This window comes from Pseudoalteromonas sp. Z9A4 (assembly GCF_011378845.1).
GTDB classification, from domain to species: Bacteria; Pseudomonadota; Gammaproteobacteria; order Enterobacterales; family Alteromonadaceae; genus Pseudoalteromonas; species Pseudoalteromonas arctica.
On record NZ_WTLA01000005.1, the window covers coordinates 115343 to 173013 of the forward strand.

At 38.9% G+C, this 57671-nt stretch carries 52 protein-coding genes (2 of these 52 running past the window's edge); 31 read left to right on the top strand and 21 right to left on the bottom strand.

All coding sequences use genetic code 11. The features are described from left to right. The 6 genes in view from msbA to tcdA are tightly spaced (each overlapping or abutting the next) and all read left to right on the top strand, a layout consistent with a single transcriptional unit that may run on beyond the window. Window positions 1-1270, top strand: the 3' portion of a protein-coding gene (gene msbA, locus GQR54_RS06055; RefSeq protein ID WP_033027175.1) for a lipid A export permease/ATP-binding protein MsbA. 476 nt of this gene lie to the left of the window's left edge; 1270 of the gene's 1746 nt are visible here — the last part of the coding sequence; its start codon lies off the left edge, out of view; the stop codon is at window positions 1268-1270. After that, window positions 1267-2247 carry a tetraacyldisaccharide 4'-kinase gene (gene lpxK / locus GQR54_RS06060; protein ID WP_166376841.1) on the top strand — a complete coding sequence of 327 codons (981 nt, stop codon included), beginning with the start codon at window positions 1267-1269 and terminating at the stop codon, window positions 2245-2247. Before msbA ends, lpxK begins: the two co-directional genes overlap by 4 nt. Further along, window positions 2237-2434, top strand: coding sequence for a Trm112 family protein (locus tag GQR54_RS06065; protein WP_002961789.1), 198 nt, complete (start codon window positions 2237-2239; stop codon window positions 2432-2434). Before lpxK ends, GQR54_RS06065 begins: the two co-directional genes overlap by 11 nt. Further along, entirely contained in the window at window positions 2422-3183 is a 762-nt protein-coding gene (kdsB, locus tag GQR54_RS06070; RefSeq protein WP_166376842.1) for a 3-deoxy-manno-octulosonate cytidylyltransferase, read from the top strand. Before GQR54_RS06065 ends, kdsB begins: the two co-directional genes overlap by 13 nt. Next, window positions 3180-3860 carry a TIGR01621 family pseudouridine synthase gene (locus GQR54_RS06075; RefSeq protein ID WP_166376843.1) on the top strand — a complete coding sequence of 227 codons (681 nt, stop codon included), beginning with the start codon at window positions 3180-3182 and terminating at the stop codon, window positions 3858-3860. The genes kdsB and GQR54_RS06075 overlap by 4 nt, the downstream gene beginning before the upstream one ends. Continuing rightward, window positions 3861-4658 (top strand): tRNA cyclic N6-threonylcarbamoyladenosine(37) synthase TcdA, encoded by a 798-nt coding sequence (gene tcdA, locus GQR54_RS06080; protein WP_166376844.1) that lies wholly within the window; start codon window positions 3861-3863, stop codon window positions 4656-4658. It abuts the gene before it with no gap. A gap of 6 nt (window positions 4659-4664) precedes the next feature. Here tcdA and GQR54_RS06085 read toward each other — a convergent pair whose 3' ends face one another. The 3 genes from GQR54_RS06085 to GQR54_RS06095 form a co-directional block, all read right to left on the bottom strand. Next, the gene (locus tag GQR54_RS06085; RefSeq protein WP_007586879.1) at window positions 4665-5081 is read right to left on the bottom strand and encodes a SufE family protein; all 417 of its coding nucleotides are present in this window, start codon (window positions 5079-5081) and stop codon (window positions 4665-4667) included. Window positions 5082-5114: 33 nt separating this feature from the next. Beyond that, window positions 5115-6341: a SufS family cysteine desulfurase gene (locus GQR54_RS06090; RefSeq protein ID WP_166376845.1), complete on the bottom strand. Its 1227-nt coding sequence runs from the start codon at window positions 6339-6341 to the stop codon at window positions 5115-5117. Between the two features lie 115 nt (window positions 6342-6456). After that, entirely contained in the window at window positions 6457-7743 is a 1287-nt protein-coding gene (locus GQR54_RS06095) for a citrate synthase (RefSeq protein ID WP_166376846.1), read from the bottom strand. Between the two features lie 420 nt (window positions 7744-8163). On the opposite strand from GQR54_RS06095, the gene sdhC reads away from it, so the two are divergent. From sdhC to sucD, 8 genes are all read left to right on the top strand, one after another. Continuing rightward, on the top strand, window positions 8164-8541 hold the full coding sequence (gene sdhC / locus GQR54_RS06100; RefSeq protein ID WP_076914908.1) for a succinate dehydrogenase, cytochrome b556 subunit: 378 nt from the start codon (window positions 8164-8166) through the stop codon (window positions 8539-8541). After that, entirely contained in the window at window positions 8532-8879 is a 348-nt protein-coding gene (gene sdhD / locus GQR54_RS06105; protein WP_007586873.1) for a succinate dehydrogenase, hydrophobic membrane anchor protein, read from the top strand. Before sdhC ends, sdhD begins: the two co-directional genes overlap by 10 nt. Then, a complete protein-coding gene (gene sdhA / locus GQR54_RS06110; protein ID WP_166376847.1) occupies window positions 8880-10652 on the top strand; it encodes a succinate dehydrogenase flavoprotein subunit in 1773 nt (590 codons plus the stop codon). 10 nt (window positions 10653-10662) lie between these two features. Beyond that, the gene (locus GQR54_RS06115; protein WP_007375751.1) at window positions 10663-11379 is read left to right on the top strand and encodes a succinate dehydrogenase iron-sulfur subunit; all 717 of its coding nucleotides are present in this window, start codon (window positions 10663-10665) and stop codon (window positions 11377-11379) included. Window positions 11380-11473: 94 nt separating this feature from the next. Continuing rightward, entirely contained in the window at window positions 11474-14293 is a 2820-nt protein-coding gene (gene sucA, locus GQR54_RS06120; protein ID WP_010552673.1) for a 2-oxoglutarate dehydrogenase E1 component, read from the top strand. 3 nt (window positions 14294-14296) lie between these two features. After that, window positions 14297-15808, top strand: a complete 1512-nt coding sequence (gene odhB / locus GQR54_RS06125) for a 2-oxoglutarate dehydrogenase complex dihydrolipoyllysine-residue succinyltransferase (protein ID WP_166376848.1) — start codon at window positions 14297-14299, stop codon at window positions 15806-15808. A gap of 177 nt (window positions 15809-15985) precedes the next feature. Continuing rightward, a complete protein-coding gene (gene sucC, locus GQR54_RS06130; protein WP_007586870.1) occupies window positions 15986-17152 on the top strand; it encodes an ADP-forming succinate--CoA ligase subunit beta in 1167 nt (388 codons plus the stop codon). Then, window positions 17152-18024, top strand: a complete 873-nt coding sequence (gene sucD / locus GQR54_RS06135; RefSeq protein ID WP_010552674.1) for a succinate--CoA ligase subunit alpha — start codon at window positions 17152-17154, stop codon at window positions 18022-18024. Before sucC ends, sucD begins: the two co-directional genes overlap by 1 nt. Before the next feature lie 59 nt (window positions 18025-18083). On the opposite strand, the gene GQR54_RS06140 is transcribed toward sucD, so the two are convergent. Then, window positions 18084-19154 carry a DUF3083 family protein gene (locus tag GQR54_RS06140; protein ID WP_166376849.1) on the bottom strand — a complete coding sequence of 357 codons (1071 nt, stop codon included), beginning with the start codon at window positions 19152-19154 and terminating at the stop codon, window positions 18084-18086. Window positions 19155-19372: 218 nt separating this feature from the next. Between GQR54_RS06140 and glnS the strand changes: the two genes are divergently transcribed. After that, window positions 19373-21031 (top strand): glutamine--tRNA ligase, encoded by a 1659-nt coding sequence (gene glnS, locus GQR54_RS06145; RefSeq protein ID WP_010552676.1) that lies wholly within the window; start codon window positions 19373-19375, stop codon window positions 21029-21031. A gap of 109 nt (window positions 21032-21140) precedes the next feature. Here glnS and fur read toward each other — a convergent pair whose 3' ends face one another. From fur to GQR54_RS06170, 5 genes are all read right to left on the bottom strand, one after another. Beyond that, a complete protein-coding gene (gene fur / locus GQR54_RS06150) occupies window positions 21141-21584 on the bottom strand; it encodes a ferric iron uptake transcriptional regulator (RefSeq protein WP_007586857.1) in 444 nt (147 codons plus the stop codon). A 186-nt stretch (window positions 21585-21770) separates the two neighbouring features. After that, window positions 21771-22298 (bottom strand): flavodoxin FldA, encoded by a 528-nt coding sequence (gene fldA / locus GQR54_RS06155; protein WP_007586856.1) that lies wholly within the window; start codon window positions 22296-22298, stop codon window positions 21771-21773. A gap of 14 nt (window positions 22299-22312) precedes the next feature. After that, window positions 22313-22591, bottom strand: coding sequence for a LexA regulated protein (gene ybfE, locus GQR54_RS06160; RefSeq protein ID WP_002962928.1), 279 nt, complete (start codon window positions 22589-22591; stop codon window positions 22313-22315). 2 nt (window positions 22592-22593) lie between these two features. Next, window positions 22594-22815: a DUF2788 domain-containing protein gene (locus GQR54_RS06165; protein WP_002962930.1), complete on the bottom strand. Its 222-nt coding sequence runs from the start codon at window positions 22813-22815 to the stop codon at window positions 22594-22596. 95 nt (window positions 22816-22910) lie between these two features. After that, complete coding sequence (locus GQR54_RS06170) at window positions 22911-23678, bottom strand: alpha/beta fold hydrolase (RefSeq protein WP_007586854.1); 768 nt, start codon at window positions 23676-23678, stop codon at window positions 22911-22913. A 220-nt stretch (window positions 23679-23898) separates the two neighbouring features. Here GQR54_RS06170 and seqA point away from each other — a divergent pair, with 220 nt between their 5' ends. From seqA to GQR54_RS06205, 7 genes are all read left to right on the top strand, one after another. Next, window positions 23899-24495, top strand: a complete 597-nt coding sequence (gene seqA, locus GQR54_RS06175) for a replication initiation negative regulator SeqA (RefSeq protein WP_024589204.1) — start codon at window positions 23899-23901, stop codon at window positions 24493-24495. Window positions 24496-24504: 9 nt separating this feature from the next. Further along, the gene (pgm, locus tag GQR54_RS06180; RefSeq protein WP_165741148.1) at window positions 24505-26142 is read left to right on the top strand and encodes a phosphoglucomutase (alpha-D-glucose-1,6-bisphosphate-dependent); all 1638 of its coding nucleotides are present in this window, start codon (window positions 24505-24507) and stop codon (window positions 26140-26142) included. Window positions 26143-26263: 121 nt separating this feature from the next. Next, window positions 26264-27316 (top strand): succinylglutamate desuccinylase, encoded by a 1053-nt coding sequence (gene astE / locus GQR54_RS06185; protein WP_165727887.1) that lies wholly within the window; start codon window positions 26264-26266, stop codon window positions 27314-27316. A 265-nt stretch (window positions 27317-27581) separates the two neighbouring features. Then, window positions 27582-28796 (top strand): thiamine pyrophosphate-dependent dehydrogenase E1 component subunit alpha, encoded by a 1215-nt coding sequence (locus GQR54_RS06190; protein ID WP_166376850.1) that lies wholly within the window; start codon window positions 27582-27584, stop codon window positions 28794-28796. Further along, entirely contained in the window at window positions 28796-29773 is a 978-nt protein-coding gene (locus tag GQR54_RS06195; protein ID WP_166376851.1) for a transketolase C-terminal domain-containing protein, read from the top strand. The genes GQR54_RS06190 and GQR54_RS06195 overlap by 1 nt, the downstream gene beginning before the upstream one ends. Before the next feature lie 8 nt (window positions 29774-29781). Next, entirely contained in the window at window positions 29782-31365 is a 1584-nt protein-coding gene (locus GQR54_RS06200) for a dihydrolipoyllysine-residue acetyltransferase (protein ID WP_166376852.1), read from the top strand. 148 nt (window positions 31366-31513) lie between these two features. Continuing rightward, a complete protein-coding gene (locus GQR54_RS06205) occupies window positions 31514-31879 on the top strand; it encodes a DUF805 domain-containing protein (RefSeq protein WP_166376853.1) in 366 nt (121 codons plus the stop codon). Between the two features lie 70 nt (window positions 31880-31949). On the opposite strand, the gene GQR54_RS06210 is transcribed toward GQR54_RS06205, so the two are convergent. Then, window positions 31950-33125, bottom strand: a complete 1176-nt coding sequence (locus GQR54_RS06210) for a putative manganese transporter (protein ID WP_166376854.1) — start codon at window positions 33123-33125, stop codon at window positions 31950-31952. Between the two features lie 160 nt (window positions 33126-33285). After that, window positions 33286-34911, bottom strand: a complete 1626-nt coding sequence (locus GQR54_RS06215) for a M28 family metallopeptidase (RefSeq protein ID WP_166376855.1) — start codon at window positions 34909-34911, stop codon at window positions 33286-33288. A 113-nt stretch (window positions 34912-35024) separates the two neighbouring features. Here GQR54_RS06215 and GQR54_RS06220 point away from each other — a divergent pair, with 113 nt between their 5' ends. The 6 genes from GQR54_RS06220 (at window position 35025) to GQR54_RS06245 (ending at window position 43751) form a co-directional block, all read left to right on the top strand. After that, window positions 35025-35837, top strand: a complete 813-nt coding sequence (locus tag GQR54_RS06220) for a DUF3025 domain-containing protein (protein ID WP_166376856.1) — start codon at window positions 35025-35027, stop codon at window positions 35835-35837. Next, window positions 35834-36622, top strand: coding sequence for an ATP-binding cassette domain-containing protein (locus GQR54_RS06225; RefSeq protein WP_007586825.1), 789 nt, complete (start codon window positions 35834-35836; stop codon window positions 36620-36622). Before GQR54_RS06220 ends, GQR54_RS06225 begins: the two co-directional genes overlap by 4 nt. Continuing rightward, the gene (locus GQR54_RS06230; protein WP_166376881.1) at window positions 36615-37823 is read left to right on the top strand and encodes an ABC transporter permease; all 1209 of its coding nucleotides are present in this window, start codon (window positions 36615-36617) and stop codon (window positions 37821-37823) included. Before GQR54_RS06225 ends, GQR54_RS06230 begins: the two co-directional genes overlap by 8 nt. A 433-nt stretch (window positions 37824-38256) precedes the next feature. Continuing rightward, entirely contained in the window at window positions 38257-39420 is a 1164-nt protein-coding gene (locus GQR54_RS06235) for a hypothetical protein (protein WP_166376857.1), read from the top strand. A gap of 90 nt (window positions 39421-39510) precedes the next feature. Then, a complete protein-coding gene (locus GQR54_RS06240; RefSeq protein WP_166376858.1) occupies window positions 39511-40305 on the top strand; it encodes a hypothetical protein in 795 nt (264 codons plus the stop codon). 386 nt (window positions 40306-40691) lie between these two features. After that, complete coding sequence (locus GQR54_RS06245) at window positions 40692-43751, top strand: ATP-binding protein (RefSeq protein WP_166376859.1); 3060 nt, start codon at window positions 40692-40694, stop codon at window positions 43749-43751. A gap of 25 nt (window positions 43752-43776) precedes the next feature. Here GQR54_RS06245 and GQR54_RS06250 read toward each other — a convergent pair whose 3' ends face one another. The 6 genes from GQR54_RS06250 to GQR54_RS06275 form a co-directional block, all read right to left on the bottom strand. Next, the gene (locus tag GQR54_RS06250) at window positions 43777-44610 is read right to left on the bottom strand and encodes a UDP-2,3-diacylglucosamine diphosphatase (protein ID WP_166376860.1); all 834 of its coding nucleotides are present in this window, start codon (window positions 44608-44610) and stop codon (window positions 43777-43779) included. 361 nt (window positions 44611-44971) lie between these two features. After that, a complete protein-coding gene (locus GQR54_RS06255; protein WP_166376861.1) occupies window positions 44972-46696 on the bottom strand; it encodes a proline--tRNA ligase in 1725 nt (574 codons plus the stop codon). 89 nt (window positions 46697-46785) lie between these two features. Beyond that, window positions 46786-47490 carry a tRNA (N6-threonylcarbamoyladenosine(37)-N6)-methyltransferase TrmO gene (gene tsaA, locus GQR54_RS06260; protein WP_007586811.1) on the bottom strand — a complete coding sequence of 235 codons (705 nt, stop codon included), beginning with the start codon at window positions 47488-47490 and terminating at the stop codon, window positions 46786-46788. A gap of 203 nt (window positions 47491-47693) precedes the next feature. Then, window positions 47694-48263 (bottom strand): outer membrane beta-barrel protein, encoded by a 570-nt coding sequence (locus tag GQR54_RS06265; protein ID WP_166376862.1) that lies wholly within the window; start codon window positions 48261-48263, stop codon window positions 47694-47696. Window positions 48264-48522: 259 nt separating this feature from the next. After that, the gene (locus GQR54_RS06270) at window positions 48523-48987 is read right to left on the bottom strand and encodes an acyl-CoA thioesterase (protein ID WP_007586808.1); all 465 of its coding nucleotides are present in this window, start codon (window positions 48985-48987) and stop codon (window positions 48523-48525) included. Window positions 48988-49119: 132 nt separating this feature from the next. Continuing rightward, window positions 49120-50766: an electron transfer flavoprotein-ubiquinone oxidoreductase gene (locus tag GQR54_RS06275; RefSeq protein WP_166376863.1), complete on the bottom strand. Its 1647-nt coding sequence runs from the start codon at window positions 50764-50766 to the stop codon at window positions 49120-49122. A 221-nt stretch (window positions 50767-50987) separates the two neighbouring features. On the opposite strand from GQR54_RS06275, the gene GQR54_RS06280 reads away from it, so the two are divergent. After that, on the top strand, window positions 50988-51737 hold the full coding sequence (locus GQR54_RS06280) for an electron transfer flavoprotein subunit beta/FixA family protein (RefSeq protein ID WP_076924607.1): 750 nt from the start codon (window positions 50988-50990) through the stop codon (window positions 51735-51737). Then, window positions 51738-52664: an FAD-binding protein gene (locus GQR54_RS06285; RefSeq protein ID WP_166376864.1), complete on the top strand. Its 927-nt coding sequence runs from the start codon at window positions 51738-51740 to the stop codon at window positions 52662-52664. Between the two features lie 140 nt (window positions 52665-52804). Here GQR54_RS06285 and asnS read toward each other — a convergent pair whose 3' ends face one another. Then, window positions 52805-54202 (bottom strand): asparagine--tRNA ligase, encoded by a 1398-nt coding sequence (gene asnS / locus GQR54_RS06290; RefSeq protein ID WP_010552735.1) that lies wholly within the window; start codon window positions 54200-54202, stop codon window positions 52805-52807. Window positions 54203-54499: 297 nt separating this feature from the next. On the opposite strand from asnS, the gene GQR54_RS06295 reads away from it, so the two are divergent. After that, window positions 54500-54934 (top strand): ATP-binding protein, encoded by a 435-nt coding sequence (locus GQR54_RS06295; protein ID WP_007586798.1) that lies wholly within the window; start codon window positions 54500-54502, stop codon window positions 54932-54934. A 90-nt stretch (window positions 54935-55024) separates the two neighbouring features. On the opposite strand, the gene GQR54_RS06300 is transcribed toward GQR54_RS06295, so the two are convergent. The 3 genes in view from GQR54_RS06300 to GQR54_RS06310 are tightly spaced (at most 14 nt apart) and all read right to left on the bottom strand, a layout consistent with a single transcriptional unit that may run on beyond the window. Continuing rightward, window positions 55025-56041, bottom strand: coding sequence for an ABC transporter ATP-binding protein (locus GQR54_RS06300; protein ID WP_166376865.1), 1017 nt, complete (start codon window positions 56039-56041; stop codon window positions 55025-55027). 14 nt (window positions 56042-56055) lie between these two features. Beyond that, window positions 56056-57555 carry an iron ABC transporter permease gene (locus GQR54_RS06305; RefSeq protein ID WP_024589223.1) on the bottom strand — a complete coding sequence of 500 codons (1500 nt, stop codon included), beginning with the start codon at window positions 57553-57555 and terminating at the stop codon, window positions 56056-56058. After that, window positions 57555-57671, bottom strand: the 3' end of a protein-coding gene (locus tag GQR54_RS06310; RefSeq protein WP_010552741.1) for an extracellular solute-binding protein. The gene runs 924 nt beyond the window's last position; 117 of the gene's 1041 nt are visible here — the last part of the coding sequence; the start codon falls outside the window, past its right edge — the gene reads right to left on this strand; the stop codon is at window positions 57555-57557. Before GQR54_RS06310 ends, GQR54_RS06305 begins: the two co-directional genes overlap by 1 nt.

Sequence of the window (57671 nt, forward strand, 5' to 3'; positions counted from 1 at the left end):
CAGCTGGCAATTATCGCTGATATTTTTAGTGATTATTCCATTAGTGGCTATTATTGTTGCCGTAGTATCTAAACGCTTTCGCCATATTTCAAAAAATATTCAATCGGCTATGGGGCAAGTTACTCGTAGTTCAGAACAAATGTTAAGTGGGCATAAAGTAATTCATGGTTTTGGTGGTCAAGATCAAGAGATTAATCACTTTTCAAAAATTAATAATCATAACCGTCAGCAACGTATTAAAATGGATGCTACTAAAGCGCTTAGCGTGTCTATTATTCAAATTTTAGCGGCAAGCGCTATGGCTGTTATTTTGTGGGCGGTGTCGTTGCCATCAATGATTGATACAATTACCTCTGGTGACTTCATGGCATTAATTGCCTCTATGATGATGTTACTGCGTCCGCTGAAACAACTTGCCAATGTGAATAGTGATATGCAACGTGGTATCTCTGCAGCGCAAAGTATATTTTTAGTTTTAGACGAAGAAATGGAAAAAGATACAGGCACTGTTTCGGTTGATAAAGTTAAAGGTTTAATTGAAGTTAAGAACGTAACCTTTAAGTACCCAACGAAAGATGAAGCCGTATTAAACGATTTGTCGCTAACGATTGAGGCGGGTGAAAGTATTGCTTTAGTTGGGCGCTCAGGCTCAGGTAAGTCCACAATTTCTAACTTGTTACCCCGCTATTATGATTTAGAACTACCGAGTGAAATATTACTTGATGGCATAGCACTGCAGGACTATAAATTAACTGATCTGCGTCGCCAATTTGCTTTAGTGTCCCAGCAAGTCGTGTTATTTAACGATACGATTGCCAACAATATTTGTTATGGCATAAAGCACGATGTGTCTGTTGAAGAGTTAGAACAAGTTGCCAAACAAGCGCACGTGTGGGAATTTGTTAAAGACCTGCCAGAGCAATTAAACACCATGGTAGGCGAAAATGGGGTAATGCTCTCAGGTGGTCAACGACAGCGAATAGCAATAGCGCGTGCGATATTAAAAGATGCACCTATTTTGATTTTAGATGAGGCGACATCAGCACTTGATACCGAATCTGAAAAGCTTATTCAGCAAGCGTTAGAAACGCTGATGAAAGATAAAACCTCTATTGTTATAGCACATCGCTTATCTACTATTGAAAACAGTGACCGAATTTATGTTATTGATAACGGTCGGGTGATAGAAAGTGGCGATCATAGTAGCTTATTAGCAAATGACGGTACTTATTCAGCACTTTGCAAAATGCAGTTTGGTGATCAGGCGTGAGCAAAATAGAGCAAAGCTGGTATAAACCATTTGGTCTAATTACTTTATTGTTATTACCATTAAGTGCTTTGTTTTGGGTTGTATCGGCATTTCGAAAACTCTTGTACAGCGCTAAAATACTTAAACCTTTTGAGTGCAAAACGCCTGTTATTGTAGTCGGCAATATAAGCGTAGGCGGCAATGGTAAAACACCTTTTGTTTTGTGGTTGTATGAGTATTTGACCGAGCAAGGTTTATCAGTGGGTATTATTAGTAGAGGTTATGGTGGGCAATCAGATAATTACCCGCTGTTAGTCACTTCAGTTGTTGACTCCCAAAAGGCTGGAGATGAGCCTGTGCTTTTATACCATCGTTTAAAATGCCCAATAGCAGTTGGCCCTAATAGACAACACAATATCGATTTATTAGAAAAAAATTATACGCTAGATGTCATTATTTCTGATGATGGGATGCAGCATTATAAAATGCCTCGTAGCATTGAGTGTTGTATTGTTGATAGTGAACGTCGTTTTGGTAATGGTTTTGTTATGCCCGCAGGGCCACTTCGTGAAACAACTAAACGCTTACAAAGTGTTGATATAGTAATTGAAAATGGCGGTGAGGCTAATAATAGCTACGTGCTGCAAGTAAGTAACCTTCGTTTAGTTAATTCAGGTGATGATGCAAAACATACGGTAACTCACGCACATGCAATAAGTGCAATTGGGAACCCTAAACGGTTTGAAAACTCATTAGAAGCACAAAATATTAAGTTATTATCGACTCATCACTTTAGAGATCATTATGCTTATACTGCAGATGATTTTATTCAGTTTGGTGATGATTGCATTATAATGACCGAAAAAGACGCGGTTAAATGTAAGTCCTTTGCAAAACCTAATTGGTATTATTTACCTGTAGATGCAGAGCCTTCCGATAGCGTAATAAACACATTAAATTCATTATTAAAAGAAAAAGGAATACTCAATGGCCTTTGATACAAAATTACTCGAGATAATTGCCTGCCCAGTTTGTAAGGGTAAATTACGCTTTGATAGAGAAAACAACGAACTAATTAGCACTGCAGCTAAGCTTGCTTACCCCGTTCAAGATGATATTCCAGTATTGCTTGAAAACGAAGCACGTGAACTATCTCTAGAAGAGGTTGAAAAGTGGAATTCGTAGTTGTAATACCTGCACGTTTTGCATCAACCCGACTACCGGGTAAACCGCTTGCTGATATTTGCGGTAAGCCAATGGTTCAACATGTTTACGAAAAAGCATGTTTATCAGGGGCTAGCAAAGTTGTTATAGCAACTGATCATCAAAAAGTGTTTGATGCGGTAAGTTTATTTACTAGTGATGTTGTAATGACTCGCGAAGATCACCAATCGGGTACTGAGCGTTTAGCTGAAGTGGTTGATTTACTTAATCTCGACAGCAATACAATTGTGGTTAACGTGCAAGGCGATGAGCCCTTACTTGCGCCAGAAAATGTATCTCAAGTTGCTGCATTATTAAGTGATTCAACAGCACCAATGGCAACGTTAAGTGTTGCTATTGAAGAGCGTGATGAAGTATTTAATCCTAATGCCGTTAAAGTGGTTAGCGATATAAATAAAAATGCGCTGTATTTTTCTCGTGCAAGTATTCCGTTTGATAGAAGCACAATGATGAATAACAACAGTGCTCTTAATTTAGAACCGTTCCAGCGCCATGTAGGTATTTATGCGTACAGAGCGGGTTTTATTAAACAATATATAGAATTGAGCATATCGCCACTTGAGCTAATCGAATCGCTTGAGCAGTTACGTGTGTTGTATCATGGTTATAAAATCAAAATAGAGCAAGCTCAAATAACACCCCATGCTGGAGTTGATACGGCAGATGACTTAGCGAAGGTGATAGCGCATATTAAAAGTACAGGCGCGTGAGTGAACAAGTAAGTAAAATATTAAAAATCATTTTTACACATAACGATTTTTATATTTTAGAAAAGCCAGCGGGTCTTAATTTTCATTCAGAAGATGGCCCCGGCTTTGTTGTGTTAGCCGAACAACAATTATCGCAAAAGCTTTATGCCGTTCATCGTTTAGATAAAGTGACATCAGGGCTGATTATTTTAGCGCGAAACAAGGCCGCTGCGGCCAGCTTTACTGTTATGTTCACTGAGCATGCGATTAATAAATTTTATTTAGCGATTAGTGATGCTAAACCTAAAAAGAAGCAAGGGTGGATAAAAGGCGATATGGCTAAGTCTCGCCGTGGCTCGTTTAAGTTACTAACGAGTAAGCTTAACCCTGCAATCACCCGATTCTATTCTCTGAGTTATAAACCGGGATTTAGAGGGTATATTTTAAAGCCTTATTCAGGAAAGACGCATCAATTAAGAGTGGCACTAAAAAGTATTGGCTCTGCTATTTTAGGCGATGCAATGTATTCAGGCACGCCATCAAATCGTACCTATTTACATGCATATGCCTTGAGTTTTGTATGGCAAGGTGAACAAATACAGCTAACTTTATTACCCGATAATGGTGATGAGTATTTGGCGTTAATTAAACATCAAGATTTTCAAGCATGGCAATCGCCATGGCAACTGGATTGGTAAATGAGCGAAAAAGTTACAGATATACGTTTTGGCGGAATTAAGCGTTTGTATGGTCATCAACAATTTGATTGGCTTCAAGAAGCACACTTTTGTGTAGTAGGTATTGGTGGTGTAGGAAGCTGGGCGGCTGAAGCACTTGCACGTACTGGTGTTGGTAAAATAACATTGATTGATTTGGATGATATTTGCGCCACTAACGTCAATAGGCAGATTCATGCGTTAACGGGAACTATTGGTCAAGCTAAAGTCGAGGCAATGAAAGCGCGCTGCGAGCTTATTAATCCAGAGTGCCAAATTAATGTGATTGATGATTTTATTACACTTGAAAATATCCAAGTGCATATTCAAGATTTTGATTATGTGATTGATTGTATTGATGCAGTTAAAGAAAAGGCAGCATTAATAGCGCATTGCAAACGTAATAAACTTCCTATAATTACTACCGGTGGTGCTGGCGGACAAACAGATCCTAGCCAAATAACCTTTGGTGATGTAGCTAAAACTACGCAAGACCCATTACTTGCAAAAGTACGTTATATTTTGCGTAAGCAGTATAATTTTAGTAATAATCCTAAACGTAAGTTTAATATTGATTGTGTTTACTCAACAGAGCAACTGGTTTACCCGGGAAGCGATGGCAGCGTATGTCATGCAAAGCAAAGCGCTGATGGCTCGATGAATATGGATTGTAATAATGGTTTTGGATCTGTGACTATGATCACAGGAAGCTTCGGCTTTTTTGTTGCGGCAAAAGCGGTGCGTAAATATCTAGATAAAAAACAACGCTCGCAAGCTTAGTTTTTGCTAACTAAGCTTTTGTTGTGCCATTGTTTGTATTTTATCAACCATGGCTTTAATACCATTACCACGTGATGCGCTTAAGTGGCTTATAAGGCCGAGCTTTTCAAATTCTTCATACGCATTTTTATTCACTACTTGCTCTGGTGTGAGGCCATTGTAAAGCGCTAAAATAATGGCTAATAATCCTTTTACTATACGTGTATCTGAGTCACCAATTACAACAAGTGTATTTTCTGTTAAATCAAATTCAACAAACATCCATACTTTGCTTTCACAGCCTGGTACAAGTGCATCATCAGTCTTCAAAACATCAGCTAAAACAGGTAAAGTTTTTCCTAAAAGCATTATCTCACGATATTTTTGCTGCCAAGCGGGCGCATTTTTTATAGATTCTGTGACTTTGTTAAACGTATTTGTCATGAGTTATCCTAATTAATTCTATTAAAGTGACGTTTAGTCCAGTAAAGCGATACATTTTTTAAGTGAATCAATGAATATATCTACATCTTCATAGGTATTATAAAAACAAAAGCTCGCTCTTAGCGTTCCATTAAGCCCTAAATGTGTCATTAATGGCTGTGTACAATGGTGTCCACTCCTTACTGCAACCCCGTACCCGTCAAGTAAAGTTGCCAAATCATAAGGATGTTCATCATTTAAGTTGAAACAGAGTGTACCAATATTGTCAGATAGGTTGCTATATATTGTAATACCATCAACCTTTACCAATTTTTGAGCTGCATAACTAAACAATTTTTGCTCATATTGCTGAATTTTTGCGTGATCTAATTCATTTAAATAGTCTAATGCGGCACCAAAGCCTAAAACTCCAGAGATATTTGGTGTTCCAGTTTCAAATTTTGCAGGCGCAGGACGATAAGTACTGTGAGTTAAGTACACTTTATCGATCATTTCACCACCTGATTGGTAAATCTCAAGGGTATTTAATTGCTCATATCGACCATAAAGCACACCTAATCCTGTTGGTCCGAGCATTTTATGGCTTGAGCAGACATAAAAGTCACAGTTTAATTCACGTAAATCGGGTTTTAAATGCAGTGCACCTTGTGCACCATCGACTAAAACAAGAGAATTGACGTCTTTTGCAGCTCTAATTAGTGGTTTTAAATCGGTTATATTACCCAGTGTGTTAGATGCTTGTGTAATAGCTAATAGGGCAGGTTTTGTTTCTTTTATAAATTCACAGCATTCTTTGGTGTTCAGCGTGCCATTTTTATTTAGTGGAAGCGCTATTAATTTAGCACCCGTTTGTTGACTCACTATTTGCCAAGGCACTATGTTTGCATGATGCTCAAGCGGAGATATCATTATGGTATGACTTTCATTTAAGCGCTTTTTTAATCCGTTAGCAACCAAGTTAATGGCTTCTGTAGCGCCTTTAGTCCATACAATCTCTTTACTAAATACATTGAAATACTCTGCAGTTTTATCCCGTACTTGTTCATATGAATAAGTTGCTTGCTCGCTAAGTGTATGGCGTCCACGGTGTACATTAGCGTTTTGAAACGTATAGAATTCAGTAATTGTATCTATAACTGATTGAGGCTTTTGTGAGGTTGCTGCTGAGTCTAAATAAACAAGCGGGCAGCCGTTTATTGTTTGATTTAATGTTGGGAAGTCGTTTCTAATTTTATTTATATCAAACTTTAAAGCAAGCATGGCTCATCTACATAGTGTTTTTAAGGCAGGAATTGTAATCGGTTTATGATAATTCTCAAGTGTTGTTAATAAAAAAGGCCGCAAAATGCGGCCTTTTTAAACTAACCAACGTTAATTAACGCTTGTCAGTTGATACGTAGTCACGTTGAGTGTAACCAGTATAAAGTTGACGAGGACGGCTGATCTTATGACCAGGTTGAGATAGCATCTCATCCCAGTGAGTGATCCAACCAACAGTACGTGCCATTGCAAAGATTACAGTGAACATGCTTGTTGGAATACCAATCGCTTTTAAGATAATACCAGAGTAGAAATCTACATTAGGGTATAGTTTTTTCTCTACAAAGTACGGGTCTTCAAGCGCAATTTGCTCAAGCTTCATAGCAATATCAAGAAGTGGATCTTGGATGTTCAGCTCAGCTAAAACTTCGTGACACGTTTGACGCATTACTGTAGCGCGTGGGTCAAAGTTTTTGTAAACACGGTGTCCAAAGCCCATAAGGCGGAACGGGTCAGCTTTATCTTTAGCTTTAGCTACGTATTCATCAATACGGTCAACAGAGCCAATCTCTTCTAACATGTTTAAACATGCTTCATTAGCGCCGCCGTGAGCAGGTCCCCATAAAGATGCAATACCAGCTGCAATACATGCATACGGGTTAGCACCAGATGAACCAGCAAGACGAACTGTTGAAGTTGATGCATTTTGTTCATGATCTGCATGAAGCATAAAGATTTTATCCATTGCTTTTGCAGTTACAGGATTAACTTTATATTCTTCAGCAGGTACAGAGAACATCATGTGTAAGAAGTTTTCTGCGTAGCTTAAATCGTTACGTGGGTATACAAACGGTTGGCCGATATTTGTTTTATAAGCCATTGCTGCGATTGTTGGTAACTTAGCAACAAGTTTAACTGCGCTTGTTTTACGTTGTTCAGCATCAGTAATATCAAGGTCTTCATGATAGAAAGATGATAATGCACCCACTACACCACAAAGCATTGCCATTGGGTGAGCGTCAAAGCGGAAACCTTGGAAAAAGTTAGCAATTTTCTCGTCAAGCATAGTGCTTGTAGTGATTTCATTCTTAAAAACTTCATATTGTTCTTTAGAAGGTAACTCACCATTTAAAAGTAAGTAACAAAGTTCAATGTAATTTGAGTCTTCAGCTAATTGCTCAATTGGGTAACCACGGTGAAGTAGTATACCTTTACCACCATCAATATAGGTGATTGCAGATTCACAAGAACCAGTCGACATGAAACCTGGGTCATAAGTAAAGTGACCGTGTGAACCTAACGTACGTACGTCGATTACATCTTGGCCAGCAGTGCCTTGATAAATTGGAAGTTCGATTGGATCTAGTCCATCAATTTGGACTGTGGCTTTTTTATCTGCCATCGTTATGTATCTCCTATTAAGATATCTATTCTGATTTTTAGATTTTAAAGTTCTGAAATCTGTTTTAAGCACATCTTCTCATTTTAACGTGAAAGAGGGGGTTAAAGTCAATTTTTATAAACATTATGCATATATGTATAATAAATATTCGGTATTAATTAAATATAATACTATTGGCTAATTCGCAAACATCTCTAAATAAACAAGAATTGTAAAAAGCCCTGTGGGTATATATACTAACGGTGGTTTTAAACCGTATTGTATTTGGGTAAACATATTCTTAACAGCTTAAAATTTACAGGTTTGTGAACTTTAATTGTTTTGGTACGTTTATTTTGATAGTTCCATCAGTAATATTTGGTGGGTTTTTAGAAAAACAAGTAGATGAGCTCCACTGTGAGCAAAGATGGGCAAGTAACTGTGAAAAAGCAAAGACCTGTAAATCTAGATCTAACAACTATATCTATGCCGGCAACGGCTAAAGCTTCAATTTTTCACCGCGTCACCGGTGTTGCATTATTTTTTGCTTTAACGTTTGTCATTTGGGCTTGGTCTGAGTCTCTCTCTTCAGCTGAAAGTTTTGAATTCGTCAAGGGTCTGTTTAACGGATTCATTGCCAAATTTATAGCTTGGGGCACTGTTTCTGTATTAGGTTATCACCTTATTGGTGGTATCCGTCATATGATTATGGATATGGGACATTGGGAAGAACTTGAATCAGGTAACCTCAGCGCTAAAGTTTCAATGGCTCTTGGTGTTGTGTTTGCCGTATTGGCAGGGGTGTGGATATGGTTTTAAATCAAGCAACTCTAAAACGTGATGGTGTACAAGATTTCGTATCTTTACGTACCACGGCATTAATAATCAGCGCTTACGCGATTTTTATTATCGGCTATTTTTTAGCGACGCCAGAAGTCACTTTCGAAGCCTGGACAGGCCTCTTCTCTAACCTAGCAATGAAAGGGTTTACGTTAATTACCCTTGTTTGCATTATGGTTCATACCCGCATTGGCCTTTGGCAAGTTCTTACAGACTATGTTAAGTGCGCAAAGCTTCGTGCAGTTTTAGGTTTTGTATTAAACCTAATGGCCGTTGCTTACGTAGCTATTGGTCTAATCGTATTATGGGGTGTTTAAGTGAAATATTCTGTTCGTGAATTTGACGCCGTAGTAATTGGTGCAGGTGGTGCAGGTATGCGCGCTGCTTTAGCAATTACAGAATCTGGCAAAACGTGTGCATTAATATCTAAAGTATTTCCAACGCGCTCACACACTGTATCTGCTCAAGGCGGTATTACGGTTGCGCTTGGTAATTCACACGAAGATAACTGGGAATGGCATATGTACGATACCGTTAAAGGTTCCGATTTTATCGGTGACCAAGACGCTATTGAATACATGTGTCAAACTGGCCCTGAAGCTATTACCGAATTAGAAAACATGGGTTTACCATTTTCTCGTTTTGAAAATGGCCGTGTTTACCAACGTCCTTTCGGTGGTCAATCGAAAAACTTTGGTGGTGAACAAGCCGCACGTACTGCAGCAGCTGCTGACCGTACTGGTCATGCTTTATTACACCTTCTATATCAACAAAACGTTAAAAACAAAACAAATGTATTCTCTGAATGGTATGCACTTGATTTAGTTAAAAACGATAATGGTGATGTAGTAGGGTGTACTGCAATTGAGATTGAGACAGGCGAAGTTACCTTCTTCAAATCTAAAGCTGTTGTATTAGCTACTGGTGGTGCAGGTCGTATATTCGCATCAACCACTAATGCTCACATTAACACTGGTGACGGTGTCGGTATGGCAACACGTGCTGGTATTTCTATGCAAGACATGGAAATGTGGCAGTTCCACCCAACGGGTATCGCAGGTGCTGGTACGCTAGTAACTGAAGGTTGTCGTGGTGAAGGCGGTTATCTTTTAAATAAAGATGGCGAACGCTTCATGGAACGTTACGCACCAAACGCAAAAGACTTAGCGTCTCGCGACGTTGTTGCACGTTCAATGATGACTGAAATCCGTGAAGGTCGTGGTTGTGATGGTCCTTGGGGTCCACATCTTAAGTTAAAACTTGACCACTTAGGTGAAGAAACGCTTAACTTACGTCTTCCAGGCGTGTGTGACCTTGCTAAAACATTTGCTCACGTTGATCCTGCAAAAGAGCCAATTCCAGTAATTCCAACTTGTCACTATATGATGGGTGGTGTTCCTACTAATGTAAATGGACAAGCGCTACAAATCGATGCTCAAGGCAACGAAACAGTAGTTCAAGGTTTATTTGCAGTAGGTGAGATTGCCTGTGTATCTGTACACGGTGCAAACCGCTTAGGTGGTAACTCATTACTAGATTTAGTTGTGTTTGGTCGTGCTGCGGGTAACTTCTTAGGTAAGTACCTGAATGACGTTGAAATATCTAAAGCGGCTTCAGAATCAGACTTAGAAGCGTCTCTTGCACGTTACAATCGTTGGGAAAATTCAACGGCTGGCCAAGGTGAAGATCCAGTTCAAATCAAAAAAGACCTACAACAATGTATGCAGCTTAACTTCTCGGTATTCCGTGAAGGTGACTCAATGGCTGCAGGTCTTCAAGAACTTAAAGAAATTCGCGAACGTCTGCAACATGCTCGTCTTGATGATAAATCATCAGACTTTAATACGCAGCGTATCGAATGTCTTGAACTAGACAACTTAATGGAAACAGCTTACTCGACTGCAGTAGCTGCAAACTTCCGTACAGAAAGCCGTGGTGCACATTCTCGCTTTGACTACCCAGATCGTGATGACGAAAACTGGTTATGTCACTCAGTATTCAATCCTATAACGGATGAAATGAGCAAGCGTGATGTAAACTATGCGCCTAAAACGCGTGAAGCTTTCCCACCTAAAGCACGTGTTTACTAGGAGATAGACGATGGCACAAGTACAATTTTCAGTTTATCGTTATAATCCAGATGTTGACAACGCTCCTCGTATGCAAGAATACACCTTGCAAACAGAGGAAGGTCACGACATGATGGTGTTGGATGCACTTATTCTTCTAAAAGAACAAGATCCTACATTATCTTTCCGTCGTTCATGCCGTGAAGGTGTGTGTGGATCTGATGGTGTTAACATGAATGGTAAAAATGGTTTAGCATGTATTACTCCTTTATCTACGCTACAAAAAAATGGCAAAGGTAAAATCGTAGTACGTCCATTACCAGGTTTACCTGTGGTTCGTGACCTTGTTATTGACATGAGTCAGTTCTACACTCAGTACGAAAAAGTTAAACCTTATTTAATTAATGATCAGCCTGCAGCAGGCGAACGTCTTCAAACTATTGAAGAACGTGATAAATTAGATGGGCTTTATGAGTGTATTTTGTGTGCATGTTGTTCAACATCGTGTCCTTCGTTCTGGTGGAATCCAGACAAGTTCATTGGTCCAGCAGGCCTTCTTCATGCTTACCGTTTCTTGGCTGATAGCCGAGATACAGCAACTGAAGAACGTTTAGCGGATTTAGACGATGCGTTCAGTGTGTTCCGTTGTCACAGTATCATGAACTGTGTTAGCGTTTGTCCTAAGGGTCTTAATCCGACCAAAGCAATTGGACAAATCAAATCTATGTTACTAAACCGAGCGGTTTGATAGCTTAGTAAAGGTAAGATGGCTAATATTAAATTATATTAGCCGTCTTGTTATAATAACTATTAATTTCTGCGCTAAAAAAAAGGGCTTATAAATGCACGAAGGTGTGATGAAGGCATGGCTAGAATCTTCACATTTAAACGGCGGCAACGTTGCTTATGTAGAAGAGCTTTATGAAGCGTATTTAGACGATGCGACTTCTGTGCCAGACGAATGGCGAGAAGTGTTTGAACAATTACCTAAAGTTGATGGTGTGGATGTTGAAGTAAAACATTCAGAGGTTCGAGCACAGTTTGCACAGCTTGCAAAAAACAAGCATAGAGAAGTAGTGGTAGCAGAGGGTAGTGGCGGTGACCTTAAACAGGTTAAAGTTCTACAACTTATTAATGCTTTCCGGTTTCGTGGGCACCAAAATGCAAACCTAGATCCATTAGGTATTTGGCAACGAGAGCGTGTACGAGATTTAGAGCTAGAGTACCACGACCTATCTTCAAGTGATTTTGACCGCGAGTTTAACGTAGGATCGTTTGCCGTAGGGCGCGATACTATGCCTTTAGGTGAACTATACCAAGCACTAAAAACTACATATTGTGGTTCAATTGGCGCTGAGTATATGCACATCACATCAACAGAGGAAAAACGTTGGTTACAACAACGTCTAGAATCTGTCCAGTCTAGGCCTAAATTCTCAAAAGATGAAAAGCTACGTATCCTTAAAGGGCTTACTGCAGCAGATGGTCTAGAAAAATATTTAGGGTCTAAGTTCCCTGGTGCTAAGCGCTTTTCACTTGAAGGTGGCGATGCGTTAGTTCCAATGCTTAAAGAGCTTATTCACCGCGCTGGTGAAAGCGGCCAACAAGAAGCTGTTATTGGTATGGCTCACCGTGGTCGTTTAAACGTTTTAGTTAATGTACTTGGTAAAAATCCATCAGAATTATTTGATGAATTTGCTGGTATACATAAAGAAACGTTAGGTTCTGGTGATGTTAAATATCACATGGGTTATTCGTCTGACTTTGCTACTAAAGGTGGCAATGTACACATGGCGCTTGCGTTTAACCCATCTCACCTAGAAATCGTAAACCCTGTTGTAATGGGCTCTGTACGTGGTCGTCTCGACCGTTTAGGTGATAAATCAGGCATTAAAGCACTACCTATTACCATCCATGGTGATTCTGCTATTGCTGGACAAGGTGTTGTTCAAGAAACGTTTAACATGTCACAAACTAATGCGTTTAGTTGTGGTGGTAGTATTCGTATTGTTGTCAACAACCAAGTAGGTTTTACAACCTCTAAGCAAGATGACGTTCGCTCAACGCCATACTGTACTGACATTGCTAAAATGGTTCAGTCTCCAATATTCCATGTTAATTCTGATGATCCTGAAGCCGTTGCATTTGTTACTCAACTTGCTCTTGATTTTAGAAATCAGTTTAAGCGTGACGTAGTAATTGATTTAGTTTGTTACCGTCGCCATGGTCACAATGAAGCTGATGAGCCTAATGCAACTCAGCCTGTCATGTACCAAAAAATTAAAAAGCATCCAGTGCCGCGTTTAATCTATGCAGACCAACTTATTGCTGAAGGCTCTTTTTCTGAACAAGAAGTTAAAGCCTTAGCTGATGAGTACCGTGATGCACTAGATGAAGGCAGCTGTGTTGTTTCAGAAATACAGCCAGAGACGTCGCATTCTTCTGAGTGGGCCAAATATATTGGTCATGAATGGAATGTTGACTACGATGCTAGCGTATCTGTAGAGAAGCTTAAAGCTCTTGGTGAGAAAGTAGCTTCTTACCCAGAACAACATAAAGCTCAATCTCGCGTTAAAAAGATTTATGACGATCGTAAGCTAATGGCCACAGGTGAAAAACCACTTGATTGGGGTATGGCAGAGACACTTGCCTATGCAACAATTGCGTCTGAAGGTACTGACATTCGTTTAACAGGACAAGACACAGGTCGAGGAACATTCTTTCATCGTCATGCTGTTGTTCATGGTCAATCTGATGGTACAACTTACACTCCTTTAGAGCATTTAAGTGAAGATCAAGGCACATTTGAAGTCTTTGATTCTGTTTTGTCTGAGGAAGCTGTCGTTGCGTTCGAATATGGGTATGCTACCGCTGAACCTAAGTCTCTCGTAATATGGGAAGCGCAATTTGGTGACTTCGCCAATGGTGCACAAGTTGTATTTGACCAGTTCTTAAGTTCTGGTGAGCAAAAGTGGGGCCGTTTATGTGGGCTTACAATTTTGTTACCTCATGGCTACGAAGGTCAAGGCCCAGAGCATAGTTCAGCGCGCTTAGAGCGTTTCTTGCAACTATGTGCTGATCACAACATGCAAGTGTGTGTTCCTTCAACGCCGGCGCAAGTTTACGCTATGCTTCGTCGTCAATCAGTTCGACCACTTCGTCGTCCTCTGATTGTTATGACGCCTAAGTCGCTACTTCGTCACCCGCTTGCAACTTCATCACTTGAAGAGCTTTCACACGGTGTTTACCATAATATGATCGACGAAGTTGATGATATTAATCCTGAGAAAGTAGAGCGCGTTGTATTTTGTAGCGGTAAAGTTTACTACGAGTTACTACAAGAGCGTCGTAAGCTTGAGCAAGATAATATTGCAATTGTACGTGTTGAACAGTTATACCCGTTCCCACACGATGAAATGCAAACAATTATAGAGCGCTACCAACACGTAACTGATTTTGTATGGTGTCAAGAAGAGCCACAAAACCAAGGTGCATGGTACTGTTCACAACATCACTTTATTGATGCAATCCCACAAGGTGCTAAATTAAAATATGCAGGACGTAAAGCGTCTGCATCACCAGCGTGTGGTTACATGTCAGTACATACTAAAGAACAACAAGCGCTCGTTGCCGACGCGCTTACTATAGAAAATAAAGGATAAGCAATGAGCACAGAAATTAAAGTTCCTGTTCTTCCTGAGTCGGTTGCAGATGCTACCGTTGCTACATGGCATGTAAGTGTTGGCGACAAAGTAACTCGCGATCAAAACTTAGTAGACATTGAAACAGATAAAGTGGTTTTAGAAGTTGTTGCACAGCATGACGGTGTAATAACAGAAATATCACAAGAAGAAGGTGCAACCGTACTTGGCGACCAAGTTATGGGTTTACTTGGTGATGCTGATGCAGCGCCAGCAAGTGAAGGTTCAACTAAAGAAGAATCAGCACCAGCTAAATCAGAAGACGCGCCAGTGGCGCAATCAGCATCAGAAGGTAAAGAAGTGGATATTAAAGTACCTGTACTTCCAGAATCAGTTGCAGACGCAACAATTGCTACATGGCATGTACAACCAGGTGACGCGGTAACACGCGACCAAAACTTGGTAGATATTGAAACAGATAAAGTTGTTCTTGAAGTTGTAGCTCAAGAAGATGGCATCATGGGTGATATCATTCACGGCGAAGGCGATACTGTACTAGGCGAGCAAGTAATTGGTTCGGTTAAAGCAGGCGGTGCACCAGCGGCTCCAGCTGCAAAAGCAGACGCAGCGCCAGCAGCAGATTCAAGCGAAAGTTCAGATGTGTTAACACCATCAGTTCGTCGTTTAATTGCTGAGAAAGGCCTAGACGCTTCTAAAATCAAAGGCACGGGTAAAAATGGTCGTGTGACTAAAGAAGACGTTGATACTTTCTTAAAAGCACCAGCGCCAGCGGCTAAAAAAGCAGAAACTTCTACTCCTGCAGCACCAATGGGCGATCGTACTCAAAAACGTGTTCCTATGACTCGTTTACGTAAAACGATTGCGACACGTCTTCTTGAAGCTAAAAACTCAACTGCAATGTTAACTACATTCAACGAAGTGAACATGGGACCAATCATGAGCCTTCGTAAGCAGTATCAAGAAACGTTTGAAAAGCGTCACGGCATTCGTTTAGGTTTCATGTCTTTCTATGTGAAAGCTGTAACTGAAGCTCTTAAGCGTTTCCCAGATGTAAATGCTTCAATTGATGGTGACGATATTGTTTACCATAACTATTTCGATATCAGCATTGCAGTATCTACTCCACGTGGCTTAGTTACTCCAGTACTTAAAGATTGTGACAAACTATCTGTTGCTGAAATCGAAAAAGGTATTCGTGAGTTAGCACTTAAAGGTCGTGATGGTAAGCTTACGCTTGCTGATATGACGGGTGGTAATTTCACTATTACTAATGGTGGCGTATTTGGTTCATTGCTATCTACACCTATCATTAACTTGCCACAGTCTTCAATCTTGGGTATGCATAAAATTCAAGACCGTCCGATGGCTGTAAATGGTAAAGTTGAAATACTACCTATGATGTATTTAGCACTTTCTTATGACCACCGTATCATTGATGGTAAAGAATCTGTTGGTTTCTTAGTAACTATTAAAGAGTTACTTGAAGATCCAACTCGCTTATTGCTAGATGTTTAATCTAGTTGTATGAAATGTAAGCTGTGAATGAACATTCACAGCTTTTTTTTTGCGCCTTTGGTCGTACTGGGGTTTTCATGTTAAGCCTTGGGATCTATACTAGGTGCGCAATTTGGGATAGTTGTTTATTTGAAAAAATATTCAGCTCTTTTAGTATAAAAAATTGGATAAAGCATCATGAATTTGCATGAGTATCAGGCAAAACAACTTTTTGCCGAATATGGTTTACCCGTTTCTACAGGTTACGCTTGCGATACACCTGAAGAAGCTGCTGCAGCTGCTGAAAAAATTGGCGGCGATATGTGGGTTGTTAAAACTCAGGTTCACGCAGGTGGACGTGGTAAAGCTGGCGGTGTAAAGCTAGTTAAAACTATCGAAGAAGTAAAAGCGTTTGCAGCTAACTGGTTAGGTAAAAACCTAGTTACTTACCAAACAGACGAGAAAGGCCAGCCAGTAGCTAAAATTTTAGTAGAAAGCTGTACTGACATTGCTAACGAATTGTACCTAGGTGCAGTAGTTGACCGTGCATCTCGTAAAGTCGTTTTCATGGCGTCTACTGAAGGCGGCGTTGAAATTGAAACTGTTGCTGAAGAAACACCAGAGCTTATCCACAAAGCAGAGATCGACCCGTTAGTAGGTCCTCAAGCTTACCAAGCACGTGAACTAGGTTTCAAGTTGGGTCTTAACCCAGTACAAATGAAACAGTTTGTTAAGATCTTTATGGGTCTTGGTAAAATGTTCACTGATTTTGATTTCGCACTACTTGAAATCAACCCGTTAGTAATTACAGACGAAGGCAACCTTCACTGTCTTGACGGCAAAATCGGTATTGATGGTAATGCACTTTACCGTCAACCTAAAATCCGTGAATTCCACGATCCATCTCAAGAAGATGCTCGTGAAGCACACGCAGCAAGCTTCGAGCTTAACTACGTTGCTCTAGACGGTAATGTTGGTTGTATGGTTAACGGTGCAGGCCTAGCAATGGGTACTATGGACATCGTAAACCTACACGGCGGCAAGCCGGCTAACTTCTTGGATGTTGGTGGCGGTGCTACTAAAGAACGTGTTTCTGAAGCATTCAAAATCATTCTTTCTGACGACAATGTTAAAGCTGTTTTAGTAAACATCTTTGGCGGCATCGTTCGTTGTGACATGATTGCTGAAGGCATCATTGGCGCAGTTAAAGAAGTTGGCGTAACCGTACCAGTAGTTGTACGTTTAGAAGGTACTAATGCTGAATTAGGTCGTGAAGTTCTTAAGAACTCTGGTCTAGATATCATTGCTGCTGAATCACTAACAGACGCTGCTGAAAAAGTTGTTGCTGCTGCGGAGGGCAAATAATGTCTGTATTAATCAATAAAGATACAAAAGTTATCTGTCAAGGTTTCACTGGTGGCCAAGGTACTTTCCACTCAGAGCAAGCGCTTGAGTACGGTACACAAATGGTTGGTGGTGTTAGCCCAGGTAAAGGCGGTCAAACGCACCTTGGTCTTCCTGTATTCAACACAGTTCGTGATGCTGTAAAAGAAACTGGCGCAACTGCTTCAGTTATCTACGTACCAGCTCCTTTCTGTAAAGATGCAATCTTAGAAGCTATCGATGCTGGCATCGAGCTAATAGTTTGTATTACTGAAGGTATCCCTACACTTGATATGGTTGATGTTAAAATTAAACTAGATCAAACAGGTACTCGTATGATCGGTCCTAACTGCCCAGGTGTTATTACTCCAGGTCAGACTAAGATTGGTATCATGCCTGGTCATATCCACAAACCTGGTAAAGTAGGTATTGTTTCTCGCTCTGGTACTTTAACGTACGAAGCAGTTAAGCAAACTACTGATGCTGGTTTTGGTCAGTCTACGTGTGTTGGTATTGGTGGTGATCCAATTCCAGGTACTAACTTTATCGACGTTCTAGAAATGTTCGAAAAAGATCCACAAACTGAAGCAATCGTAATGATTGGTGAAATTGGTGGTACTGCAGAAGAAGAAGCTGCAGAGTACATCAAAGCTCACGTAACTAAACCTGTAGTATCTTACATTGCTGGTGTTACTGCACCAGAAGGTAAGCGTATGGGTCACGCTGGCGCAATCATTGCCGGCGGTAAAGGTACTGCTGATGAGAAATTTGCTGCATTAGAAGCTGCGGGCGTAAAAACTGTACGTTCACTTGCTGATATCGGTAAAGCACTTAAAGAGAAAACAGGCTGGTAATCGCTTGTTTCCTTTGAAAAGGCCCGCACATGCGGGCCTTTTTGTTATTAGATGAAAATTTAGAACGGGTAACTAATATGCTGGAAAAAACGTACAGATAAGTCTTGGCGTTGTTTATTTATAGCCAGCTCATTACACAGAGTATAGATTGTTTTTTCTACTTGGTTCATAAATCGACCGTAGCCCATTTCATGTTTATCCTGCTGCGTTGCTACTACTACAAAATGCAGCGTTTCTACTAATTTACTTGCTTCAGAAAAGTGCTTAATTTGATTTTCATTAGATTCAATATCAAAACTTAACTTTTGAAGTTCATCATTGCCTTCACTCTTATCTATTTTACTATTGCGTATAATAGGCGTTGCGCCGTTAGCAACCATAGCGCCATGGTTTAAGTTGTTATTTTGACACGCACGTATAAATGCATATGCAAAGTAGTCATAAAATTTAGCATAGTCGTTTGTGTTCATTAGTGTTTGAAACTGCGTTTTAATTGCGCGCGAAACCGGTATAGTAAAAGTGGCGTAAGTCATCTCTGCATAATCATTGGGTATGCTGCATTGTCTTGATTGGTAGCGAGGGTAGAGACTTCTTAATTTGTAACCATAGCTTTCCTTGTTGCCTTTTTCTTTAGCAAATAGGTCATACGTTAAGTGTTGATGGTCGCGTAGTTTAAACTGGGGCTGATTTATTAAGAGTTGTCCTTGTAAAGTGTCTAACACTTTTTGAACTTTATTATGAAATTCTGCAGAGTTGGCTCGCAAATCATCGCCTGTTGCTAAAAATAGAATGCGTATTTTTTTACTCGGTGTACCTTCAGTGTAATAAATCTTATGCGCTTCGTGATAACGGGGATTATAAAAAAAGAGCATTTGTTTATCTGTTTCTAATTGATAAGACTCATCATTAAATCTTACAACGGGTAGTTTATCATTCGCTAATAAGTGCACATTATAAAGCTCGTACTCATCACAAGAAGCAAACAGCTGGCGTGCAATACGTTCATAGCAGCAATTTATATCACTAAAGCTTTTATAAAAATCGTGATTAGGGGTTATTTCAGCTAAAAGGTAGTGGTTAGCGCGTGCATTAGTTGGAATATATACACGATGTTGATTAAGTGTCGCCATCTTTAAATCCTTATAATGTAGGTTATTTACCTACTATAAACTGTTTAGATGACTTAAATATTGCGTTAAAACAAATTTTATTCATAAACAATGGTTCAGCTGAATTAAAGTTAAGCAATATCAAAAATAAACCTTAATCTAGTGCTGTATGTTAGTGTATGTTTTTGTAATAATGCATTAGTTTTGTTATTACGTAATATTTAGAGGACTACACTCCTATGGCGGAAATTGAGAATCGCCCAAGTAACTTTATTAGAACCCGAATTGATGAAGACTTAGCAAGTAAAAAGCATGCAACAACGCATACACGTTTTCCACCTGAACCAAATGGCTTTTTGCATATTGGTCATGCCAAATCAATTTGTTTAAATTTTGGCATCGCAAAAGATTATAACGGTTTATGTAACTTACGTTTTGACGATACAAACCCAGAAAAAGAAGACATTAACTACGTTAATTCTATAAAAGAAGACGTACAGTGGTTAGGTTTTAACTGGGATGGCGATATAAAGTATTCTTCTAACTATTTTGATACTTTATATGGTTACGCTGTTGAGCTTATAAATAAAGGCTTAGCGTACGTTTGCTTTTTAACAGCGGATGAAGCACGCCAATACCGTGGTACATTGAAAGAGCCAGGTAAAAATAGCCCGTACAGAGATACATCCGTTGAAGAAAACCTAGCGTTATTTGAAAAAATGCGTGCTGGCGAATTCAAAGAAGGCGAATGTGTCCTGCGTGCTAAAATTGATATGGCAAGCTCATTTATGGTGCTTCGCGATCCAATTATTTATCGCGTACGTTTTGCTCATCATCATCAAACAGCAGACAAGTGGTGCATTTACCCAATGTATGACTTCACGCACTGTATTTCTGATGCACTCGAAGGTATTACACATTCATTATGTACACTCGAATTTCAAGATAACCGTCGTTTGTACGACTGGGTACTTGATAACATTAGTTTAGAGTGTCACCCACAGCAAATTGAGTTTTCACGTTTAAATCTTGAATACACAATTATGTCTAAGCGTAAGCTAAGCGATTTAGTGGTAAATAACCATGTAGAAGGGTGGGATGACCCACGTATGCCTACAATTGCAGGCCTGCGTCGCCGTGGTTATACACCAGGTTCAATCCGTGAGTTTTGTTTGCGTATTGGTGTAACAAAACAAGAGAATATGGTTGAAATGGGTATGCTTGAAGCATGTATCCGTGAAGATCTAAACGAAAATGCACCACGTGCAATGGCCGTACTCGATCCTGTTAAAGTTGTTATTGAAAACTACGATGCAGACAAGGTTGAGGTTTTATCTGTGGCTAACCACCCAAATAAAGAAGAAATGGGTCGTCGTGATGTACCGTTTACTCGTGAAATCTATATAGAACGAGAAGACTTTAAAGAAGAAGCGAATAACAAGTTTAAACGTTTAGTGCTTGATAAAGAAGTACGCTTACGTGGTGCTTATGTTATTAAAGCACAGCGTGTTGAAAAAGACGAAAATGGTGAAATCACAACTATCTTCTGTACTTACGATACTGAAACACTTGGTAAAAATCCAAGTGATGGACGTAAAGTAAAAGGTGTTATTCACTGGGTTTCAGCACCAGAGTCTATTACGGCAGAAGTTCGTTTATACGATCGTTTGTTTAGTGTTCCAAACCCAGCAGCCGCTGATGAGTTTGAAACAACATTAAATCCAGAGTCACTGGTTGTTTTATCAAACGCTAAATTAGAGCCATCGCTTGCTAATTCACAAGCAGAGCAGGGCTTTCAGTTTGAGCGTACGGGTTATTTCTCTCGTGATTCTAAATCAGAGAATGTTGTATTTAATCAAACAGTGGGTCTTCGCGATTCATGGTCTAAAACTCAATAAATAATATCTAAATATCTCCAGTATTTACTGGGGATATTCATTACAAGCGTATTTTAGACACAAAAAAACCTGCACTTAGCAGGTTTTTTATTGCTTTTTAAAAGCGGTATTAGCTGTTAGCGTCGCTAAATTCTTTACACGCTGCTTTATCATTACACTCACCGTATAAATATAAAGAATGGTTTGTAAGTGTAATACCATTTTCTTCAGAAATTTCAAGTTGACGACGTTCAATCATCTCATCTTCAAACTCTACAACTTTGCCACACTTCAAACATACTAAATGATCGTGGTGTGTGCTTCCTGAAAGTTCAAATACTGATTTGCCACCTTCAAAGTGATGACGGCTTACAATACCCGCATCATCAAATTGGTTAAGTACGCGGTATACAGTTGCAAGACCAATTTCTTCACCTAGATCCAAAAGAATTTTGTAAACATCTTCAGCACTGATGTGTTGGTTATCTGGAGATTGTAAAATCTCTAATATTTTAATACGCGGTAAAGTTACTTTTAAACCGGCTTTTTTAAGTTCCAAGTTATGATCAGTCATTAAATCTGTCTCAATTTTATTTGGTTATACTAGACATCTTGCAAAGATGTACACGACACATTAGCAACAAACAGGATAACGTGCCTAAGCGTTAAGTGCAAAGAACAATTGATTTATATTGCCACTAAAGCTTAAAACGCTAACTGTTTGATAATTATTTAAACAGCTAGCGATATATGCAGTAAATTAGTCAGCTAATTCACTTAAACACATCTCTTCATATACTTGAGCAGACCATGCTTTAACACGTTGTTCTGTAAGCTCTGGTTGACGGTCTTCGTCGATACCCAAACCTACAAAATGCTTATCATCAGCCATGCCTTTAGATGCTTCAAAGTCATAGCTTTCGCTCGGCCAATGACCAACAACAATAGCGCCACGCTCAGTAACGATATCGTTGATCATGCCCATCGCATCTAAAAAGTACTCAGCGTAATCTTCTTGGTCTCCACAACCAAAAATAGCAACAAGTTTACCTTCAAAGTCTACTTCTTCAAGTTCTGGAAAAAAGTCATCCCAGTCACATTGTGCTTCACCGTAGTACCAAGTAGGGATACCGAATAAGATTAAATCAAATTCAGCAATCTCTTCTTTAGAGCTTTTTGCAATATCATGAACAGCCACTAGCTTCTTACCCAATTCTTTTTGGATCATTTTTGCTACGTGTTCTGTGTTACCTGTGTCACTTCCGAAAAAAATGCCTACACTTGCCATGGATTTAAAACCTTTTATGTATCAATAGCCAATCTTTCTTGTAAAATCGTTTCAATCAGCGCACTGCGGCTAATATTTTGTGCATCTGCCATATCACTCAATGCTTGATATAACTGCGATGAAACTTTAAATTCAACACGCTTTAAGCCACGTGCTTTATCTCTTTTTATTTGATTACGTTTATTTACCTTTAACTGCATATCCCGTGAAAGGGGATTGGTTTTAGGTCTGCCTGGGCGTTTTTCGTATTCAAATAAATCGAGTGTAGTTCTATCTGTTTCTGACTTCGCCATGCTTAACCTACACCTGCGCCTTGCCAAAATACTTGAATAAGACCTTTAGCAATAAAGCCTGAACAACCTAAAAAGAGCACACCCCAGACAATGTATTGTCCGAACTTAGGCACATTGCCACTTTTTAGTACGTCTTTAATTGCCATGCCGATGAATATGAAAATACCGGCTAAGCCAAAATACAACCCTAGGGTATCAAATTCGTTAATTAACTGACTGACCATCAACGTATAACCTTTAAATTAAACGGCGCGTACTATAGCATATAATTATTCATATATTTAGTGCGCAAAATCAAAAACACGCGATTAAAATTGCTTTAAACCGCAGTTAAAAAGTCGTTTATCGCTTTATTTACGGCAAGTGGCTTTTGAGCATGAAGCCAATGGCCTGCGCCATGAATTATTTTAGCCTTGGTATTTTTAAAGCGAGCTTTAATTGCAGTACGATGCTCGGGCAAAATATAGTCAGAATCATTACCTTTAATGAAAAGAGTATCGCATAAACAAGAATTGTTTTCATTAACATTGGATGTAATTGTAGAATATTTTTCGTCAAGCACATTTAAATTAAATCGCCATGCAAAATGACCTTCCTCATTTTTAGCGAGGCTTTTAAGTAGAAACTGTCGAACTCCCAGCTCTTCTATGTAAGGCTGCATTAGAGCATCAGCTTGTTTTCTATCGTCAATTGATTGTGCTGAAACCGCTTTTAATGCCTGTAATATTTTTGTGTGCCGAGCAGGGTAACTAACAGGTGCTATATCAAGTACAACAAGCTTATTTACAAGTTCAGGATGTGTAAGCGCTAATTCCATTGCCACTTTACCACCCATAGAGTGCCCAACTAAATGTGCTTTATCTATGTTCAAATGTGCTAATAACTCAACAATATCTTGTGCCATTGCTGGGTAGTTCATTTCATCACTATGAGGAGAAAGCCCGTGGTTACGTAAATCAACGTTAATAACAGTAAAGTGTTCACTTAATGGTTTTGCTATTACATTTAGGTTTTCTAATGATCCAAAAAGCCCATGTATCAAAATAACATTAGGACCTTGCCCTTGTTGCTTGTAATTTAACTGCATACCCGCCTCCTGAAAATTTCGCCATAGTTTGCCGAGCATTGCTCTAAAAAGCAAAAAATACAGCGACTATTTATTAAATTGGGCTTTTGTTTGTTAAATCAACAACAATGAGGTAAATATTAATATGTTTACGGGAGTGCTTGTTGTAACTCGCATTTCTGATTGGTTTGGGTATAATCACACGGGAGAAAAAAATGTGACCCGTAATGACAGGAAGAACATGAAACAAATCGACATAGACGACGAGTTATATCAATATATTGCTAGCAATACGCAAAGTATTGGTGAAAGTGCATCCACTATTTTACGTCGTTTATTAAATCTGAGCGGCGAAAAAATTCAAACCGCAAACGTAGAACTAACTCAAAATAATCAAACTGCGACTACGTCTACCGCCACATTAAAAAGCTCAGAGCCATCTGCTGCTGAGACTTCAAAAAAACAAACGCCTGTAGCTCACGCACCCGTGAAGCAAAAAAGCGATAATGTTTTTAATGTATTAAATAAAGAAGAGCTGGCAATGCAAAAAGGTGTTGTTGGACGCTTTTTGTTTATTTTAAGTGCATTTTACCGCACACATAAAACTGATTTTTCTGCGGTATTAGACATAAAAGGGCGTGACCGTGTTTACTTTGCTACTAGTAAAGAAGCTTTAGTAAATAGCGGTAGTAGTATGAATCCTAAAAACATAACCGATAGTGAATATTGGGTTATGACTAATTCTAATACAACGCGTAAAAAAATGATGCTTCATGAAGTTGCTCTTTGCCTTGGATATAGTGCAGAGCAAGCTGAAAAAATTCGCGATTACCTGTAAGGAAATATAATGGCTATTCACTCAGGCGCAGGCAAAACTGCTCCACAATCGGCACTGGTTAACGTACCTAAATTAGTATCTGCGTATTACTTAAATGAACCTGATCTTGAACAAAATCCAGAGCATTGTGTTGCCTTTGGTACCTCAGGCCACCGTGGTTGTTCTTACGATGTTAAATTTAACGAGTCACACATTCTAGCGATTACTCAGGCTATTTGTGATTACAGAAAACAAAATGACATATTTGGTCCGTTATTTTTAGGCAAAGACACACACGCATTGAGTGAAGCCGCATTTAACTCTGCAATAGAAGTACTTGTTGCGAATGAAGTGCAAGTGATCACACAAGAAGATGGTGATTTTACGCCAACACCAGTGATTAGCCATGCAATCGTTAGCCACAATAAGCTACACCCAAATGAATTAGCAGACGGGATTGTTGTTACGCCTTCGCATAACCCTCCTGAAGATGGTGGCTTTAAATACAACCCACCTAATGGCGGACCAGCAGATACCGACGTCACTAAATGGATTGAAGACAGAGCTAATCAACTTTTACTAGAAGATTTAGTTGAAGTTGAGTTATTCCCATTCGCTAAGGCATCGCGTTCTGGCTTTATCCGCTACGAAGATTTAATGACTCCTTATATTGATGACTTAGCAAATATCGTTAATTTAAAAGCAATTAGCGATGCAGGTATTAAAATTGGTATCGATCCACTAGGTGGTTCAGGTATTAATTTTTGGCCAGTCATTGCAAAAAAATATAATTTAGATTTAACCGTAGTTAATGATGTTGTTGATCCACGTTTTGCTTTTATGCCACTTGATAAAGACGGCAAAATTCGTATGGATTGTTCATCACCTTATTCAATGGCAAATCTTATTGCACTAAAAGATGATTTTGATGTGTCTATTGGTAACGACCCTGACTACGATCGTCACGGTATTGTAACGCCAGACGGCTTAATGAATCCAAACCACTTTTTAGCAGTGGCAATCGATTACTTACTTAAACACCGTGATTGGAATGAAACCGTAGAAATTGGTAAAACATTGGTTTCTAGCTCTATGATCGACAAAGTAGCTGCTCGTAACAACCGTAAGGTTAAAGAAGTACCAGTAGGCTTTAAATGGTTTGTTGAAGGCTTAAGCAAAGGCAAGCTTGCCTTTGGTGGCGAAGAAAGCGCAGGTGCTGCATTCTTACGTTTTGATGGCTCTGTATGGTGTACAGATAAAGACGGCTTCATTATGGGTCTACTCGCTGCAGAAATACTTGCTGTGACAGGTAAAACGCCATCAGTCCTTTATAAAGAATTAGAACAAGAGTTTGGTTCTCCAATTTATAAACGCCTAGATGCACCAGCCACAAGCGGTCAAAAATCACGTTTACAAGCATTGAGTGCTTCTGATGTAAAAGCAGATACACTTGCTGGCGAGCCTATTTTGCAAAAATTGACTCATGCACCAGGTAACGATGCTGCCATTGGTGGTTTAAAAGTGGTTACTGAAAATGGCTGGTTTGCAGCGCGTCCATCAGGTACTGAAGATATTTATAAAATATACCTTGAATCATTTAAAGGTGAAGAGCATTTAGCGTTACTTGAAAAAGAAGCTAAAAAGCTTGTAGATTCAGTTATAAGCTAACTTAATCTAATAATTTTAAAACGGCTGATTTATTCAGCCGTTTTCGTTTCTATACCTTGTGTATTTATAAAAATATATGCATAAGAGTCTACTCTCACATTATTTTTAAAGGGCTTATTATATGTCAGCCAATCCATCTTACTTAAATGAATTAAAACAAACAGGCGATTTTTTAACGCTTAGTCGTGACAACGAATGGCATTTAGATGCAGGTGAGTTTGTTTTAGATAATGGGACTCGTGTAAATATACACGATACCGGAGTCATTGAGTTTCAACCTGCTGTTATAACGTCAAAAGATGTAGTTTATTCAAGCGCTGTACACGGTAACGAAACTGCGCCAATTGAAATTTGTGATGCACTTATTAAACAAATTATAAAAGGCGAGCTGATACTTAAGCAGCGTGTTTTGTTTATTTACGGTAATCCACAATCAATTAATATTGGCCTGCGTTTTGTAGAAGAAAACTTAAATAGATTATTTAATGGTCACCATACAATTGAAGGTGTACCAATGAATAATGAGCGAAACCGCGCTGCAAAGCTTGAGCAGTACGTAAGCGATTTTTATACACGTGGCGAGCAAGGCAGTACGCGATGTCATTACGACTTACACACTGCAATTAGAGGCTCTAAAAACGAAAAATTTGCTGTGTATCCATTTTTACATGGTAAGCCATGGAAAAAGTCGCAGCTACAATTTTTATTGAGTTGTGGTGTAAATACCGTGCTTATGATGAAATCTCCTGCAACAACATTTAGCTATTATTCGTCATTTATACACGGTGCTGATTCTTTTACGGTAGAGCTGGGTCAAGTTAAGCCATTTGGTCAAAACGATATGGCTCGCTTTGAAAAAACAAAGCAAACCTTAACTGCATTAATTAGTCAAAATGAAGTTAAATATCCTGAATTTAATGCAAACGATTTTGAATTGTTTGCTGTCCATCGCACAATAAATAGAACGCAGAACGATTTTAGCTTTCCTTTTTCTGACGATGCCGAGAACTTTACTGGCTTTGCGAAAGGTGCACTACTTGCAACCGACGGTGATACAGCGATTTACGCTGACGTTGAAGGAGAGGCTATTATTTTTCCAAATGCGAGCGTAGCATTAGGGCAAAGAGCACTCCTTACTGTTATTCCAATGGATATTGATAGCAATTTCGTCTAATTTAACTCATCAGACCACTAGTAACTTAAAGTTAACTATATGATTACTATTAATTAAAGTAACCGTATCGTTAACTTGCCACTTATTTAACCAGTATTTGCTTTTGTTTCGTCCCAGATCTGTTGAATAACACTTTACGTTAACGTAAAGTGTTGGCAGCTTTAATTAAAGATAGTGCAGATGTTGCAAAGTTTAACCAGCAACAATCACCCACAATAATAATTTAAAGGGGCACTGTTTTACCGACAACAAAAGAAGGTAGGTTATGAGTAATCCAAATAACGTATCGCTGAATATTAATCATGATCTAGAATTTATAGATGGTAATGCGCTTAATATTCCAACCCTTAGTATTTTAACTGAGGACGGCGACATTCATCCTAGTGCAACCGCACCTGACATTTCAAAACATACCGCACTTAAATTATACGAAACCATGCGTTTTATTCGCTTGCTAGATGAACGTATGCAAGGCGCGCAGCGCCAAGGCCGTGTTAGTTTTTATATGCAATGCCTAGGCGAAGAAGCCGCAGTTACAGCCTCTGCTGCTGCACTGGATCAAGACGATATGATCATGGCTCAATATCGTGAACAGGCAGCCCTGCATTATCGTGGCTTTACGCTTGATCAATTTATGAACCAAATGTTTTCAAATGAATTGGATTTAGGCAAAGGCCGTCAAATGCCAATTCATTATGGGTCTAAAGCGCTAAACTACATGACGATTTCATCGCCATTGGGTACGCAAATACCACAGGCAACGGGTTATGCATATGGCCAAAAAATAAAGCACATCGACGCTAAAACAGGCGAGCTTGCCAGCACAATTGATAATGTGACTATTTGTTACTTTGGTGAAGGTGCTGCATCTGAAGGTGACTTTCATGCCGGTTTAAATATGGCCGCTGTTCACAAAGCGCCGGTTATATTTTTTGCACGTAATAACGGCTATGCCATATCTACCCCTGCTGATGAGCAGTTTAAAGGCGATGGTATTGCCTCGCGTGGTGTGGGTTATGGCATTAAAACAATTCGTGTTGATGGCACAGATGCACTTGCTGTGTATGCGGCAACTAAAAAAGCACGCGAAATAGCCTCAACACAAGGTGAGCCTGTACTCATTGAATCGATTGCTTATCGTTTGGGTGCGCACTCTACGTCAGACGATCCAAGTGGTTATCGCTCTAAAGATGAAGAAGCTAATCATCAAACGTGCCCTATTGATAAATTTAGAAAATGGTTGGTCAAGCAAGACTGGTTAAACGAAGAAGACGATATAAAAGCAAAAGAGTCGATTCGTGAAGACATTTTAGCAGCGCTTAAACGTGCTGAAGTTGTTGCAAAGCCCGCTTTAGAAGAACTGGTATCTGACGTTTACGATACACCAATTCCATTATTGCAACGCCAGTACGAGCAACTAAAAGAACATATAAAACAGCATCCAGATGCTTACCCAGTAACCGCAGGGAGAATTAAGTAATGGCTAAAATGAACATGCTCCACGCAATTAACTCTGCTCTCGATATTACGATGAATGAACACCCTCAAGCCTGTATTTTTGGTGAGGATGTTGGTTACTTTGGTGGTGTATTTAGAGCAACATCGGGCTTGCAAGAGAAGTACGGTAAACATCGTGTTTTTAATACGCCTTTAACCGAGCAAGGTATTTTAGGCTTTGCTAATGGTTTAGCGGCATTTGGTGCACCTGCATTGGCAGAAATTCAATTTGCGGATTATATTTTCCCAGCGTTTGATCAAATAGTAAATGAAGCCGCTAAATTTCGTTATCGCAGTGGTAATGAATTTAATGTAGGTAACTTAACTATTCGTACACCTTATGGTGGCGGTATTGCCGGTGGTTTATACCATTCACAATCACCCGAAGCGTATTTTGCGCACACACCGGGTTTGAAAGTAGTTGTACCGCGTAACCCTTATCAAGCTAAAGGTTTATTACGTGCATCAATTAAAGACGATAACCCGGTCATATTTTTTGAGCCTAAGCGTTTATATCGTGCATCAATTGGCGAAGTGCCAGAAGAAGATTACAGCATTGAATTAGGCACGGCTGAAGTAGTGCAAGAGGGTGCCGATATTACGCTCTTAGCGTGGGGTGCTCAAATGGAGATTATTGAAGATGCAGCAAAGCAAGCAAGTGAGCAAGGTATAAGCTGTGAAGTTATTGACCTTCGTAGTATTTTACCATGGGATGTTGAAACGATTGCTAAATCGGTTATTAAAACCGGCCGTTTAATCGTGAGTCATGAAGCGCCTATAACCAATGGCTTTGGTGCAGAGATAGCCGCGACAATACAACAAGAGTGTTTCTTGCATTTAGAGTCGCCAATTTTACGTGTATGTGGTCTAGATACGCCATACCCGCTGGCACTTGAAAAAGAATACGTACCGGATGCACTAAAAGTGTTGGCTGCAATTAAACAATCATTGGATTTTTAGGGGTTACCATGGCTAAAGATTTTATATTACCCGATATTGGTGAAGGCATTGTTGAATGCGAAGTAGTTGAATGGCTAGTACAAGAAGGCGATACCGTATCTGAGGATCAGCCAATTTGCGATGTTATGACAGACAAAGCATTAGTACAAATTCCGGCAGTGCATGATGGCGTTATTTCAAAGCTATATTATCTAAAAGGTGAGATTGCTAAAGTACATGCCCCTTTATTCGCTATGGATGTAGCAGGTGAAAGCATTAGCAATGAAGTAGTACAAGAGCCAGTACAAGCTGAAAATAAAACTAATGATGCAGCTGATGTGGTTGAGGACTTTATATTACCGGATATTGGTGAAGGTATTGTTGAGTGTGAGATTGTTGATTGGTTAGTTGCTGAAGGCGACGAAATAGAAGAAGACCAAGCGGTTTGTGACGTAATGACCGACAAAGCATTAGTACAAATTCCGGCAAAATATACAGGCACAGTAAAAAAACTATATTACCAGAAAGGTGAAATAGCAAAAGTACATAGCCCGTTGTTTCAAATGACAATTGCAGGCAGTGCAGCAAAACCAAATGTTGATATAAACCAAGCGGTCGTAAAGGCTCAAACTAATGCCGTCGCGGAAAAAGTTGCCCCTGTTAAAACACAGCAAACTGCTAAAGTTATCAATCAAAAAGCGGTTGCATCCCCCGCGGTTCGTCGTAAAGCTCGTGAGCTAGATGTTGATTTAACCTGTGTACCAGGTAGTGGTAAAAATGGCCGTATTTACAAGCAAGATATTGAAGAGTATGTAAAAGGCGAAGTGCCAAATACTATTGATACTTCACCGCTTAATAGCGATGCTTCTCAAAGTGCAGTGCAAAACCAAACACAGAATCAAAGCGGTGGCGTACGAGTAGAGCAAATTAAAGGCATTAAAGCGGCCATGGCCAAGCAAATGGTAGCTTCGGTTTCAACTATTCCGCACTTTACGTTTAGTGATGAAATAGACTTAACACAGCTTATAGCTTTGCGTAGCGCTTTAAAAGAGCAGTACAAAGCACAAGGCGTTAAGCTCACCATGATGCCATTTTTTGTAAAAGCACTCTCGCTAGCAATGAAAGAGTACCCAGTACTTAATTCAAAAGTGAACGATGAATGTTCAGAGCTTACCTATTATAACGATCATAATATCGGTATAGCGGTTGATTCAAAAATTGGCTTGTTAGTGCCTAATATTAAATCATGCCAGAGTAAAAGCATTGTTGATGTGGCAAATGATTTAACCCGCTTAACTCATTCAGCGCGAGAAGGCCGTGTTGCACCGGATGATTTAAAAGGTGGGACAATTAGCATCTCTAACATTGGTGCTATTGGCGGCACTATCGCGTCCCCTATAATTAATAAACCAGAAGTGGCTATTGTTGCGCTAGGTAAACTGCAGCATCTACCGCGTTTTGATGAAAGTGGGCAGGTTGTAAGTAAAGCTATTATGCAAGTGAGTTGGTCTGGCGATCATCGTGTTATTGATGGGGGCACTATTGCTCGTTTTAATAACCTATGGAAGTCGTACTTAGAAAACCCATCGGCAATGATGATGGCTATGAGTTAATAGCTAAATTGTTAATATGTAATAAAAACCAGCTTTTAGCTGGTTTTTTGTTTTAATGTCAGCTGTTTTTAATTAAGATACAAATGTTACTAAAAGTAATTAGATTAACCCCGTTAGGGAATATAAAAAATAACACTAAGGAAATTTCATGGAACATTATATGAACGCGTTGCGCAGCTACGCAGATTTTTCAGGTCGTAATCGTCGTAAAGCATATTGGATGTTTGTATTGTTTAATACTATTTTTTCAGTAGTTTGTAATGTGATTGATGGTGCACTAGGTACAATGTTCATTGGCTCTATTTATAGCTTAGCGCTATTAATTCCTGGCTTAAGTGCTGGTGCTCGTCGTCTTCATGACACAGGCCGTTCAGGCTGGTGGCAACTACTTTGGTTAGTGCCAGTAATTGGCTGGATTGTTTTAATTGTTTTCCTTGCGCAAGATTCGCACGAAGGTGAGAACGATTTTGGTCCAAATCCAAAAGAATTAGCAGTAGAACCAACTACTGTATAAGTAAGAATAACTTAACATGTTAAAAGCTCAGCAATTGCTGAGCTTTTTTGTTTTTTTATTTCTCATTCTTTTAAATTTCAGCAAAAAAATACAACCCATAACCAACTATTAATGCGGGAATAGACGTATAAAGTGTAGCTATAACTGCAGCTTTGGGCGCCATTGCTATTGCTGGAAATAACGCATCACCATCGTTAGAAATTGCGTTTCCTGCTAAAGCACTAAAGGGAATAATGCCTTGAATATAAAGCGTTGTAACAATTATTTGCGGGCCACAGCCGGGTAAAAATCCAATAAGCACTGCAATTAATGGGGCTAAATAGGCGTAATGTACAAACCACGTTTTTAAATCAAGTCCTGCAATGTTAACCAAAATCTCAAATAGCATAAAAGAGGCTACAACCCATGCCGTTACAAAATGGGTATCTTGTAATACTTTTATTATTTTAGAGGTGGGGTTACATGCATCGTCTTCTGACGTTACTTCTTGATAGCTTTCACCTCTTGACGAAAGTGCCCAAATACTAACAATAAACAAAGCCATAGCAGCGCCAAAAATACTAATAGTTGTATTTGTGTACTTACCAAACTGACTAAAATCAATATTAAAGGCGATTAAAAAGGCAATAATAAGGCTTGGGATAATTGCTATCATCCAAACTGGTTTACTGATTTTAATAATATTAGTTGAGAGTATTTTAATTTGGTGCTTTTGTTCTTGCGCTGTAGGGCGTAAAAAATCACTTTTGTGAATTGCATTAACCAGTAAACCACTAAATGTACCAACAACTAACCCTATTCCCATAATTAACAGGCCTTCAGTGGGGCGGGTAGCAAGTAATAAAAATGCAGCATCGCCCATTGTGGCTGTTAATACGGCAACAATAGCACCAAAGCTTGCTTGGCCTTTTGTAAATTGAGTTACCACAATAATTGCACCACCACAGCCTGGTAATGCCCCTAAAATAGCGGCAAAGCTTATTTCTAGAACCGGTGATTTTGCGCTTAAATAACTAAGCTCTAATTGAGGTAAGTGTTCTATAGCGTAGTAATAAATTAAAAGGGTTGCAGCAACAAATACACTCACTTGAAAAAAGGCATCACTCAGTGCGGTCATTGTTATTTCACGTAATTGCGGTATTGCAAGGCAAGTTAAAATAAATAAAGGCAGCAGTAAGCGTTTATTTTGGCTCAAAAATCGTTTTGAGGCAGGAGTAATAAAACCAATGTGAGGGAGTGAAATCATACAATGCGACCTAATAAATTAACTAGGTCACACTGTATATTTTAATTAAATGATAATCAATATCATTTGCATTTATTTAAATCGATTACTCTGTTTGAGTTTTTCGATAGCTAAACTCAAGTTGCTTTAAACTTGAATTTAAGACTGTGATTAAATAGTGCTACTTACGCTGAAATTCAGAGTTTGCATTCCATGTTGGCCATTGCGCTTGCTCAGAAATATCAAAACCTACTTTATAAAACAACTGCAAGTCTTGAACCGCACCCGATAAATCCCATTCATCGCGGTAACGGTCACATGGTTGATGGTAACAACCGCGAAGTACTAAGCTCATACGTTTACGGTAGTTAGCTGTTTCTTCATCAGCAGCAACAGTACCGCCACCTGCGTACATGGCTGGAATACCCATGTTAGCAAATGCAAAGTGATCAGAGCGGTAATAGCCACCTGATGATGGTTTAGGATCGCCAGATATTGTTCTGCCTTGCTCTTTAGCCGCAGTTTCTAAAAACTCATCCATTTGTGATTTACCAATACCAACCACATTCATGTCTTTTACTTTGCCTAATAAATTTAAGCTATCCATGTTTATGTTAGCCACTGTTTTATTAGCTGAGATCACTGGATTTGCCGCATAATATTTAGAACCTAATAAACCTTGCTCTTCAGCAGTTACCGCTAAAAAAGTCATTGAGCGGCTAGGGTGCTTTGGTAATTTAGTAAAAGCTTCGGCTACTTCAATTAGCCCAGCGGTACCCGTTGCATTGTCGTGTGCACCGTTATAAATTTGATCACCTTTACGTGTTTTGTCTGTACCTAAGTGATCCCAATGAGCCGAGTAAATAACATGCTCATCTGGTTTTTCACTACCAGGTAAAGTGGCGATAAAGTTGTACGACACTGATTTTTTAATTGTGTTTTTAATACTAACAGAAGCGGTTAAGTCACCCATATCAACATGGTAAGCACCTTTAGCTGCGTTTACTTTCGCAGTATCAAAATCTAAACCGGCTTTAGTAAAAAGTTCTTTTGCTACGTCAGTTGTAACCCAGCCTTCAACTGCAACGCGGTCCATATTGTTGTTTTCTTTTTGAAAACCAAACTGCTCGCCGCTCCAAGAGTTTTCAACAACCGACCAAGGGTAAGATGCAGGTGCTGTTTCATGAATAATAATTGCACCAGCGGCACCTTGGCGACTCGCTTCTTCGTATTTGTATGTCCAACGACCATAATAGGTCATCGCATCGCCAGTAAATAAAGCGGGATCTTTTGTTGCAAAGCCCGGATCGTTAACCAGCATTACCACTGTTTTGCCTTTAACGTCTAAGCCTTCGTAGTCATTCCAGTTGTATTCAGGTGCATTAACGCCATACCCCACAAATACAAGTTCAGAGTTTTCTATGCCTTCTTGTGCGCTTATGCGGCTACTGCCCATAACCATGTCTTTTTTATATTGATAGTCTTTACCACCAATACTAAGCACCATGTTCGCATCTGCTTCAAGTGAAACCAGTGGCACTTCTTGTAAGTAACTATCGCCGTTACCAGGAGCCAAACCTAAAGCTTTAAACTGCGCAGTTAAATAATCAAGCGTTAGCTTTTCGCCAGGCGATGAAGGAGCACGGCCACCAAATTCGTCTGAAGCGAGTACTTTTACATGTTTAGCCAGTTCATCAGCTTGAATACTGTTATAACCATTGGTTACATCAGTAGGCGTAATACTTGTTGTTGCACAGCCTGCTAAAACAGCAGTGGCAAGGAGTGTGAGAGAGAAATAATGTTTCATGTCAGCTCTTTTCTTGTTTTAAGTTGTGATTAGTATATTAACTTCTATTAAGTAGAACCAGTTTTTGCGGTAAACTTCTCGTAAATTATAGGCATAAATTGTTAAAGGTTTAAATGAAGCGTTTTACTCCCCCCGAGCAGTGGCAAATCAGCAGTTTAGAAACCGGTGCATTTTCGCACTTACGTGAGCTGTTTAAAGTTAACGAGCTAACAGATTGGCCTGCGCCGCAGTGGTTTACTCCATTTTTAACCGCTATTAATGCGAATAATATACCTATTACTTTTGAAGATGATGCAAAGGTAGATTTTGGCGATCGTTATTACGAACAGGTTATTTTTGAAACGGGTGTTGTACCTACACGCAATGAGAATTGGCATGACTTATTTGGTGGCTTTATTTGGTGTTTATTTCCTAAAACCAAAGCACTTATTAACCAGCGTCATGTGCAAGATATAGCTGAACATGGAATACAACAGCGTACTAAGCATCGTAATGCGCTAACGCTCTTTGATGAATGTGGTGTTGTATTAGCTATAAGTGAGAGTAAATGGCAGCAGTGGCTTTGCGATCATCAATGGAAAACAGCATTTGTTGAACACAAACATGAGTGGGGTAAAACAATAAAGCCTTTTATGTTTGGTCATGCAAATTACGAAATGCTTACTAAACCTTATATAGGCTTAACAGGTAAAGCGTTATTTGTTTGTGTACCTAATGAAATATTTTGTAAAGATTTAGTAACGCAATACCAGTACCTTGACCAAGCCCTTTATGAGATGATTAATACAGACAACTGCTTAGCTGATAACAAAAAACTTTCGCCATTGCCTTTATTAGGTGTGCCGGGCTGGTATGACGAAAACAAAGACGACTCATTTTACAACAATACAGATTATTTTAGAGCGAAACGAAGGATACGAACATGATAGAAGTTGCTGGGCTTAAAAAGAAATTTAAGCTAACTAAAGATCACAAAAAAAATAAAATAGACGACATCGACCCTCGTGAAGATAAAGATTACTTTCACTCAGTACGAGATGTGAGTTTTAGCTGCGCAAAGGGTGAAGTACTTGGGTTGCTAGGCCCAAATGGTGCGGGTAAAACAACGACACTTAGAATGATTTCAACCGCGTTAAAGCCCGATGAAGGTTCAATAACAATTGCCGGAAACGACATTGTAAAAAAACCGCTACTGGGGCGTAAGTCTATCGGTTTTTTATCGGGCTCTACCGGTTTGTATGGCCGCTTAACTGTAAAAGAAAACATAGAGTATTTTGCAAAGCTCCACGGTATGAGCAAAAGCGATATTGCATCGCGTTGTGATGAGCTATTTACATTGCTTGATATGCATAAGTTTGTAGATAAACGCGCAGAAAACCTATCAACAGGTATGAAGCAAAAAGCAAATATTGCGCGTGCTGTTGTGCATCGCCCAGCAGTTGTTGTGCTTGATGAGCCAACAACGGGTCTCGATATAATGACCACGCAAACCGTTATTCAATTTATTAAGGGTTTAAAGGCGCAAGGTACTCCTGTTATTTTTTCGACCCATCATTTAGATGAAGTTGCACTCTTATGTGACCGAGTCGCTGTAATTAACGAAGGTATTAGCTGCTTCGACGGAACAGTAGATGAATTTAAACAAGCAGGTAATAGTGATGAGCTTAATCAAGCGTTTATGAACATATTAACGGAGAAACATGATGTTTGAAGTATATAAAAAGGAATTAAAAGAGTTATTACGCGATAAAAAAACGCTATTATTTGTAGTCGCGCTCCCTGTTGCTATATTTCCGTTATTGTTTGCTGTAATGGCATTTATAAGCTCGCAAGCAGCAATGGACGCAGAACAAAAAGTAAATACTTACGCGATTATCAACGGTGAATACGCACAAGAATTTACAGATAAAGTGTTTTATCACAAAAGCTTTGAGCTTTATAAAGGGGATAAAACCTTTAACAATATTGATGAGCTTAAAGCAGGCGTGATCGCTGGCGATATTGATATGGGTATTTATTTACCAAGTCATGCTGTGCAAACATTGGACGATGGAAAACAAAGCCAGTGGCAGGTTGTTTTTAACGATTCAAAATCTATCAACTTTTTATTCGAACGCGTTAAAGAACTCGCAACAGAATACAGTGACGTGCTGCAAACTCAAAAGCTAATCAGTTTTGGTATTGAAGAGTCTGTTCAAAAATCTATTCTTAATCCAATTGAAGTCATAAAAGTAGATACAGCCGATAAACGTGAAAACCTTGGCGAAAAAATTGGCGGGCTTTTACCTTACTTACTTATTCCATTAGTATTGATGGGGGCAACTTATCCCGCTATTGATTTAGGCGCTGGCGAAAAAGAACGCGGCACGCTAGAAACACTCCTACTTACACCTATTACGCGTACAGAGCTGGTGCTTGGTAAATTTATAACTTTGTTAACTACATCCATTGCCTCCACAACCATAACGGTCTTAAGTATGGGCTGCTGGATAGCACTGGCGTTAGCATTTGCCGATCTAGATTTTATTAAAGCGGCATTTAGTACATTAGCGGTTACCGATTTACTGATGATATTTGTACTGCTATTACCTGTTGCAGCTATATTTTCGGCTTTAGCCTTGGCTATATCTATTTATGCACGCACATTTAAAGAAGCACAAAACTATATGGCCCCCTTAAGTATGGGCGTGTTTTTCCCTATTATTATTTCAATAATGCCAAATATGGAGCTTACTGCTAAAACAGCATTCATTCCTGTTACAAACGTGGCTTTAGCAATTAAAGAAATAGTAAAAGGGACTGTTGATTACACATTTGTAGGCTTAATATTTTTAGCAACTGCAATCATTGCAGCCGGACTACTGACATTTTGCGTTAAATGGTTTAACAGAGAAGATGTTTTATTTAGGTAACATGTAACTTATTATAAAGGCATCACTTTAGTGGTGCTTTTTTAATCCATTCTTTTCACAGCGGTTTGTATTCGGTTATTAAATAGTTTAAGTTTATAGGCTGAACTTTGGATTACTAGACAAGGATGGATTATTGAAAACACCACTATTCTACCCCTTATTATTATGTGCTAGCTGCGATTTAAGCTCGCTAACGTACACAGCACATCTTATCGACTAAAGATAATCAAAACCCACTATTTATAAAAAATGCGAAGAGTTTAGACAAGCAAAAGCTGATAAATACATTGATAAAATGATGCCTTTTGTACCAAAGCATTTTAAATGTACGGAACAAGAATAAATACGGGCTATTGTATACTTGAATAACTCAAGTATTTATATGTTTTGAGAGTATGCAATTAAGCATACTCTTTTTATTAAAGAGGGAATTTTGGCTAATTCAATTGTATTAAAATCATTACTAGAAACGATTAAATGGCTACTCATTTGGTTAACTGCAGCAGGGCTTGTGCTAGGTGTTTTAAGTCAAGGATTGATTTTTGATACAAGTGATGGGCTTGATGTTTTATTCATTCTTGCGCTTTTGATGTTTCAACACCGATTAAAATTTGATGAACACAATAATCAAATTGATGTAAATTTTGCTGCTTATTTTTTTAAGAAAAAAATCTTTACGTTTAGTCACCATACCATTGACACTAGCACGATTAAAACAATTTCATGCCAAGATAATAAAGCCATTAGTGTGATTGATATTAATTACACCTCAGCAGAAGGCAAGCTTAGTACCTACACGTTTAGGTGTTTTAACCAAGCTAAACAAGCGCAGCTATTAGTGAATAAGCTTTCAACCGTTGAGCGCGTTTATACTGCTAAACGTGAAGAGGCCGAGGCTGAAAAAACAAACTCAGCAACAGTAAACAAATTTTCAAAAATATTCCCACAAAATACTATTTTAGGTAATGCTGAGGCTAAAAATAATATTCCTATACTTAGGTGTGCACTGCCGCTTCCTGGTAGTAAGAAAAATTTAGTCCATCTCATCGTAGTGTGTTTTGCTTTGCTTTCGCTATTTATTGCATTCTCATCACAAAACTGGAAACCTTCTTTTGCATTTTTAGTTATAACTTATGCAAGCTACTATTTTGCTAGGGTAATTATTTGTAATAAATACTATTTTATAAAAACAGCGCCCTTAAGCTCCATAATAATAGATGATGATGAACTTTATTTACCCGCGTTATTATTTACTGATAAAACACCGCGCACACTAACTAAGCAGGATATTATTAGCATTGAGGCTAAATGGAATTACGATTATGCCTCAGTTGAAGGCTCAGTAGGGAGTACAACTAAAAGGTCGTATTTAATCTCACTGGTATTCAAAACGACAAAGGGGCAGAGTATTCCACTATCTCATTGGAGCGCTGATAGTAAAACACTCGTTTTTTCATTATTAAAATATAAATACCCAGTGTCATTAAACAGAACAACCCAAATGGTTTATCCATTTAAACTTCATGTTGGATTATTCGTTTTTATGTTTATACTCATCATACTTGCTATGAGCCTACCAAAAGTTATATCTATTTAATGTAATAGGTACTTTAGTATAGGCGCTAATAATAGCTAAATACGATGTGGTTTCGTCGATTTTTAATTACTAAATTTTAAGGATGAAATTTTGAAAAATATATTTAAATTTATAATCGTTCTCACTGCAAGTTTATGTGGATATGCAAACGCGCAAAACTACCTTTCACTAAATTATCAAGTAACTAAAGAGCTAAATCATTTCGCATACATTAAAATAAAAGTCACCGATAAATACCTTCGTACAGACTATGTTTTACCAAATAAAACATTTACAGAAATGACTATTAGAGATGATGGGCAATACATTTTAGACCATCAAAAAAATATCGCATACAGATTGGATTATTCTGTAAATAAAGGAAATGGTGATAAAGGTCTTACTGATATGATGAAATATGCGCCAGGATTTACTAAAGAACAAATTTATGAAATGAGTCTTGATCCTAAAAACGACCCTAATAATTATATTGCCTACGAAAAGGAAGGCGATAATTTATTTATAGGGTATTTTGATGATGAAAAAGTCCAAACAGTAAAAACGAGTTCATTCCCAAACCAATTTCTATCATCTGCTGAATATACTTGGCTTTTAAAGCGAGCACGAGAAGATACTTATTTTGGAAAAGCATTTGTTGGTTTTTTAGATGTGCCTTTAATAGATTTTATGCGTAAATTTAAGTACGACACAAATCAAATGCCGACTGAAATCACATTGTATAATGAAGGGAAAGCCGTTTCTTTAAAGACTGTTAGTAACAGTGTAATAGATGAAGGTGAACTCGAAATAAAAGCGCAGTTTAAGGTCAAAGACATAACTCATGAATCGATTCAATTTTTGAAGAATTTAGAGAGTATTGCTAAGGAAACAGGCGTTATAGAGTGAATACACATATAATAAGCCTTATAGGACTAGTTGGTTCTTTTAAAGGAGTCTGTTGTCAGTAAGTTATGGGCCGTTTTCAATGATACTCATCATAGAATTAAATTTTTGAATGAATCCCCCCTATATCTGTTGTTTTTTTAAGCTGCATTGTCGTTACCTTATTTTTTAAAAAAGGGATTGCGCACTGCTAAAATTTTGAAAAATAAACCTAATCATTTAGAACGTTATTTATACCGCTATCTGTTATTTATGTGGGATTAAAACTAATGATTTAGTATTTTTTTACGCTAAAGGCGTAAATTAATAGTCATAACTGATTAGTCTCGGGGTCCTTTTTAGCTTTTATTGCTCTATAATAGCGGTATTAAAATCTAGTGGTGAAGTAAATGTTAAAAAGAAATATTTTTTTGAATGTGACAAAAAATAATAAATTAATGCTCGTTGCAACAATAATATTTGTTCTTATAGCTTTGCCTTCTCTATACATGTTCGATCAAAAAGTAAGAAGTGATGTTTACCATTCAGCTCAAATAGAATTAAAACGTGAGCTTGAAACAAAAAGCCTTTCACTAAAAAAACACCTTAAAGATAGTGTTACCGCAATCCGCTTTTTAGATGCAACTCCTCCTATTCAAGGTATTACCCGCGCAAAAGAAAATAAACTGATTGATCCAATTCTTGGAACGCCCATTGATATTTGGCAAGAGCGTTTAGCAAGTATTTTTACAGGCTTTATGCAGACTGATGACAGTATATTGCAAGCTCGCTATATTACGCTCGAAGATGGTGGACAAGAAGTTGTCAGAGTTGATCGAAACCAACTCGGAGAAATTAATCGACTGCAAGGTCTGCAATTACAAAAGAAAGGCCAACGCGATTACATGATAAAAGCGAGTATGCTCGATAATAAAAGTGTTTATATTTCTCCTATTAACTACAACCGTGAAAATGGGCAGATACAAGAACCTTATATAAGTACTTTTCGTGTAGCTAAACCTGTTTTTGATGAAAAAAATAAAATTTTTGCAATATTAGTCACTAACTACTTTGCTGATAAATTAATAAAAAGTTTGACGGTTGAATCTCCACAAGGAACACAAATTTACCTAATGAATAATGAAGGTGAATTTTTATATCATCCAACCCCTCAATTACGCTTCGGTTTTGAATTTAATAAAGCAAAAACATGGACTGAAGAATTTTCTACTGCAACCACAATGGCAGAGCAAGGCACTTTACCAATAAGTAATTACCCAATTGCTTACACGTTAAAAAAGCGTATTTCGCTTAATGGTGATATTGCGATGTTACCTTTAGAGCTTGGTGTAAGTATTGATACTAAAACGTTGTTTGCAAAGGTGAACGAGAGGCGTCAAAATTTTATTGCAATGCTAGTGGTATTTTTTAGCGTATTTTTAGTTATTGCCTTTTTATACCAACGTTTTATAAACCGTAAGTTGTTAATTAATTCTCTAAAAGAGCAAAACAATAAAGTAATAGAAAATTCTCTGGATGCTATTTTTACAATTGAGAAAAACGGCGAAATTGTTCACTTTAATAATACAGCTAAAGAGGTTTTCGGTAATTCAATTTCAGGCATTAGCCCTGACTTTGTTTCTTTATTTGACTTAAATGAAGCCGATAATAACTGTATAGAAGAGACTATTTCAAACGGATCAAAAATGCCGTTTGAAGCTATCTACACAGATGGTTATGGCAACAAACAATACTTTTCAATTACGCTCAGTAGTATTTTTGATGTCTACAATAACCGTTATCAGGTAGCGGCTATTTTAAGAAATATTAGCTCATTAAAAAATACTCAATCAGAGCTTGAAGGCTTAAACAGTACTTTAGAGCTAAAGGTTTCACAAAGGACTGTTGAGCTAGAGCGCGCAATTGATCAAGCATTAGCAGCGAGCCAAGCAAAAAGTGACTTTGTAGCAAATATATCTCACGAAATACGCACACCGATGAATGGCGTTTTGGGTATGCTTGAAATGCTCAAAGAAGATGGCTTAAGTGAACAACAATACCATTACTTAAAATTAGCTAATAGCAGTGCTAACTCTCTGATGAACCTGATTAACGATATTCTCGATTTTTCTAAAATAGAAGCGGGTAAGCTTGATATTGATAATCATACATTTGATGTTGTTACAGTATGTAGCGATATGATTAGCTCTTTAGCGTTACAGGGCCAGCGCAAAGGTCTTGAAGTATTCTTAGATACAAAAGATGTAGTAGACAGAATGGTTATTGGCGACAGCCATCGACTGAAACAAATTTTAATTAACTTAGTTAATAATGCATTTAAATTTACCCACCGAGGTGAAGTAAGTTTAACTGTCGGCTCTAAGTACATTACCGATTCAAAGTTATTGATGAGCTTTACAATAAAAGATACCGGAATTGGTATAGCGCCAGAGAACATAGATAAACTATTTGAAGTGTTTACACAAGAAGATTCAAGTACAACCCGTCATTTTGGCGGTACAGGTTTAGGCTTATCTATATGTAAAAAACTTGCTCAGTTAATGGGTGGTAATATTACGGTTATAAGTGAAAAGGGTGCTGGTAGTACCTTTACCGCAACAGTTGAGCTACATGTAGCACAAGAGAAAAAACTAAACACAGGTATTGAACTTGCTACTAGCATTAACGTAGCGGCATTAATAGCGCGCGATAACGTTTATAAAAACGTGTGCGATTTATTGCTACTAACCTGTAAAGTAAATGTAGAAAACATTGTAAGACTCGACTACTTTAGTGAGCATAAAGAGTTTGAAGCTGACTTATTATTAATTGACGATGAGCACCCTCAAATTGATGCGTTAATTGATTACTGTAAACAGTTTAATAAAAAGTACGTCTTAATTTTACGCGACATGGTGACCGATAAACCGACTAAAATGGTGTTACCTGAGGGTAGCCACATTCTAAATAAACCGCTTACCCAAGATCAATTTAGCTATAAGTTAGCCAGCTTATTTGGTGCTAGTAATGATTGTATTATAGCGCCACCAAAAGGCTTAACAGAAGAACAAGTAGAGCCAGACCTATCTGCTTATCATATATTATTAGTAGACGATAATATGATTAATATTGAAGTAGCTAAGGCGATTTTAAAACGTACAAAAGTAAAAATCACCTGTGCATCAGACGGTGTAGAAGCATTAGAAGCATTGAGAGAAAACACAGAGCAAGCTTTTGATGTTATTTTAATGGATTGCCAAATGCCTAATTTAAACGGCTACGATACAACAAGTGAAATCAGAAATAGTAAGGCCGGGGTAGACTACACTTACATACCTATTATTGCTATGACAGCAAGTGCGATGGAAGGTGATAGAGAACGTTGTTTAACTGCAGGCATGAACGACTATATTACTAAACCAATCAAGCCACGAACGCTAAAAGATAAGTTAATCACCTGGCTAAGTTAATAGTTATTAATTGAGAATCAGCTGCTTATGCAGCTGATTTTTTTGGTTTAGCATCCGTTGATATATTTAACTTTGTGATGTCGGCGCTATCGAGTACGGTTTGTGTGTCTGACCAATGTAGTAATTCAATTTTTCCATCTTGCTGCTCTATCAGTGCCGTACAACTCTCAATCCAGTCCCCATCGTTACAATACATAATTCCGTCATCTACTTTTATTTTGGGATGATGAATGTGTCCACAAATAATACCGTCTACGTTTTGCTTTTTAGCTTCATGAACTGCGGCATCTTCGAAGGCTTTAATTGCTTCACGTGCTTTGTGTACGCGAGCTTTTATCCATGATGCAAGCGAGTAGTAATTACCACCAAATAGCTTTCGAATACGATTGGTCCAGCGGTTTAAAAATAATAAAAAGTCGTACCCTGCATTACCCGCGATACTAATAAGTTTGTTATAGCGTGTCGCGGAATCAAAATCATCACCGTGTACGAGTAAAAAACGTTTATTAGCTTTAGTGGTGTGAATAAACTGCTGGTGGATTTCAATACCAAATAACGTTTGATTTATATAGTTTCTAAACGTTTCGTCATGATTGCCGGGAATATAAATGACGCGTGTACCGCTAGCTGCTTTTTTTTGTATAGAGTTTAATACTTGATAATGCGAATGGTGCCAATAAAACTGACGTTTCATTGACCATAAATCAATAATATCACCCACTAAATAAAGTGTGTCGGATTCTACCGAGTTTAAAAAATCGAGTAAGTAATCTGCTTTACAGTCTTTGTAACCTAAATGAACATCAGATATCCAAATAGTAGGGTAGTGTTGCTTCTTAGTGTTTGCGCCATTACTCATTTTCATTCCCTAAAGTATCGAGTGTAATAGTTAAATAACCTGAACTCTGGTTAAGAGATTTACTAAGGTATTGAATCATGGTGATATTTAAATTTATTTTCTCTAGCCAGAGATTTTCAGTGAAAACAAGGCGAATTTACGCGTCAATAGCGAGCCTATTGCAAGTAAATTCAACGCAGTTAGCGCTGAAAATAGCTGCTCGAGATAGATTTATTATCCAGAGTTCAGGTTAAATACTTTAGGGAATAAAAATGACAATCATACGACAGTAATACTAAAGCTAAATAACACACATAAAATTTAGGTATAAAAAAACCGCTTTTAAAAAGCGGTTTTAAAATTACTTATAAGTATTTTTAGCTTAACCTTTAACGGCTGCTTTAATTGCATCAATTGCTGTATCGATATCAATCATTAGCTTTTCACCTGTACGGCGGTTTTTAAGCTCAACTTTGTTTTCGTCAAGGTTACGCTCACCAATTACTAGCGTAAATGGCACACCAATGAGTTCCATATCGTTAAACATAACGCCAGGGCGCTCTTTACGGTCATCAAATAACACATCAAGACCAGCATCTTTTAAACCTTGGTAAAGGTTATTAGCAATATCAGGAATACGATGCGATTTGTGCATGTTCATTGGAACAATAGCTAAATCGAATGGCGCGATTGATTTTGGCCAAATGATCCCGTATTGATCGTTGTTCTGCTCAATAGCAGCAGCAACAATACGTGAAACACCAATACCGTAACAACCCATAGTCATGGTTTGGTTTTTACCACCTTCGTTTAATACACCCGCTTTCATCGCTTCTGAGTATTTAGTGCCAAGTTGGAAAATATGACCTACTTCAATACCACGTTTAATTTGTAAAACGCCTTGGCCACATGGGCTCATATCGCCTTCAACAATATTACGAATATCAGCAACTTCGTAATCAGTTACGTCACGATCCCAGTTAATACCGCTGTAATGCTCGTCGTCTTTATTTGCACCGGCAACAAAATCAGCAAGTATGTTAGCTGCTCTATCAACAATAATAGGCATTGATAAGCCGACAGGACCTAATGAGCCAGGTTTTGCGCCAATAGCAGCAACAATATCTGCCTCTGTTGCCATTTCAAGCGAAGAGTCTACTAATGGGTGCTTTTCAGCTTTTAGTTCATTTAATTCGTGATCGCCACGCAGTACTAAGGCTACTAAACCGCGTACTTCGTTTTCATCAGGCGTACCATAAACAATTAACGTTTTAACACCGCGATGTGGCTTAACACCGTAGTGTTTTTTAAGCTCGTTAATCGTTTTAGCGTCAGGCGTTGGAAACGCTTTAAGCTCTTTTGATGCTTCAGGGCGAGGCTCGCTTGGTGCCAGTGCTTCTGCTTTTTCAATATTAGCGGCGTAATCACTGCCATCACTAAACGCGATTGCATCTTCGCCCGACTCAGCAAGTACATGAAACTCGTGCGATACGCTACCACCAATAGAGCCTGTATCGGCTATAACAGGGCGGTAATCAAGGCCTAAACGCTCAAAAATATTACAATATGCTTTGTGCATCGCTTGATAAGTCGCATCTAAACACTCTTCACTTAAGTGAAAAGAGTAGGCATCTTTCATTGTAAATTCACGAGCACGCATTACACCAAAACGAGGACGACGTTCGTCGCGTACTTTAGTTTGTACTTGATATAAAGTAACTGGTAATTGCTTGTAGCTGCTTATTTCTTTACGTACGAAATCAGTTATTACTTCTTCGTGTGTTGGGCCAAGTGCAAATGTACGGTTATGACGGTCTGTAAAGCGCATAAGCTCAGGACCAAATTCATTCCAACGGCCAGACTCTTCCCACAAATCAGCAGGTTGAATAACAGGCATTAGCATTTCAATTGCACCTGCTTTGTCCATCTCTTCACGTACAATGTTTTCTACTTTACGTAGCACGCGTAAACCAGAGGGTAACCAAGTGTATAAACCCGAAGCGACGCGACGGATCATACCGGCTCTAAGCATTAACTGATGCGATACGATTTCAGCATCTGATGGCGTTTCTTTAAGTGTTGCGAGTATATATTGGCTTGTACGCATGTTTTTTCCGAAATAGAGTAATTATATTCTTTTAATAGAGCTTAAGTTTACCAGCGGATGCTTTTACACTAAAGCGCTAACTGAGTTATTTAGTTTTTTTCTATGCTTGTTACTACGTTATGCTCGCCATTGACTTGCCAGCGAATATTATAATTATACAGAGTCATACCATAGCTCTGCTCGCCGTCTTTTTGTTTTTTATATGCAGGGCGAGGATCTTGTTTTAAAACATTGGCAATAAAATCATGTAAATCTGGGTATTGTGTTTGCGCATTAACAAACTCAATTGCTTGAGGGCTAAATTCAACCGTCATTTGTGTTTCTGGGCGCGTGTCAGCAAAGCCAGCACTTGCATCCGGCATAGAGTCTGAATACGGCAAATACGGTTTTATGTCAATAATCGGTGTGCCATCAAGTAAATCAATACCAGCGAGTAATAAGCTAAGTTGTCCGTTTTTATATTCAATACCTTCAAGTTTTACGGCGCTCATTCCAATTGCGTTTGGTCTGAATGTAGCGCGGGTCGCAAATACACCTTTTCGCTCATTGCCACCCAAACGAGGCGGGCGCACCATGGCAGAATAACCTTTATCGGCTGTTTCATGAAAACGAAATAACAACCAAATATGAGTAAATTCATCTAAACCACGTACAAACTCTTCGCGATTAAAATCGGGGGCAAATATAAGCTTTGCTTTAGCTTGTGGCACTAAACGTGGTTGCCTAGGTATAGCAAACTTTTGTTTATAAGGAGATTGAATGTGGCCAATAGCCGAAATGGTATAATCGCTCATAGTACTCGGGTACAAATAAAATAGAGCGCTATTCTACCCGCATTTAGCATTTATGGCATTAATGTAAGCAAGTTTATTGCGTATAGACCAAACGGTTTAAAGTTTTTTATTAGACTGATTGGTTTATATTAATATATTTAAAAAGAGCCTAAAACAAAAAAGGTAAGCCCTTGGGCTTACCTTTTATACATGCTAAAGACTAATTAAAACATGTATTGAACTGATACAGACGCTACATCCATATCTGGGTCAATATCGTCATCAAGTTTATAGCGCTCGTACTCTAAACGAAATTGTACATTTGTTGTAAGCGCGTATTCAATACCTGCACCGTAAAATGCATCACCACCATCTGTAGACGCTGATACACTACCTACTGGTAAGTCTTGTGTGTAATCAGCATCCCACTCAAGCCAACCGCCCTTTGCGTACACAGAAAAGCTCTCTGTTATTGGATAGCCTAAGCGTGCGGCAAGCGATACGCCATCAACTTCAGCTTTACTGCTAATATCACTTACTTCATCAAAGTCTTGATAAGCAAGCTCTAAGCTTAAGTACTCGTTAAATTGTGCCCCAACATAGCCTTTAAGCATTTGCGCATCGTCGTCAAAGTCAGTGTCGTTATCACTATCTTCAAACTCAAAAGAATATTGACCGTAACCAATACCTGTATAGATACGTGGAGAATCGAAATCAGAAATATCAGCGTGTGCTGCAGAGTTAAAACCCATTGTTGCTAGTGCAATAGCTGAAAGAGAAAGTGTTTTAATCATTGAATAGCTCCTTTACAAAAAATAATCAAATGCTTGATTTCATTAATCAAACCTCAATTATCTACTTGCAGCGAGCGTGCCAATATTAAAATGGATTAAAAACACGCCTTAATTAATTCTTTTGTATTGGTTTTTAAGGTGTTTAGCGTGTTTTATAATCAAAGTGAACTTTTGTGTAATTGAGTACTCCAAAATAAGTTGTATCTTTTACAAAGTATAATGAGTTTTTTACATAGCCTGACTTTATTTAAACTAGTAATTACACTGTATGAAGCAAGTTTTCTGTTTCAATTGCTATTTCTTTCATTTTTATAGCGTAATTTTCTAATTTAATATCTTCTTCTGTTACAGCTTTAAAAGAAGGCACTTCTATAGGGTAGCCCGTTTCATCCATTGCAATAAAGCTGATAACACAATGATTTGTTTCAACCATGTTTTGTGTTTTTGGATCGCCACAACGCACTTGTATAAATATTTGCATACTACTTCTACCCGTATGGGCAATTTTAGCTTCTACTTCGACTATTTGACCTACTAGAATAGGGCGTCTAAATTTAACACCCGCAACCGAAACCGTTACGCAGTAGTGACCACTCCAACCCGCAGCACATGCATAGCCTGCTTGGTCAATCCATTTCATGACGGCCCCACCATGAACTTTACCACCAAAATTAACATCGGTAGGCTCTGCTAAAAAACGAAAAACAACTTTTGACGACGGCATAGATAACACTCTTATTATTAAAACTACTATTAGCATAACGTAAAAAAGGGGCCGAAGCCCCTGCAATTTAGGATATGTTTATAATTTATATGTAAAAAAAGTGACTATATGTGTATATAAAGCATAATTTAGTTACATATTAGGGTAGTTTGGCCCACCAGCGCCTTCAGGTGTTACCCATGTAATGTTTTGACTAGGGTCTTTAATATCGCAGGTTTTACAGTGCACACAGTTTTGGGCGTTAATAACAAACTCTTTATTGCCTGATATTTCTTGTACTTCGTAAACGCCTGCTGGGCAATAACGTTGTGCGGGTTCATCAAATTTAACTAGGTTTACGTTAATAGGGATTGACGCATCTTTGAGCTTTAAATGACACGGCTGTGATTCTTCGTGGTTAGTATTTGATAAAAACACGCTCGAGAGTTTATCAAAGCTAAGCTGCCCATCTGGTTTTGGATACGCTATTTTGTCAGCGGCGTTAGCATCAACAAGGGTCGAGTGATCGGGCGTATTATCTTTCAACGTAAACGGTAAACCACCATTAAAAATGTTTTGATCAAGCGTGTTATACGCCCCCCCTATAAACTTACCGAGTTTGTGCATAGCAGGGCCAAAGTTACGAGATTGATATAGCTCTTTATATACCCACGATTGCTCAAACGCAATTTGATAATGAGTTAAATCGGTATTTGCCAACTCATTTTGCAATGCTTCAAAAATAACCTCAGCGGCAATCATTCCCGATTTCATTGCGGTGTGATTACCTTTAATTTTTGCAAAATTAAGTGTGCCTGCATCGCACCCTATAATTAAGCCACCAGCAAAATGCATTTTTGGTAATGAATGTAAACCGCCCTTAGCAATAGCACGTGCACCGTAAGCAATGCGTTCACCGCCTTCAAGTATGTTTTTAAATACTGGATGGTGCTTCATTCGCTGAAACTCATCGAACGGACTTAAATGTGGGTTTGAGTAATTTAAATCAATAATCAATCCAACAACAACTTGGTTGTTTTCACTGTGATACATAAATGCACCACCGTTAGTATCGCCGCTAAGTGGCCAACCTGTACCATGAACAACTTTGCCAAGCTCATGCTTACTTTCATCAATTTGCCAAATTTCTTTAAAGCCCAAACCGTAATGCTGCGGCGATGAATCTGCATCAAGTGCAAACTCATTAATTAGCTGCTTACCTAAATGACCTCGGCAGCCTTCTGCAAATATAGTGTATTTTGCACGAAGCTCCATGCCAGGCATGTAACCGTCTTTTTCATTACCGTCTTTGTCGACACCCATATCACCAGTAATAATGCCTTTTACTGCTTTATCTTCAATTATTAAAGAGTGTGCGCTAAATCCTGGAAAAATCTCTACGCCTAAGCTTTCAGCTTGCTCAGCAAGCCATCGACATACATTACCCATAGATACAATGTAGTTACCGTCATTATGAAATGTTTTTGGCGTAGTAAAGTGGGGGATTGATGTCGATTTTTGCTCGTTATTAAACCAATAAATTTCATCGTTAGTTACTTTGGTTGTAACCGGTGCGCCAAGCGCTTGCCAATTTGGTAGCAGTTCATCCAAAGCTTTGGTTTCAAAAACAGCGCCAGAGAGTACATGTGCACCTACTTCGGAACCTTTTTCGACTACGCAAATCGTGCACTCTTGTTGTTTTTCTTGTGCTAATTGCGCTAGTTTAATTGCACTTGAAAGCCCCGCAGGTCCAGCGCCAACAATTACTACATCAAATTCCATGGTTTCACGTTCGACCATAATAACCTCTTTATCTATGACGGACTTATTCGAATGTTTACTACGCATTTAAATAAGGTGTACAGCCTATTTTTAACCTTGCAAATTAAACGTTACAGACTGTGAATAGTTAAAGGTTATTTTAGGTTGACGTTTACGTCAACAGGAAGTAGTCTAATTTCATAAAATAAATAAGTTGACGTGCACGTTACCTTGTAGGTTTAAATAATTATGGAGTTCCTATGAAAGTTCTCGTACCAATAAAAAGAGTGATTGATTACAACGTAAAAGCACGCGTTAAAAGTGATAACAGCGACGTTGATTTAACTAACGTAAAAATGGCAATGAACCCGTTTTGTGAAATTGCTATAGAAGAAGCCATTCGCCTTAAAGAAGCAGGTACAGCCAGTGAAGTTGTTGCTGTTACTATTGGTCCTAAAGCATCGCAAGAGCAATTGCGCACAGCATTAGCACTGGGTGCCGACAAAGCCATTCACATCGAAACCGATGAAAAGCTCGAGTCACTCCATATTGCAAAGCTACTCGCTAAAATTGTAGAGCAAGAATCTCCTGAACTTGTAATTTTAGGTAAACAGTCAATCGATTCAGATAATAACCAGACAGGTCAAATGCTAGCGGCTTTAACTAAACGTGGCCAGGGTACATTTGCATCCAAGGTTGTTATTGAAAATGGCAAAGTAAACGTGACCCGCGAAGTTGATGGGGGCCTGCAAACGGTAGCACTTAATTTACCGGCGGTTGTTACAACTGATTTACGCTTAAACGAGCCTCGTTACGCATCACTGCCAAATATTATGAAAGCTAAACGTAAGCCGCTTGAAGTAATAGCAGCTGATTCGCTTGGTGTTGATTTAACACCGCGTATTCAATTAATAAGTGTAGAAGAGCCAGCTAAACGTACCGCAGGAATTATTGTTGAAGACGTTGCACAGCTTGTAGAAAAATTAAAAACAGAGGCAAAGGTGATTTAAATGAAAACACTCGTAATTGCAGAGCACGACAACGGTGCCTTAAAACCAGAAACCTCAAAAACTATTAACGCTGCAGTAAAAATGGGTTTTCCTGTTGATGTGCTTATTGCAGGGAACAGCCTAAGCGCAATGAGCTCACAAGTGGCCAGCATTGATGGCGTAGCTAATGTTTTAGTTGCCGATAATAGCGTTTATGAACATCAGTTAGCTGAGAGCATGACCGATTTAGTTTTATCGCTTAGCGACAACTACAGCCACATTGTTGCAAGTGCAACGACAACAGGTAAAAACTTTATGCCACGTGTTGCTGCGTTATTAGATGTTGCGCAAATTTCTGAAATTATCGCAGTAGTGGACGCCGATACATTTAAACGTCCAATTTATGCAGGTAATGCAATCGCAACGGTTAAATCACTCGACAGTAAAAAAGTAATTACCGTACGTGCCAGTAGCTTTGATTTACAAGGCGAGCAATCAGCAGCGGCTATAACAAGCATTGATACAGTGTCTGATTCGCAATTAAGTAGCTTTGTAAGTGTTGAACAAACAGAGTCTGAACGACCTGAACTTACGGCTGCCACTGTCGTTATATCGGGTGGTCGCGGTATGCAAAACGGTGAAAACTTTGCACTACTTAATGGTATTGCCGATAAACTCGGTGCTGCGATTGGTGCGTCGCGCGCAGCGGTTGATGCAGGCTTTGTACCTAACGACATGCAAGTAGGGCAAACAGGTAAAATTGTAGCGCCTAATTTATACATTGCAGTAGGGATTAGCGGTGCTATTCAGCATTTAGCCGGTATGAAAGACTCAAAAGTAATCGTCGCTATTAATAAAGACCCTGACGCACCTATTTTTCAAGTTGCAGATTACGGGTTAGTCGCAGATTTATTTGAAGTACTGCCACAGCTCGAAAGTGCTTTATAGCGCTTAATTAAGCAAAATTTATTCTGGTTGAAAGCCGTGGTGCTCTTTGAGTGCTGCGGCTTTTTTATTCGGTAAATTAAAGACACAAAAAAACCAGCCAATTGGCTGGTTTTTAGTATTTATAAACGGCTAACTTAGTATTAGTAAGTTGCGCTGCCTTTAGTACGAGGGAAGGCAATAACGTCACGTACGTTGCCCATACCTGTTACATAAGCAACTAAGCGTTCAAAGCCTAAACCAAAGCCTGAGTGTGGCACGCTACCGTATTTACGTAAATCGCGGTACCAGCTGTAATCTTCTTTGTTTAAGCCCATTTCTTCTAAGCGTGCATCAAGTACATCAAGGCGTTCTTCACGTTGTGAACCACCAATGATCTCACCAATACCTGGTGCTACAATGTCCATTGCGGCAACGGTTTTACCGTCTTCGTTTTGGCGCATGTAGAATGCTTTAATGTCACGTGGGTAGTTTTTAATAACTACCGGTGCTTTAAAGTGCTCTTCAGCTAAGTAACGCTCGTGCTCAGACTGTAAATCTACACCCCATTCAACAGCGTACTCAAACTTTTTACCACAGTTTTTAAGGATCTCTACTGCTTCAGTGTAATTTACCTGTGCGAAGTCTTTTTCTACAAATTCTTCTAAACGCGTAATTGCGGTTTTTTCTACACGTTGTGCAAAAAATTCCATGTCATCACGGCGCTCTTCAAGTACCGCTTTAAACACATACTTAAGCATATTTTCAGCAAGTTTTGCGATGTCTTCTAAATCAGCAAACGCAACTTCAGGCTCTACCATCCAAAATTCTGCAAGGTGGCGTGATGTATTTGAATTTTCTGCACGGAATGTTGGGCCAAACGTGTAAATTTTTGACATTGCAGACGCGTAAGTTTCGCCATTTAACTGGCCAGATACAGTAAGGAATGCTTCTTTACCGAAGAAATCTTCGCTGTAATCAACTTCGCCTTTGTCTGTAAGCGGTAAGTTTTGCATATCAAGCGTAGACACACGGAACATTTCGCCAGCGCCTTCACAGTCACTTGCCGTAATAATTGGCGTGCTGATCCAGTAAAAGCCTTGCTCGTGGTAAAAACGGTGAATAGCTTGTGCTAAACAGTTACGTACACGAGTTACCGCGCCAATCATATTTGTACGAGGGCGAAGGTGAGCGTGCTCACGTAAGTACTCAATGCTGTGACGTTTTGCCGACATTGGGTATGAATCTGGGTTCTCTACCCAACCTAATACAGTCACTGTATTAGCTTGAATTTCGTAAGATTGACCTTGACCAGCAGATTGTACTAAAACACCAGTAACCGACACAGAACAACCGGCTGTTAAGCTAGTAACTTCATCATAATTATTCAGTGAATTAGGAACTACCGCTTGAATAGGATCAAAACACGAACCGTCATGAACGGCTAAAAATGAAATTCCTGCTTTTGAATCGCGGCGAGTACGGATCCAGCCCTTAATTGTTACTTGGCTGTCTACCGCAACATTGCCTTTTAATAGCTCTGAAATCGCTAAATGGCTCATCTTCACTCCAATGATATAAGTTGCCTAACTATTTTATTTTAACTGTGCGCAGCACTCGAGCATAAATTGCACATAAACGGCGCTGCACTTGAACCCTGTATCTTACCTAGTAAAGTTGAATAAAAAAACTATTGTGGGCAACTCTTTAAAAGTTTTTATGCATGCGGTTTATTTTTAAACAGTTTTTAGAGTTTAATTGCTACTATTATGATTTGTTGCTCTTAAATTTAATGATTTTGTGGCATTATTAACAAACAAATCAAATTACTATTTATTCACACTTAAAAAATCGATGCTATGAAACAAGTTTTTATTTTACGAGGACTACCAGGAAGCGGTAAGTCTTACTACGCGCAAAGCCTTGCTGACGAATTAGGTGGAGTTGACGAAAGCCAATACCTAATCTGCTCAACTGATGATTACTTTATTAATGAGCAGGGCGAATATCATTTCGATAAATTTAAATTGTCGCAATTTCATAATTTAAATTTAGCGCGCTTTATAAATGCACTTGCTCAAGGTATGCCATTGGTAATTGTAGATAACACCAATATTAAAAAGTGGGAATTTATAGCTTACACTCAAGCTGCTGTTGCTTTAGGTTATCAAGTAAAAGAAGTGATAGTGGGTGAAGTGAAAGACAAATCAATGCAGCACTTATATGCTAAACGTAATTCGCATAATGTCCCGCTTAAAACAATAAGCAAAATGGCCTACATGTTTGAGTGGTAGTGCTTCGAATTTAGTTAGTAACATACATAGTAATACCTATTAAAAAGCCCATATATATGGGCTTTTTGGTTTATGTAAGTAAAAAAGTAGTTAAGCTTTTTGTTTATAAACCGCTAATGGGTGCGAGGTACTTAGTGATACATGCACTTCGTCGCCAGGGTTTACCACAACTTCATGGCTTACTCGGCTAGTTACAACAGTAGAGCACGCAAGTTTTACAGCGCACAAGCGACTGCCACCTTCAAAACGTACCCAAATTACTTCGCCGTTATTACCAACACTGCTTTGTACAAGCAATACATCGTCAGGGCGTAGTAGTACATCAACGTCGCCACTTTCACAGTCAACGCCATGAGCTGGCGCATTACCAATTGAGGTAGTGGCTTGTCCTTGGCTAAATTGGCCGCTAATAAAGCTGGCTTCACCTAAAAAGCGTGCCACAAAGCGATTATTTGGGGTACTAAAGCAGCGCTCGGGTGTATCGATTTGCTGAATTTTACCGCCTTTAAGCACACCAACACGATCGCCAACTGAGAGTGCTTCTTCTTGGTCGTGTGTTACCCAAATAGCTGGTACGCCAGCGGCTTTAAGTGCGTTTCTAATATCCCAACGAAGCATGTCTTTAAGGGCTGCATCTAAGTTTGAAAGCGGTTCATCAAGCAATACAAAATCAGGTTGGTGGGCAAGGGTGCGCGCAAGTGCAACACGTTGCTTTTGTCCGCCAGAAAGCGTTGCTGGTTTTTTATCTCTAAAATCGCTCAGTCCAAGTAGTTTTATCCAATACTCAGCAGGGGCTGTATCTTTTAATCTAAAGCAAATGTTTTGCTGTACGGTTAAGTGCGGAAATAACGCAAAATCTTGAAAAACCATACCTACACTGCGTTTTTCAGGAGGTATTGTTAATTTGGGTGTAGCGCGCCATTTACCCGTGTTTATTTCGCCTTCGCTAATAGGTATAAGGCCAGCAAGGGCTTGTAAAATTGTACTTTTACCACAACCTGTTGGCCCTACAAGCATAAGGATTTCGTTTTCACCCAGCGACAAGTTTAAATCGCTTACTACGCGGTTACTGCCATAATCTATAGACAACTGACTTACAGATAGCATTGTTTCTTAAATCCTTAATGTTCAAACTGGTTGCGTTTTTCGCCAGACATCATAATAGCTAACCCGCAGGCAGATATCACTACTAACAATAATCCAGGAATAGCGGCGCGACCAAAATAGCCCGCTTCGTATACACGCCATAAATAGGTAGAGAGGGTTTCAAACCCTGTTGGGCCAAGTAATAGCGTGGCTTCTAGTTCGCGCATTGACTCTAAAAACACTAGTGCTGCACCGGCAATAATACCGCGCATTGTTAAAGGCAGTGTTATACGAGTAAATACTTCACGTGGGCTTGCCCCTAATACGCGCGCAGACTTTACTAAACTTGGGTCTAAGTGTTCGGTGCTTGTTCTAACAGAGCCCACAGCAAGTGGTAAAAATCGCAGCATATAAGCAATAATAAGCAATCCCAGTGTTTGATATAAAAACGGTAACTGCAAACCACCGTAAACAAGCGCTGTGCCCATTACTATACCCGGAATACCAAAACCAAAGTAAGTAACACGCTCCATTATACGACCCGCTTTTCCACTCAGTGCGGCATGTGCAACGGGGATCGCAACGATAACGGCTACAATTGCCGCAATACCCGATGCATACGTAGAGTTCCACGCAATATTAAAATCAAATGAGCTAAAACCATCACGAGCTAACCAAAGCGAAAATATAGCCAAAGGCAAGCCAATAGCGAGCAGTAAAACAGGTGCAAACGTAATAAATATTGCACTTAACTGTAGTTTGCTTGGGAATAAAATTAACGGGCGACCTTGGCGCTCAGGGGCTGTTTTTATTTGTGATTCAACTAAAAGTAAAAAGCCAACAATAACCATCAGTTGAAGCGAAAGCATGGCAGCGCGTCCTAACGCAAAGGCATTGTATTCAACGTAAATTACGCGGGTAAACGTATCTAAGCGCATCATTGCGGGCGTGCCAAAGTCTGATAACGTATAAAGCGCGACTAACAAAGAGCCTGCTGCAATACCGTTAACTACGCGCGGTAATATAACTTTAAATATACTTTGCGTCATCGACATACCCAGCGTACGCGCGGCATTAACCATGCTCGCGTCAAGGCTCAGTAGGGATGAGCGAGTTGTCATCATTACAAACGGGAAAGTATAAAGCGTCATTACAATGGCGGCACCTGTTAGGCCATACATTGATGGTGTTTCTATTCCTGTTAAGGTGTTTATTTCGCCACCGGGGCCAAAAGCAGCATAAAGTGTAAACGCGCCAATATAACTGGGAATTGCCAGCGGCGCCGCAAATACAACTAGCCAGAGTTTTTTAAATGGCAAATGCACATACGCGCTAATAAACGCCAGTGGCACACCAATTAAAATAGATCCGAGTACCGTTAAACCCATTAACGATAACGTGTTACCTAAAATTTGAAGATTGTGGGTGTCAAACACTGAGCTTGCATCGCTTGCAAGCACTATTAATACATAAACAGGGGTAAGCGCAACAAGCGCTGCAAGCAGCGCCATTGGATAAGAGGCAGGTATTCTCATTACAATACGCCGCTGCTACGCATCAAATCTATAGTAGGGCGTAAATCAGCAAGCTGTGTTAAATCTACTTTAGGTGGAGAAATATTAGCAAGTGATGGTAGACCCTCAGGTTGGGT

Excerpts from the sequence above, each read along its gene's own strand:
- GQR54_RS06065 (WP_002961789.1), top strand. The coding sequence starts at position 2,237 with ATGGCCTTTGATACAAAATTACTCGAGATAATTGCCTGCCCAGTTTGT.
- tcdA (WP_166376844.1), top strand. The coding sequence starts at position 3,861 with ATGAGCGAAAAAGTTACAGATATACGTTTTGGCGGAATTAAGCGTTTG.
- GQR54_RS06085 (WP_007586879.1), bottom strand. The coding sequence starts at position 5,081 with ATGACAAATACGTTTAACAAAGTCACAGAATCTATAAAAAATGCGCCC.
- GQR54_RS06090 (WP_166376845.1), bottom strand. The coding sequence starts at position 6,341 with ATGCTTGCTTTAAAGTTTGATATAAATAAAATTAGAAACGACTTCCCA.
- GQR54_RS06095 (WP_166376846.1), bottom strand. The coding sequence starts at position 7,743 with ATGGCAGATAAAAAAGCCACAGTCCAAATTGATGGACTAGATCCAATC.
- sdhD (WP_007586873.1), top strand. The coding sequence starts at position 8,532 with ATGGTTTTAAATCAAGCAACTCTAAAACGTGATGGTGTACAAGATTTC.
- GQR54_RS06115 (WP_007375751.1), top strand. The coding sequence starts at position 10,663 with ATGGCACAAGTACAATTTTCAGTTTATCGTTATAATCCAGATGTTGAC.
- sucA (WP_010552673.1), top strand. The coding sequence starts at position 11,474 with ATGCACGAAGGTGTGATGAAGGCATGGCTAGAATCTTCACATTTAAAC.
- odhB (WP_166376848.1), top strand. The coding sequence starts at position 14,297 with ATGAGCACAGAAATTAAAGTTCCTGTTCTTCCTGAGTCGGTTGCAGAT.
- sucC (WP_007586870.1), top strand. The coding sequence starts at position 15,986 with ATGAATTTGCATGAGTATCAGGCAAAACAACTTTTTGCCGAATATGGT.
- sucD (WP_010552674.1), top strand. The coding sequence starts at position 17,152 with ATGTCTGTATTAATCAATAAAGATACAAAAGTTATCTGTCAAGGTTTC.
- GQR54_RS06140 (WP_166376849.1), bottom strand. The coding sequence starts at position 19,154 with ATGGCGACACTTAATCAACATCGTGTATATATTCCAACTAATGCACGC.
- glnS (WP_010552676.1), top strand. The coding sequence starts at position 19,373 with ATGGCGGAAATTGAGAATCGCCCAAGTAACTTTATTAGAACCCGAATT.
- fur (WP_007586857.1), bottom strand. The coding sequence starts at position 21,584 with ATGACTGATCATAACTTGGAACTTAAAAAAGCCGGTTTAAAAGTAACT.
- fldA (WP_007586856.1), bottom strand. The coding sequence starts at position 22,298 with ATGGCAAGTGTAGGCATTTTTTTCGGAAGTGACACAGGTAACACAGAA.
- ybfE (WP_002962928.1), bottom strand. The coding sequence starts at position 22,591 with ATGGCGAAGTCAGAAACAGATAGAACTACACTCGATTTATTTGAATAC.
- GQR54_RS06165 (WP_002962930.1), bottom strand. The coding sequence starts at position 22,815 with ATGGTCAGTCAGTTAATTAACGAATTTGATACCCTAGGGTTGTATTTT.
- GQR54_RS06170 (WP_007586854.1), bottom strand. The coding sequence starts at position 23,678 with ATGCAGTTAAATTACAAGCAACAAGGGCAAGGTCCTAATGTTATTTTG.
- seqA (WP_024589204.1), top strand. The coding sequence starts at position 23,899 with ATGAAACAAATCGACATAGACGACGAGTTATATCAATATATTGCTAGC.
- pgm (WP_165741148.1), top strand. The coding sequence starts at position 24,505 with ATGGCTATTCACTCAGGCGCAGGCAAAACTGCTCCACAATCGGCACTG.
- astE (WP_165727887.1), top strand. The coding sequence starts at position 26,264 with ATGTCAGCCAATCCATCTTACTTAAATGAATTAAAACAAACAGGCGAT.
- GQR54_RS06190 (WP_166376850.1), top strand. The coding sequence starts at position 27,582 with ATGAGTAATCCAAATAACGTATCGCTGAATATTAATCATGATCTAGAA.
- GQR54_RS06195 (WP_166376851.1), top strand. The coding sequence starts at position 28,796 with ATGGCTAAAATGAACATGCTCCACGCAATTAACTCTGCTCTCGATATT.
- GQR54_RS06200 (WP_166376852.1), top strand. The coding sequence starts at position 29,782 with ATGGCTAAAGATTTTATATTACCCGATATTGGTGAAGGCATTGTTGAA.
- GQR54_RS06205 (WP_166376853.1), top strand. The coding sequence starts at position 31,514 with ATGGAACATTATATGAACGCGTTGCGCAGCTACGCAGATTTTTCAGGT.
- GQR54_RS06210 (WP_166376854.1), bottom strand. The coding sequence starts at position 33,125 with ATGATTTCACTCCCTCACATTGGTTTTATTACTCCTGCCTCAAAACGA.
- GQR54_RS06215 (WP_166376855.1), bottom strand. The coding sequence starts at position 34,911 with ATGAAACATTATTTCTCTCTCACACTCCTTGCCACTGCTGTTTTAGCA.
- GQR54_RS06220 (WP_166376856.1), top strand. The coding sequence starts at position 35,025 with ATGAAGCGTTTTACTCCCCCCGAGCAGTGGCAAATCAGCAGTTTAGAA.
- GQR54_RS06225 (WP_007586825.1), top strand. The coding sequence starts at position 35,834 with ATGATAGAAGTTGCTGGGCTTAAAAAGAAATTTAAGCTAACTAAAGAT.
- GQR54_RS06230 (WP_166376881.1), top strand. The coding sequence starts at position 36,615 with ATGTTTGAAGTATATAAAAAGGAATTAAAAGAGTTATTACGCGATAAA.
- GQR54_RS06245 (WP_166376859.1), top strand. The coding sequence starts at position 40,692 with ATGTTAAAAAGAAATATTTTTTTGAATGTGACAAAAAATAATAAATTA.
- GQR54_RS06250 (WP_166376860.1), bottom strand. The coding sequence starts at position 44,610 with ATGAGTAATGGCGCAAACACTAAGAAGCAACACTACCCTACTATTTGG.
- GQR54_RS06255 (WP_166376861.1), bottom strand. The coding sequence starts at position 46,696 with ATGCGTACAAGCCAATATATACTCGCAACACTTAAAGAAACGCCATCA.
- tsaA (WP_007586811.1), bottom strand. The coding sequence starts at position 47,490 with ATGAGCGATTATACCATTTCGGCTATTGGCCACATTCAATCTCCTTAT.
- GQR54_RS06265 (WP_166376862.1), bottom strand. The coding sequence starts at position 48,263 with ATGATTAAAACACTTTCTCTTTCAGCTATTGCACTAGCAACAATGGGT.
- GQR54_RS06270 (WP_007586808.1), bottom strand. The coding sequence starts at position 48,987 with ATGCCGTCGTCAAAAGTTGTTTTTCGTTTTTTAGCAGAGCCTACCGAT.
- GQR54_RS06275 (WP_166376863.1), bottom strand. The coding sequence starts at position 50,766 with ATGGTCGAACGTGAAACCATGGAATTTGATGTAGTAATTGTTGGCGCT.
- GQR54_RS06280 (WP_076924607.1), top strand. The coding sequence starts at position 50,988 with ATGAAAGTTCTCGTACCAATAAAAAGAGTGATTGATTACAACGTAAAA.
- GQR54_RS06285 (WP_166376864.1), top strand. The coding sequence starts at position 51,738 with ATGAAAACACTCGTAATTGCAGAGCACGACAACGGTGCCTTAAAACCA.
- asnS (WP_010552735.1), bottom strand. The coding sequence starts at position 54,202 with ATGAGCCATTTAGCGATTTCAGAGCTATTAAAAGGCAATGTTGCGGTA.
- GQR54_RS06295 (WP_007586798.1), top strand. The coding sequence starts at position 54,500 with ATGAAACAAGTTTTTATTTTACGAGGACTACCAGGAAGCGGTAAGTCT.
- GQR54_RS06300 (WP_166376865.1), bottom strand. The coding sequence starts at position 56,041 with ATGCTATCTGTAAGTCAGTTGTCTATAGATTATGGCAGTAACCGCGTA.
- GQR54_RS06305 (WP_024589223.1), bottom strand. The coding sequence starts at position 57,555 with ATGAGAATACCTGCCTCTTATCCAATGGCGCTGCTTGCAGCGCTTGTT.